Here is a 54,771-nt window from a genome sequence, read left to right on the forward strand (position 1 = left end):
GGCGTCGATCTGTTCCTGTGCGACTCGACGAACTCCGAGATTCCCGGCGTGGGCCCGTCGGAAAGCGAGATCGGTCCGAACATGCACCGGCTGATCCGCGGTGCAGAAGGGCGGGTCATCGTCGCCTGCTTCGCGTCCAATGTGGGTCGGGTGCAGCAGATCATCGATGCATCGGTGGCGCTCGGCCGCAAGGTGTCGTTCGTCGGCCGCTCGATGGTGCGCAACATGGGGATCGCGAAGGAGCTGGGCTACCTCACCGTCGACGACGACGACGTCATCGACATCGGCGCAGCGGAGATGATGGCGCCCGGGCGCGTCGTGCTCGTCACCACCGGAACGCAGGGCGAGCCGATGGCCGCGCTGTCGCGGATGTCGCGAGGTGAACATCGCAGCATCACGCTGACGTCGGGCGATCTCATCGTCATGTCGTCGTCTCAGATCCCGGGCAACGAGGAAGCGATCTTCGGCGTGTTGGACGCCCTGGCCAAGATCGGCGTCCGCGTCGTCACCAATGCCCAGGTGCGCATTCATGTCTCGGGTCACGCATACGCGGGCGAGCTGCTGTTTCTGTACAACGGAGTGCGGCCGCGCAACGTGATGCCGGTGCACGGAACCTGGCGGATGCTGCGGGCCAATGCGGCGCTGGCCGCCCGCACGGGAGTACCGGAGGAGAACGTGGTGCTGGCGGAGAACGGCGTCAGTGTCGACCTGGTCGCGGGCAAGGCATCGATTTCCGGTGCGGTATCCACCGGCAAGATGTTCGTCGACGGGTTGATCACCGGTGACGTCGGCGATGCCGTCGTCGGCGAACGGCTCACGCTGTCATCGGGATTCATCGGGATAACGATCGTGCTGCGCCGCGGAACCGGGCGGGTGGCCGCGCCTGCGCGGCTGCACTCGCGCGGCTTCTCCGAGGACCCGAAGGCGCTGGAGCCGGTGACGTCCATGGTGGAGGAGGAGCTGGAATCACTTGCCGCCGACAACATCACCGACGTTGCCAGGATCGCTCAGGCGGTGCGCCGCACCGTCGGTAAATGGGTGGGGGAGACCTACCGTCGACAGCCGATGATCGTGCCGACGATCATCGAGATCTAGCCGACGGGCTCAAGGTTCTGGATGGTGCTTCCTGGCGGCACGTAGACCGGATCAGGCGTCAGCGTCTGGGTGGATAGGTCCGATGGCGGGGTCCACTCCTCGGCCTGTTCCTTCGGCGGGGCGACGCATTTTGAACCCGCCCAGACTCCACCTGTCTTGATACAGCAATATTTCAAGTGGTCATACCATCGGCCAATGTTGTCTTGCCGATCATATGGATAGGAAGCCTTGCACTGGTCGTAGGCGCCGATATCCCATTCCTTGGGCTCCGCGGTCGCGACTGCGGGAGAGGCGAGTGCAACGGCTGCAACGGCGATGGCGAGCTTAGCAGCGCGGATCGGACCGGTCATCTCTTCGTTCCCTTCGGTCGACGGTGATGTCGTGCGAACGAGTGTGTGGGGGCCGATGAGACGGCAGAAAGGGGCAAATGCCCCATATCGACGACGGGATCGCGTCAGCGCTTCGCGCAGTAGGCCGACCACTCCAGATCGGAGGCGGCGAGATTGCGTCCGGTCGGTCGGATGTAGTGCCGCAGGTAATAGTCGGGACCCGCCTGCTCGACCAGTCGCCAGCCGTATGTGCCGACGAACTCGGCGATCTCGTCGGGGTCGATGCCGAACTTCCACACCTGTCGCCGTTGCCTGAAGCGCTTGTACAACACCGCTGCGTCGTACATGTTGCGCCCTTCGATGAAGTCCGCGCGGACATAGGTGAACACCAGCCGACTCCCCGTCGGGGCGGCCTGCAATGCCGCGAGCGTCGTACGCACGGCATCCTCGGTCAGGTACTGCGTCACGCCTTCCCAGACGAAGAACGTCCTGGCGTCGGTCTGGTAGCCGTGCTCGGTCAGGGTGCCGACCAGGTCGTCGCGTTCGAAGTCCAACGGCACCAGGCGAACCGAGGCAGGAATGGGCCCGATCGCGCGTCGCAGGGCGGCATTCTTGCGCGCGACGTTGACCGGAAGGTCGACCTCGAATACCGGGATATCGGAGCGGCGTGCGAGGCGTAAACCCCTGGTGTCCATGCCCGCACCGAGCACGACGACGGCGTCGACGTCCTGCAGTGCCTCATCGAGCCTGTCGTCGATGAAGCGTTTGCGGCAGGAGATGAGCGCCCATGAGCCGGGCACCGCCTTCTCGCCGGCCGATATCGTCAGGCGGCGCAGCAGGGGCCACCGCATCGCACGAACAACCGCGCGCTGGCCTGCGGGCAGGATCGAGGCGGCGAGGTCGTCGTCGACCAGACGGCGTTCGGGCGGCTCGTACTGCTCGATCGCCGCCTCGACCATCGGGCCGAAGGCGGTCTGGGCGGCGGGATTTCGCGCCATCAGCGCTTGTTGACGTAGCCCGCGTCCACGGGCAACGTCACTCCCGTGATATACCAGGCCTCGTCCGAGACCAGCCATGCCACCGCGGCGGCGATGTCCTCGGAGTCGACGGCCTGCACCGGCAGCGCCATGCCGAAATCGACCGGCGCGTCGTTCTCCTCGGTGATCCGTGCCAACCACTGCCTGGTGAACTCGTTGTTGATCATCGGCGTGTTCACCGCTGCCGGATGAATCGAGTTGACCCGGATGCGATGCGGCGCAAGGTGGTTGGCGTACGCCCGCATCAGCCCGACGACACCGTGCTTGGCTGCCGTGTAACCGAGCGACCCGGCGTCGTCGCCGCCGATCCCGACCAGACCCGCGGCGGAACTCGTCAGCACGATCGCGCCACCGTCGCCCTGCTCGACCATCGTCGGGATCGCGACCTCGACGGTGTGGTGCACGCCGGTGAGGTTCACGTCGACCACGTCGCGCCAGCCCGCTTCGCCCGACTGCATCGGGGCGATGCCGGCGTTGGCGATGACGATGTCCAACCTGCCGAACTCGTCCAGACCGGCCTGCAGTGCGGTGTTGAGCGCGTCGCGATCGCGAACGTCGGCCTCCCGCGCCACGATCCGTGCACCGGCGTCCTCGACGAGCTTGACGGTCGCAGCGAGATCGTCGGCCGTGGCCATCGGGTAGGGCACCGACGCGATCTGGTCGCAGATGTCGACCGCGATGACGTCGGCGCCGTCGGACGCCAACCGCACGGCCTCGGCCCGCCCCTGGCCGCGAGCGGCACCGGTGATGAACGCGACCTTGCCGTCGAGCGACGCCATCAGGAACGCAACTGGCCCTTGGCCGGGTCACCCGCCACGACGGGCTGCAGCATCTTGATGTCCGGCGCGCCGTCGAGGTGCTCGCCGATGGTGCCGAACAGGTTCCCGACGGCCGGTGCGGTGCTGTGCACCTTGAGGGCGTCAGCGTCGGCCCACTGCTCGACGAACACGAACGTCCCATCGGCCTCATGCAGGGCATACAGCTCGCAGCCGGGCTCCTCGTGCACCGCTTCGATGGCCTTTTTGCATGCGTCGCGTACGGCGTCGACGGACTCGGGTTTGGCCTTCATGGTGGCGACGACGACAACGGGCATGGCTGCTTAACTCCTCGATGAGTGGGAATCGGACAATTGCTCACCCTACTCAGCGAACCTAACTAAATTTCGACACCTAACTGTGACCCGTGTGGCTGATGGTGAATATGGGGCAGCTGCGACTAGGCTTGAGCCCATGCCTAGTAAGACCGCTGCGCGCTCTGGTGCCCGTTCGAGCAGGTCAAAAGCCGGCTCACGGTCGGGGTCCCGCGCGGCTCGACCCGCGCCGCGCCGCAAGCCGGCCAAGAAACGCGCGCCTTCGCCCATCCCCGCGGCCGGGCTGGCCATCGGGCGGGGCGCCCGCGCCGGCTGGTTCATGCTGGCACGGGGGGCCGGCTCGACCGCCCGATCGGTGGGCCGCGCCCGCGACATCGATCCCGGCCATGCCCGTGACGGAATCGCGCTGACGCTGCTTGGCGCCGCGGTCATCGTCATCGCGAGTTCGTGGTTCGACGCCGCCCGCCCGGTCGGCGGATGGATCGACAACGTCCTGCGGGTGCTGATCGGCTCGGCCGTTTTGCTGTTGCCTGTGGCGCTCATCGCGATCGCGGTCGTGCTGATGCGCACCGAGCCAGATCCCGACGCCCGGCCGCGGCTGATCCTGGGCGCGTCGATGATCACCCTGCCGTTTCTTGGCCTGTGGCACCTGTGGGCCGGCTCGCCGGACGATCCGGCGGGGCGTCGGACCGCCGCGGGATTCATCGGCTTCGCCATCGGCGGTCCGTTGTCGGAGGGGTTGACCCAGTGGATCGCGGCGCCGCTGCTGTTCATCGGTGCGCTGTTCGGGCTGCTGCTGATCACCGGCACGACGATCCGTGAGGTGCCCGACACTGTGCGGGCGATGTTCGGCACCCGGTGGCAGCGCGACGACGAAGAGTTCTACGACGACGATGAGCTGCCGGACTACGGCGACGCGCAGCCCGAGGACTTCTCCGACGGCTACTACGACGATCCGGCGGCCTACAGCGACGAAGAGGCCAAAGCGTGGCCCACCGGTACGCCGATGGAGAACTACCCGCTCGACGATGCGCCGACAGTTCCCGAGCCCACCCCTGCGGCGAAGCGCAAGAAGGCGGCCAAGCCGGAAAAGCTCGTCGCCGACCGAGTCGTGGACGGTCCGTACACGCTGCCTTCGCTGGATCTGCTCAAGAAGGGTGATCCGCCGAAGAGGCGCAGCGCTTCCAATGACCGCATGGCAGAGGCGATCTCCGAAGTGCTGCAGCAGTTCAAGGTCAATGCCGCTGTCACCGGCTGCACACGTGGGCCGACCGTCACGCGATACGAGGTCGAGCTGGGACCTGGCGTCAAGGTCGAGAAGATCACCCAGCTGCAGAAGAACATCGCGTACGCGGTCGCCACCGAAAGCGTGCGCATGCTGGCACCGATTCCCGGCAAGTCCGCCGTCGGCATCGAGGTGCCGAACACCGACCGCGAGATGGTGCGCCTCGCCGACGTGCTGACCGATCCGTCGACCCGAAGCGACCACCACCCACTGGTGATCGCACTGGGCAAAGACATTGAGGGCGAGTACATCTCGTGGAACCTGGCGAAGATGCCGCATCTGTTGGTTGCGGGTTCGACAGGCTCGGGTAAGTCGAGCTTCGTCAACTCGATGCTGGTTTCGCTGCTGGCGCGCGCCACGCCGGAGGAGGTCAGGATGATCCTGATCGACCCGAAGATGGTGGAACTGACGCCCTATGAAGGCATTCCGCATCTGATCACGCCGATCGTTACGCAGCCGAAGAAAGCCGCCGCGGCGCTGGCGTGGTTGGTCGAGGAGATGGAGCAGCGTTACCAGGACATGCAGGCATCGCGGGTGCGCCATATCGACGACTTCAACGCGAAGGTGCGGTCGGGGGAGATCACCACACCGCTGGGCAGCGAACGCGTGTACCGCCCGTATCCGTATGTGGTCGCGATCGTCGACGAGCTGGCCGACCTGATGATGACGGCGCCGCGCGACGTCGAGGACGCGGTGGTGCGGATCACCCAGAAGGCGCGCGCCGCGGGCATCCACCTGGTGCTGGCGACCCAGCGGCCGTCGGTCGACGTGGTCACCGGCCTTATCAAGACCAACGTGCCGTCCCGGCTTGCGTTCGCGACGTCGTCTCTGACCGACAGCAGGGTGATCCTCGACCAGCAGGGCGCCGAGAAGCTGATCGGCATGGGCGACGGGCTGTTCATTCCGCAGGGGGCCAACAAGCCGATCAGGCTGCAGGGCGCCTACATCACCGACGACGAAATCAGTGCGGTCGTCAGCGCCTGCAAGGACCAGGCGGAGCCCGAGTACACCGAGGGCGTCACCGCGGCCAAGACGAGCAGCGATCGCACCGACGTCGATCCCGACATCGGCGACGACATGGACGTCTTCCTGCAGGCCGTTGAGCTGGTGGTGTCGAGCCAGTTCGGCTCCACGTCGATGCTGCAACGCAAGCTGCGGGTGGGCTTCGCCAAGGCAGGCCGGCTGATGGACCTGATGGAGACCCGCGGAATCGTCGGCCCCAGCGAGGGTTCCAAGGCGCGCGAGGTGATGGTCAAGCCCGACGAGCTGGCGGCGACGATCGCCTCCATTCGCGGCACCGGCTCCGTCGACGAGGATGGCTAGCTAGCGCCGAGGTCGACGTATTGGCGCGCTGCACTCGCACTTTTGCGCCCAAATGTCGATTTGGGCGTCAGAGCATCAACAGCATTCGTGAATTGCCGAGGATGTTCGGTTTGACGTAGGACAGGTCGAGGAACTCGGCGACACCGGTGTCGTACGAGCGGCACATCTCCTCATAGACCTCCGCGGTGACGGGTGTGCCCTCAATCTCGGCGAACCCGTGCCTGCTGAAGAACTCGGTCTCGAAGGTGAGCACGAAGATCCGGCCGAGATGTAATTCGCGGGCCACTTCGAGCAGTCGGTCGACGATGAGGTGCCCCACCCCCTGGCCCTTGACCCGTGGATGCACGGCCACGGTGCGCACCTCGCCGAGGTCCGCCCACAGCACGTGCAGGGCTCCGCACCCAATGAGCTCGCCTTCGTGCTCGGCGACCCAGAACTCCTGGACCCCTTCGTACAGGGTGACCAGGTTCTTCTCCAGCAGGATCCGGCCCGAGTAGATGTCGATGAGGGCCTTGATCGCCGGCACATCCGACGTGTTGGCGCGACGGACCACAAGCCCGTCTGCCCGCGAACCATGCCCATCGCCCACAGGTGCGAGGGTATCGGCTCGAGCAACGGATATTCTTTAGCGGTGTCGGGCCAACCTCACACCGATCCGGTGATACCTCAGGCGAAGGTCGCAAACGTCGCCAATGTGCTCACCGGGCTGCGGTTGGTCTTGGTCCCGGTGTTCCTTATCGCGCTGTTCGCCGGTGATGGTCACGAAACACACTGGCGCATAACCGCTTTCGTAATCTTCGCCGTCGCCGTGATTACAGACCGGTTCGACGGGGCGCTGGCAAGAAGCTACGGAATCGAGACCGACTTCGGCAGGTTGGCCGATCCGATCGCCGACAAGACCCTGATCGGCGCCGCCTTGATCGGCCTTTCCATGCTCGGCGAGCTGCCGTGGTGGGTGACGGTGGTGATCCTGGTCCGCGAAATCGGCGTCACGGCGCTGCGGTTCGCGGTCTTGCGGCACGGGGTCATCCCCGCCAGCCGCGGGGGCAAGCTGAAGACGCTCGTCCAAGCCGTGGCCATCGGGCTGTTCGTACTGCCACTCTCGGGCCCGTGGCTGACCGGCGCCTGGGTGGTGATGGCGGCAGCCATCGCGCTGACCGTGCTCACCGGTGTCGATTACGTGGTGTCGGCGATCCGCGACTCTCGGGGACGAGTCGCAGGTCAGTGACACTCCTGGCGACGAATTCGCGCCAGAGTCGGCCAACCGGGAACCATCCTGGCGGTACCTGGCGTTGCTCTAGTACTGCCCAAGTGAAGGAGAGCACGATGGGGACATTGCTGCGCGAGGTCATCGGCGACGTGCTGCGTCGTGCCCGCATTGACCAGGGCCGCACTCTGCGGGAGGTATCCGACGCCGCGCGGGTGAGCCTGGGCTACCTGTCCGAGGTCGAACGTGGCCGCAAAGAGGCGTCGAGCGAACTGCTCAGCGCGATCTGCGGCGCCCTGGAGGTCCCGCTGTCGCGGGTGCTGTCCGACGCGGGCGACGAGATGGCGCAAGAGGAGATCAAGGCGTTCGCCCGGGAGTCGGCGATCGCGACCAACATCGACGCCACCACCAAAGTCGTCATCCCCCACGCCGTGTCCATGGCGGTCGCCTAACTGTTCTGATCTGCGCGAAACCGATAAGTTGGCACTAGCACTCGGAAGCAGTTTCTGACACGAAGGCGGAATGAACCCATGGCCAATCCGTTCTCCAAGGCGTGGCGCTACCTGATGGCGCTGTTCAGCTCGAAGGTCGACGAATACGCCGATCCGAAGGTGCAGATCCAGCAGGCCATCGAGGAGGCCCAGCGGCAGCACCAGGCGCTGACGCAGCAGGCGGCCCAGGTCATCGGCAACCAGCGCCAGCTGGAAATGCGGCTCAACCGCCAGCTGGCCGACATCGAGAAGCTGCAGGTCAATGTCCGCCAGGCGTTGACGCTGGCCGACCAGGCCACCTCCGCGGGGGACGCCGCGAAGGCCACCGAATACAACAACGCCGCCGAGGCGTTCGCCGCGCAGCTGGTGACCTCCGAGCAGAGCGTCGAGGACCTCAAGGCTCTGCACGATCAGGCGTTGCAGGCCGCCGGCCAGGCCAAGAAGGCCGTCGAGCAGAACGCGATGATGCTGCAACAGAAGATCGCCGAGCGCACCAAGCTGCTGAGCCAGCTCGAGCAGGCCAAGATGCAGGAACAGGTGAGCGCGTCGTTGCAGTCGATGAGTGAGATGGCCGCGCCCGGCAACACCCCAAGCCTCGACGAAGTCCGTCAGAAGATCGAACGCCGCTACGCCAACGCCATGGGGGCCGCGGAGCTTGCGCAGAACTCGGTTCAGGGCCGCATGATGGAGGTCCAGCAGGCCACTGTTCAGATGGCCGGGCACTCGCGGCTGGAGCAGATTCGCGCCTCGATGCGCGGCGATGCCCTACCGTCGGGCGGCGGTGCCACGGCGACGCCGGCCACCCCGGCGTCGACGCCAGAGGCAACCCCCGAAAAGCCGATCGGCCAGTAGTCGGATCCTGGGGTGGCAGTGAAACAGCGCTCAACATCCAGCCGGCCGGAGGCGTGGCGATCGATGGCGCAGCGGGGAATCGACACCGCCGCCGAGCTGTCCGACGTGCTGGCGCAGAAACTCAGCTCGGCGGCTGATCCGCGGGCCAAGCAACTGCGCAAGCGCAAGTGGGCGCTGCGGCTCGGGTTGTTCTTCGCGGTATCGAGCCTGATCTGGGTCGGAGTGACGGTTCTGCTCGCGTCATGGAGCACACCGGCGTGGGCGTTGTTCATCCCTGCGCCGATTGCGGTCGGTGCGGCGTTTCTCGCAACGCTGTCGTTCCTGCGCTATCGCTGGCTTCGCGGCGAGCCGCTGCCCCCGCAACGGTCGCGTGCGACCCGTCGTCTGCCACCGTGGGGTTCGGCGGCCCGGCAGCCGATGGCCGCGCTGGCAGCCTCCGAGCGCGGACTGTTCTCGCTGATCAGCGTGCTGGAGCGGGGCAAGATGCTGCCCGCAGGTGAGCTGCGTGAGTTGGTCGCCGTCGCGAATCAGTCAGCCGCGACGATGGCGGCGACCGCGGGCGAAGTGGTGTCGATGGAGCGGGCGATCGCCAACGCCCCTGGCTCGCGCGCTCACCTTTCACCGACCATCGCCGCGTTCACCGCGCAGCTCGACAACGGCGCCCGCCAGTACAACGACATGGTCACCGCGGCAGCGCAATTGGTGTCGGCCGCCAGCCATGGGGCGGTGCCGATGTCGGGCTCGCCGATGTCGCAGCAGCGCTACCGCGACGAGTTGGTCAACGCCACCGACCGGCTGACCGGCTGGGCACAGGCCTTCGACGAACTCGGCCAGCTCAAGCGCGCCTAGCTACATCGTCGGGCGCAGCGCCGGGACGACCATCCCGATGAGTCCGCGCACCGTCCCCTTCACGACGTCGAGCGTGTCGAAGTAATCCCGCCACAACGTGATTCGGCCGGCATGCACCTCGAATACCCCGCACACCCAGAACTGCATCCGCAGCGGGCCGATGATCAGCGCGTCGGTGCGCTCGGTGAGGACGGCGTTGCCCTCTGCGGCGACCCGATGGAACTTGACCTCGAAGCCGACCCGACCCTTGCCGCGGCGGAACAAGCCGCTGATGCGCTTGCGGCCGCGAACGCTGGGGTACCCGACGTTCTGCCACTCGATGTTGTCGGCCATGAGTGAGTCGGCCGCGTCGAAGTCCTCGTCCTGAAGCGCGTAAAGGAACGTTTCCACAGTGCGTGCGTTGGCCGTGGTGTCCACTGCTGATGATGCCGTCATGGTGTCAGCCTAGCGACGGGCCTGTGGCAGGGTAACCGCATGCGTGTCTCCGTCGTCGCAGGTCCTGATCCCGGACACGCCTTTCCCGCGCTGGCGCTGTGCCTGCGGTTCCTCGCCGCGGGCGACACTCCGACGCTGCTGACCGGCACACAGTGGCTGGACACCGCCAGGTCGGTCGGGGTGGATGCCGTCGAACTCGTCGGGCTTGATCCCACTGATCTCGACGACGACACCGACGCCGGGGCGAAGATCCATCAGCGCGCCGCGCGCATGGCGGTGCGCAACGTGCCGGTGCTGCGTGATCTCGCGCCCGACGTGGTGGTCTCCGACGTGATCACCGCCTGCGGCGGCCTGGCGGCGGAGCTGATGGGAATCCCGTGGATCGAACTCAATCCCGCGCCGTTGTACCGGCCGTCGAAGGGGCTGCCGCCGATCGGCAGCGGGCTGGCTCCCGGCGTCGGGATCCGCGGCCGACTGCGCGACGAGCTGTTGCGGGCGCTGACCGCACGGGCCTGGCGGGCGGGAATCCGACAGCGCTCGGCGGTGAGAGTCGAAATAGGTTTACCCGCAACCGATCCAGGTCCGCTGCGCAGGCTCGTCGCCACGCTGCCCGCGCTCGAGGTGCCGCGTCCGGACTGGCCGGCCGAGGCGGTGGTGGTGGGTCCACTGCATTTCGAACCGACAGACACCGTACTGGACATTCCGCCGGGCGACGGCCCGGTCGTCGTCGTGGCACCGTCGACGGCGACCACCGGCGCGCGCGGCCTGACCGACGTGGCGCTGCAGGCGCTGCGGCCTGGGGAGGCGCTTCCGAAGGGATCGCGGGTGGTCGTGTCGAGGCTGGGGGGCGACGATGTCGACGTGCCGCCGTGGGCCGTGGTGGGGCTGGGACGCCAGGACGAACTGCTGTCGCGCGCCGACCTGGTGATCTGCGGCGGCGGCCACGGCATGGTGTCCAAGACACTGATGGCCGGGGTGCCGATGGTCGTGGTGCCCGGCGGCGGTGACCAGTGGGAGATCGCGAATCGCCTTGTGCGGCAGGGCAGTGCGCTACTGATCAGGCCGCTGGAGGCAAAGGGGTTGGCGGCGGCGGCCACCGAGGTGCTGGCCTCGCCGAGATACGCAGAGGCCGCCAGGAGGGCCGGTGCCACCGCCGCAGACGTGGTGGATCCGGTACGGGTGTGCCACGAGGCGCTGACGCCGTCGGCGTAAGTTGGTTCGGTGCGGTTGACCGAATTCAACGAACTCGTCGATGGCCAATTCGGCCCCGTGCGCGGCCAGTCACTGCTCATCGACCATGTGCTGACCGTGTTCGGCGGCCGCACGGCCGCGCAGGCCATCGAGGACGGCGTTGACCCGCGGGAGGTCTGGCGGGCGCTCTGCGCCGACTTCGACGTCCCTCGGGAACAGTGGTGACCGGCCGGCTGCTAGTCCCCGGCCCGGTGCTTACCGCCGTCGGCCGCTCCTTTTGTGCGGCCCTCGTAGGGCGGTACGGCGGGCTTCACGTCACGCGGCGGCTCGGTGGTGAACCGGGTGTCGACTTCTGGATTCTCCGGGTCGCTGAGCGCGGGCACCGATTCATCGCCCTTGTACTGGCCCGATGGACGATCTTCGCCGCCTGAGGGCTCATCGAATCCGGTATCCCGCGTTCCGGGGGCCGGTTCTCCTGCGAAACGGTCTTGGGGGCTGCTCATGACTACTCCTCACCACCGCCGCACAGTCCGTTGGGCGACGACTCCGTCATGGACTACCCCGGATCCACTATGCAAAACGGGCCGCGTCGTTGACCAGGTCAAGGGTCCGTTTCGTGGCATCGGCAAGCGCGTCGCGCTCGGCGTCCGTGATGGACCCGCACACCCAGTCCCAATGCGCTGAGACGATGGTGCCCGGCACCGGTGCGGGCGCCAGCGACGTGCCGTCCTTGCGCCACCGAATCCGCTCCGTCGCGGCAGATCCGAGCCGAAGGGTTCCCCCGTCGTATGTCAGTGGCGACGACGTGACCACGACATGATCGTCGTCGACGGACTCGACGACGCCCCATCGGATCCTGCAGTCCTGCAGCACCCGTAGCGGAGTCGTCGGATCGCGGCCGAGGAAGCGCACCCACGGGTAGACGGCGAAGACGTGAAAGCTGTGATTGGCCAGTGCATTCCCGGCCGAGATGTCATCGAGCACGCCGGTGACCTGGCCGGTGAATGCGCTCCGCAGGCGGGTCACCAGCTCGTCGGGGTCGACCTTGTCGAGTAGCTCGCCGCCGAGCCAGTAGTTGCGCACGACATCGGTGTCGAGGGGGTCGGCGATGCCGGTCGCGTCGGCGATGGCCTGCAGATACGGCCACGCGCCGTCGAATTCCTCTGCGTGTGTAGCGAGTTGGTCACCCCCGGTGTCCGTGGGACCGCAATACCCGAGTTCGTTGGGCGGGAACGCGTAACAGGCGAACAGCTCGCGACCGGTCATTCAGCAGATCCGTGGCAGTTGTTCGCCGATCGGTAGGTCGACGACACGGGTGCCGCCGAGCGCGGTCTTCGCTGACACCATGCCAGGGTGATCGGTGACGCATTCGCCGATGACCGTCGCGCGGGCGCCCTGCGGATGTTCGCGCATCGCGGCCAGCACCCGGTCGCAGTCGTGCGCGGGAACGAACGCGAGCAGCTTGCCCTCGTTGGCCACGTAGAGCGGGTCGAGACCCAGCAGGCCGCACGCGTCGCGCACCTCCGCGGGGATCGGGAATGCCCGTTCATCGAGCGATACGCCGACCTTCGCGATTCTGGCGATCTCGTTCAGCGTCGCTGCCACCCCGCCGCGGGTCGGGTCGCGAAGCACGTGAATGTCGGCGCCGGTATCGAGCATCGCCGCAACCAACCCGTGCAGCGGCGCCGTGTCGCTGGCGATACTGGTCGCGAACTCCAGCCCTTCCCGGCAGCTCATCACGGCCACTCCGTGCACACCGATGTCTCCGCTGATGATGACCACGTCACCGGGGGCGGCCCGCTGCGGACGGATGTCGGCGCGCTCGTCGACCAGCCCTATGCCCGCCGTGTTGATGTACACACCGTCACCGTGGCCGGAGTCGACCACCTTGGTGTCGCCGGTGACCAGCTTGACACCGGCGGCCATCGCCGCTGTGCCGACTGCCTGTGCGACCCTGGCGATCTCGTCGAGGGGGGTGCCCTCCTCGAGGATGAACGCAGTAGACATCACCATCGGCCGCGCCCCCGCCATCGCCAGGTCGTTGACGGTGCCGTTGACTGCCAGGTCGCCGATCGTGCCGCCGGGAAACACCATCGGCTTGACGACGAACGAGTCGGTGGAGAACGCCAGCCGCGCACCGCCGATGTCCACCACCGCCGAATCGCCCATGCCCGCGTCGGCCGCGGGTCCGAAGGCAGGCAGGAATAGATGCTCGATGAGCTCGCCCGACATCGCCCCGCCACCGCCGTGCCCCATCACGATGTTGGGGGAATCCCGCAGCGGGGCCGGACACACCCACGCCTCCATGTCGATGGTTGCGGGCTCCTCAGGCATTCGTCACCTCGAGCCTGCGGTAGAGGTAGTACGCGGCGCATGCGCCCTCTGACGAAACCATCGTCGCGCCAAGGGGATTACGCGGCGTGCACAGTGTCCCGAACGCCTCGCACTCATGCGGCTTGATCAGACCCTGCAGTACCTCGCCGGACCGGCACACCGCTGATTCCGCTGTGTGGATATCGGTGACCGAGAACCGGTGCTCGGCGTCGAAGTCGCGGTATGCGTGCGAGAGCCGCCAGCCGCTGCTGGGGATCATGCCGATGCCGCGCCACGCCCGGTCCGTCACCTCGAAAACGTCCAGCAGCATCGCTTTCGCCGCCGGATTGCCCTCGGGCTGCACGGCCCGCGGGTACGCGTTCTCCAGCTCGTGTCGACCGGACTCCAGCTGCAACACGGTGCGGCGAATGCCCTCGAGGATGTCGAGCGGCTCGAATCCGGTCACCACGATCGGGATGTTGTACTTGTCGCAGAGCGGTGGATACTCCTCGGTGCCCATTACCGAGCACACGTGCCCCGCGGCCAGGAACGCCTGAACGCGACAGGTCGGCGACTCCATGATCGCCGAGATGGCCGGTGGCACAAGCACATGCGAAACCAGCAGCGAAAAGTTCTCGATGCCCAGCCGTTTGGCCTGGTACACGGTCATCGCGTTGGCCGGCGCGGTGGTCTCGAAACCGATGCCGAAGAACACCACCTGTTTGTCGGGGTTCTCCTTCGCGATGGTCAGCGCGTCAAGCGGTGAATACACCACCCGCACGTCGCCGCCCTGGCTCTTGACGTGGAAGAGGTCCTTCTCGCTCCCCGGCACGCGCAGCATGTCGCCGAACGAACAGAAGATCACGTCGGGCCGCCCCGCGATCTCCAACGCCTTGTCGATGATCTCCAGCGGCGTGACGCATACCGGGCACCCGGGTCCGTGGATCATCTCGATCGTGTCGGGAAGCAGTTGGTCGATGCCGTGCCGGATGATCGAATGGGTTTGGCCACCGCACACTTCCATGATCGACCAGCGCTGGCTGGTCGCGCTCCTGATCTGGTCGACGAGCTTGTGGGCAAGCGCGGGATCGCTGAATTCGTCCAGATACTTCATGACAACTCCTCGGAACTTCCGTTGGTCTTTTTGGCCGCGTTGGGGTTCGCCTTGCCTGCCTGTCTGGCGGCCAGCTCGAACCCGTCGCCGAATTCCTCTTCGAGCACGCCGAGGTGCTCGAACTCGGCCAGCGTCCGCATTGCCGACTCTTCGTCAAGCCGCTGGATCGCGAAGCCCACATGGACGACCACGTACTGGCCGACCTCGGCGTCGGGTATGTACTGCAGACAGACGTCCTTTTTGATGCCACCGAAGTCGACGGTGGACATCAGCGCCCCGTCGCGGTCCTCGATGCTGATGATTCTCCCCGGTACCGCCAGGCACATGGCGCCTCCCTTCCTAGACGGAATTCCCGACTAACAGTTGACCCAACGCGATGCCGCCGTCGTTGGGTGGTACCAACCGATGCGTGATCACCTCGAGGTCCTTCTCGCGCAGGGCCTGCAAGACCAGCCGCAGCAGCAGCACGTTTTGGAACACCCCGCCGGACAGCGCGACGGTGGGCCGTCCCGGCGTGGCGGCCACCGCAAGCTCTACCACCAACGCCGCGACCGCGTGGTGGAACCGCGCGCCGATCACGCCCCGCGGTACGCCGGAGCGGACGTCGTCCACTACCGCTGCGAGGACCGGTGCCGGGTCGATGACCGCCGGGGTCTGACCGCGGTCGACGGCGAAGGCGTAGGTGTCTGTCCCGCGGTCACGATCACGGGACATCCCTTCCAGTTCGATGGCGGCCTGGGCCTCGTATGCGACCACCTGCCGGACGCCCGCCAGTGCCGACACCGCGTCGAACAACCGGCCCATGCTTGATGTCGACGCGCAGCCGAGCCCGGTTTCGAGTTGGTGCAGCAGTATTCGGCGCTCGTCGTCGGGGCACGCGCGCACGGGTGCCAGATCGTCGTCCCAGCCAAGGCCTGCAGCCCACAGATGCGACAGCGCCATCCGGTACGGCCGAAGCACGCTGATGTCGCCGCCGGCAAGTGGAACATATTTCAGCTGGGCAAGGCGCTGAAAGCCCTTGTAATCGGCGAGCAGAACCTCGCCACCCCAGATGGCTCCGTCGGGACCGTAGCCGGTTCCGTCGAAGGCGAAGCCGAGCACTCGCTGTGACCCGTCCAGCCCGTGTTCGGCCATCACGGCGGCAATGTGCGCGTGATGATGCTGGACCGGCCGGACCGGACGGCCGCAGGCGTTGCGGTGCGCCCATGCGGTGGAGCGGTAGCCCGGATGGGCGTCCGCGACAACGATTTCGGGGACGACTCCGGTCAGCGACTCGAGCTGCCGTTCGGCGAAGTCGAACGCCGACAACGTGGCAAGGTCGTCCATATCGCCGATGTGCTGGCTGAGCCAGGCATATTTCTGGTCGGCGACCGCAAGGGTGTTCTTCAGGTCACCGCCGACGGCCAGCGTCGGTGGCACCGGCACCGGAAGCGCCACCGGCAGCGGGGCATAGCCGCGGGAGCGTCGGATGGGCAGCTGCATGCCGTCAACGACCCGTACGACCGAGTCGTCGCACGGCACCAGGATGCCGCGGTCGTGCATCAGCCAGCCGTCTGCAAGGTGTGAAAGCCGTTGGAGCGCATCGTCGTCGGTGAAGCAGATCGGTTCCCCGCCGAGATTGCCCGACGTCATCACCAGGACGGGCGGGCCCGGTTCGTCGGCTGAAAGGCCGAACAGCAGTGCGTGCAGCGGTGTGTAGGCCAGCATCACGCCCAGATCCGGATTGTGCGGTGCTACGGAGGCGGCGACGGGCGCGTCGGCCAGCCGCGGCATCAGCACGATGGGGCGCTGTGCGCCTGCAAGCAGCCGCTTCGACGTCGGGTCGACGGTCGCGATGCGGTTCGCGGTGGTCAGGTCGGGCACCATGACCGCGAACGGCTTGTCGCCGCGGCGCTTTCGGGAACGCAGCTCGGCGACCGCGCCCTCATCGCCCGCGTTGCAGGCAAGGTGGTAGCCGCCGATACCCTTGACCGCGAGGATGCCGCCGTCGCATAGCAGCTGTCGGGCGCTTCGCAGCGCCGATTCGCCGTGCTTCCAGACGTCGCCGCGGATCCGGTAGGTCAGTGTGGGTCCGCAGTTCGGGCAGCAGACCGGCTGCGCATGGAACCGCCGGTCGCCGGGATCGTGGTATTCGCCCGCACAGTCCGTGCACATGGGGAAGCCGGCCATCGTGGTGGTGGCGCGGTCGTACGGCAGCGCGGCGATGATGGTGAAGCGGGGTCCACAGTTGGTGCAGTTGACGAAGGCGTGCCGGTAGCGCCGGTTGGCCGGGTCGCGCTGTTCGGCCGCGCAGTCTTCGCACATCGCGACGTCGGGGGAGGCGAGCGTGCGGCCGCCGTCGGACCGCGACGTATCGGCGATCACGAAGCCGGTCCCGCCGGCGACAGGGATTTCCTGTGTCTCGACGGATTCGATCACCGCGAGCGGCGGGGCCCGATGGGTGAGCCCGTCCAGGAAGTCGTCGAGATCCGTTGCGTCGCCTTCGACCTCGATGACCGCGCCGGAGCTGTCGTTGCGCACCCAGCCGCTCAGTGCGTGCGCGGCGGCGCAGGTGTAGACGAACGGCCGGAAGCCGACGCCCTGCACGACGCCGCGCACGCAGACACGCAACCGGCGGCGCCCGGTCACGGGGACACCTCGGAATCCTCGCCGCTGCCCATCATCTTGAGTCCGGCCATGGCGGCGTCGGCGCCGGCCTCGTCGGTCTTCTCGACGACGAAGCCCATATGGATGATCACCCAGTCGCCCGGTGCGAATGTCTCCTCCGGCAGCATGCCGATGTTAACCTTGCGGTTCTCTCCCGCCACGTCGACGAGGGCGAGTTGGTCGCCGTAGCCGTCCAACATTCGAACGACCCGTCCCGGGATTCCGAGGCACATGGTTCAGCCGACCTTCGCCTTGTCGACGAGGCGGCCGACAACCTCTTCGATCGCCTTCACCGCGTCGGGCACGGCGGCGGCGACGGCGGCGGACAGACCCATTTCCTCCTCGACGCTGTCGACCTCACAACCGATCACGACGGTGTATGGAGCCGTTCCACCCAGGGCGGCGAGGCTGGCGAACACCGCGGCGGGATCCATCGCGTGGGCATCCAAACCTATTCCCGCCGAAAGCGTTTCATGATCGGCCTCGAAGACGTGCAGGGTGCCCGGCGCTCCCCGATCGGGAAGGGCGTCCACGAGCACCAGAGCGTCACACCCGTCGAGCAGGTCGTAGGCAAGATGCATACCGCGGATTCCATAATCCACCACCCGCACCCGCGGGCCTGCGACGTGTTCGGGCACATGCCGCATCACCTCGGGGCCGAAGCCGTCGTCGCCGAGGAAGATGTTGCCGATTCCGGCTACCAGAATCTGGGACGTGATCGCACCTCCCTACATGCGCCGCATTTTGAGGTACCGCTGCAGGTCTGGCAGCGAGCGGACGCCCAACACGACCGCACCGAGTACAACGACCCCCGCTATCACGGTGGCTGTGACACCTACTGCTTGCATGTCGTATCCCTTTCACTCAACGGTTCGATCTCATCTGGTGCGAAGTACAGGTAGCGGCCGTACCACTCGTGCAGGTCGGCGGCGGGGTCGTCCTCGATCACCACGCCGACATGTTGGTCGCCGTCGACGGTTTCGTGCACGGACGTGACCCGCGCGATCTTGTCGGCGAAGAACAGGTCCTGGGCGTCGGCCCGGCGCGACGGGTGCAACCGCACCCTGCTGCCGCGGCTCACCCGCACGCCGTTCACCAGCACGGCGTCGACATCGGGCGCCACGGCGGTGTCGGCCAACGGGTCCCACCAGTCCACACCCTCGGGGATCTCCGGGATCAGGCCTGCGGTGTCGTCGACGGCATGCGGATTACGCAGTACGCCATGCAGGTTGAGCATTGCCTCGGGGGACATGGAGTCGCAACGGTCGATGATCTGCGCGGCGAGCGGATCGGTGGCCCTGGCCGCCGCCTTCTCCTCGTCGGTCATCGTCATGATGCGCAGAGTCAGGATCTCGTCGATCTCCGTCGAGTCGTACAGCGCACCCTCGCTCTGCTCGGCTATCTCGGGGTGGTCGTACAGGATGATCGGCGACACCAGCATCAGCGCATGGTCGCCCGACGGTCCGGCCAGTACCGGGAAGCAGCGGTGGTGCCTGCACCGGGCGACCGCGTTGTCGGCCGATGCAGGTGGCTCGAGAAGCGATACGAAGTCGCCGTCGGCGATCTCGGCGACGAGGTGGGTACCGATGAGCGACAAGGCAATCGCCTCGTCTTTGTCCTCGGCAGGCATGGCGCGGTTGCGTACTGTCGTCGTCAGGCGCACGTACCCGTCGTCGCGATCCGCCGTGATCTCCAGCTCCGCGTGCAACGCTCGACGGGTGCGGACCAGCCTGCCGCCGTCGACCGTCTCGATGTCGGTGCCCGCGTCGATCTCGATGGGAAGTGTCTGCGGCAGGTCGGATTCGATGTCGATCGGCCCGAACGAGATCTCGCGTTCGACGGCTTCGTCCCAGCGCACCCAGGATTGCGATCCCGACGTCAGCTCTTCTGCCGGTTCGAATCGGCCGCCGCCCGCGTCCTTCTCGACGCCTCGGTGCTGCAGCTGCAGGAAGCGCACCACGACAGACAGCGTTGGGTTTCCGCGCGGGGCGACGATGACCTGTGCGGACAGCGAATGGTCTTCGCCGATCCCGGCGTCAGCGGCGCCATCGGGCCCGAGCACCCCGAACTGCCAGCGCGACTGGTTCTTACTCGAGTTGGCGCGATACGGATACAGCAGATAGCCCTCATAGAGCACCGCGTCGGCAATCGCACGGGCGCGACCCCAGTCGGCGGTCATCGGAGCTCCTCGGCCGAACTGGCCGCCAGCAGCGAGCTGACCGCGTCGTCGAGGGAGAGGAGCCCGCGTGCCGAACGGTAGGCGACAAGCGCGTCGACGGTGTCCTGATTCAGCCGCAGCCATCCCGTGTTCGGAAAATGCGACTGCATCAGGTCACGCCACACCGACACCGGCATCTCGAAGCGGTCCTCGCGGTCCCACGGGACCTGCTGGACCGCAAAGCCGCGCGACCCCTTCGAGAAAACCGTTCCGCTGAAGAGGAATTGCAGCGGCACAGCGCCGTCACGCAGGGCGTGCAGATATTTCGAAGCCGCCACCTCGAAGTCGTATGTGCACTCCAGAGGCAGGTTGACCTGAGTGGCGCCGGTGAATCCCTGCACCATCACACTGGTCTGCAGCCACTGGAAGTTGTGCATCGTGGTGGCCCAGCGCTCGCGCGGCCCGAACAAGTCGACGAGACCCGCGCCTTCGTCGTCGGAGTAGCCGCGCCGCATCGGCTCGATGCGGACCTGGCAACGCAACGCGATCGCGTGGATCGGATCGTCGCCGACCGCGGCAATGCCCAGTCGCGCGTTCAGAATCGGGGTGACCGCATAGGGCTCCGGTTCGACCTCGATGACGGCGAATGTGACATCTGTCATCGCTCGACGACCTTGCTTCGATCGTCGAGATGCGCGAAGAACTCGTCGATGAACTCGCGCACCTGCTGTCCGCCGTCGAACCCGTGCCACAGCATCCGCAGCCGGCCGACGAACTCGTAGCAGGCATCGATGGGCAGCAGGTAGCTCTGCGGGGTCGCGATTTCGTCTGGGCTGTCAGGGGGCACCCGCACCAGGACGGCCTCGGTGTCGTCGGAGAGCAGGTCGACGCGCGGGTCGGCTTCGCGAATATCGTTCCAGGCCGCCAGATCGAGCTCCGATTCTGTCGCCCCGGCGGGCCCGGGGTAGAACGCCACCGTCCGCTCGAGCGTCGAGTTCTTGAAGAAGAACGCCAACCCGACCGGTATCTGGAGGGTCTCCCAGTGCCTGCGGTCCAGCGCGAAGTCCGGGAATGCGAGATAGCGGTCGGGGACGGCGCGGAAGCGCAACTTGGCCTGTTCGTCGGTGAACAGCAGGTAGCACCCCCGGCAGACGCACATGAGCTGTCTGCCTTCGACATTCACCACGTGTTGATGCTCGTCGGCGATCGCCTCCGAACACATTTCGCAGCGTTCGCCTGCGGGCTGCGGCGCAGTCTTGGCGGCACGGATGCGGGCCAAAACGTCGTACGCGCTTGTCATGACGCAACCACCTCGGCGACCGCAATCGAAAGGACTCCGTCGCGTTCCAGCAGCGGTACCGGTTCGAGGTGAGTTCCTGCGCTTCCGTTTCCGTCGACGCACGCTCCCGCGTGCACGACGTCGAAATGCGCATGGCAGCGCGGACACCGCAGCACGGCGTCGTTCGCGGCCGAACCCAGCCGCCGGTGCAACGCCGCGCCGGCCAGCGACTCACCGCACGCGCCGCACCGGTCCCGGTAGGCGAAAAGCTGGTCACCGAGCCGACACGCGAGGACGGTGGAGCCCGCAACCGCAAACCCACCGACTTCGCCCGGCGCCAGGTCGGCGACGTCGGGCACCGGATGCCACCCGTGCCCCTGCGGCTGCGCGCGCACGCGGCTCAGCAGGCTGTCGGCCGGAATCATCGCGGGCTTTGCCTCCTCCTCGGCCGCCACCACCTCGATCGACGAAATCTCCGGCGCCGCAGCGCGCACCGCATCCTCGACGGCAAGCTCGAGGGTGACCGACGAGGACGGACAGCTCTTGCAGCTGCCCGCGAACTGCAGCCGGACAGTCTCGCCCTCGACCTCGAGTAGATGAACGTCGCCGCCGTGCGAGCCGAGGTAGGGCCGCACACTGTCCAGCGCATCCTCGACCCGCCGCTCGACATCGTGCGGATGCAAACCGTGCACCAGCAGCAGGCTGGCGATCAGATCATCGGCGGCGAATGCATCGGCAAGTTCGGGCTGTCCCTTGAGCGCCATCCCCATCATCCGTTCGAGGCCGGCGCCGTAGAGGTCGGCTACCTCACGGACCAACTGCTCCGCGCGTTCGTGCGCGACGGCGCCACCTGATGCACTGGCGTCGAGGAGGTTCTGTATCCGCTCGCCCGCCGTGCGCCAATGTGCGTCTTGTTCGAGGTTGTCCGGGCGATGCGGCATATGTCATTCCCCGGTGACGGATTGGGTGGGGGAGTGCAACCTCTCCAGCGTCTTGCCCTTGCCCAGATACATGTGCACACCGCAGGGCAGGCACGGGTCGAAGCTGCGCACCGTTCGCATGATGTCGATGCCCTTGAAATTCTCCCGATTGTTTTCCTCGAAGATCGGCTGGCCCTGAACCGCGTCCTCGTACGGGCCGGGTGTGCCGTAGCTGTCGCGCGGATTCGCATTCCACGGCGTCGGCGGATACGGATGGTAGTTCGCGATCTTGCCGTCGCGAATGACCATGTGGTGGCTGAGCACCCCGCGTACCGCCTCGGTGAACCCGCAGCCGATACCGTCCTTGGGTACGTCGAACTTCTCCCAGGTCTTGGTGCGACCGGCGCGGATCTCCACGAGCGCCTTCTCGGCGAAATGAAGTGCGCATGCGGCGGCATAGGCCTGGAAGTACGTCCTGGCGCGATTGCGTTCGATCGTGTTGCTGCCGTACTGCGGCACCTTCCACTCGAGCGAAACCGGGCCTTTGAGAGCGGTTTTCGGCAGGTTGATCTGCACGCTGGTGCCGGTCGCCTTGACGTAACCGATGTCGACCAGGCCGGCGAGCGCGGTGGACCACAGCCGCGCCAGCGGACCGCCGCCGGTGTCCAGCGCCAGATGGTCTGTGCCGTCGAACCAGCGGGGCGACATGACCCAGCTGTAGTTCGAATCGAAGTCGCGCTTCTGCGGACGCGGGTTGGTGTGCTGGTTCCACGGATGACGACGGTCGATCGGGTTGCCGAGCGGATCGGTCTTGACGAACATCTCCTGGTCGGTCCAGTCGTCGTAATAGCTGTGCCCCAACAGGATTCGGATGCCGAGATTGATATCGACAAGCGAGTGGGTGTGCAACTTGCCGTCGACCACCACGCCTGGCGTGACGAACATGGCGTTGCCCCACGCCTCCATGTCCTTGTATTCGAAGTTGCAGACCTCCGGGTCCTGGAACGAGCCCCAGCAGCCGAGCAGGGTGCGACGCAGCCCCACCTGGTCGTAGCCGGGCAGCGCTTCATAGAAGAAGTCGAACAGATCGTCGTGCATCGGCACGACCTTCTTCATGAACTCCACGTAGCGCATCAGCCGGGACATGTAGTCGGTCATCAACTGGATGGTGGCGGTGGTGCCGATGCCGCCCGGGTACAGCGTCGACGGGTGGACGTGGCGGCCTTCCATCAGGCAGAACATCTCTCGTGTCCACCGGCTGACCACAAGCGCCTCCCGATAGAACTCGCCCGTGAACGGGTTGAGCGCGCGCATGATGTCGGCGATCGTCCTGTACCCGTGCGCGTCCGCATTCGGGGACTGGGTGTTCTCCGCCTTGGCCAGCACGCCGGGGTTGGTTTCGGACACCATCTTCTCGCAGTAGTCCACGCCGACCAGGTTCTCTTGGAAGATGTTGTGGTCGAACATGTATTCCGCGGCCTCGCCGAGGTTGACCAGCCACTCACCGAGGTGCGGCGGCTTCACGCCATAGGCCATGTTCTGCGCGTAGCAGGAGCAGGTGGCGTGATTGTCGCCGCAGATGCCGCAGATGCGGCTGGTGATGAAGTGGGCGTCGCGCGGATCCTTGCCCTTCATGAATATCGAGTAGCCGCGGAAGATCGACGACGTGCTGTGACACTCGACGACTTCCCTGTTCTCGAAGTCGATCTTGGTGTAGATGCCGAGGCTGCCGACTATTCGCGTGATCGGATCCCACGCCATCTCGACGAGCTGGCCGGGGTCGCGCTTAACGTGGGAAGGCTCGGGAATGATCGTTGTCATCGAAATTCTCTCTTTTTAAGTGCAGTCCATTGCGTCATAGAGCTTTTCGCCATACCGGGCCATCGCCCGCGAGCGCGCCGGAGCGCCGCACCTACCAGGTGCGGGTCGCGCCGGTTTCGAGTTTCTTGCCGGGGTGGCGCCACTTCGGCTCTTTGTCGAGAGTGCGCCCGGTGATCGCACGCAGCGGACGGATCAACGACCCGTACAGTCCCGACGCGGTCGACGAGAGCGTCCCGCCTGGCGGCTCGTCCATGAACGGCATGAACTTGTCCGGGAAACCGGGCATCGTGCAGCCGATGCAGATTCCGCCCACGTTCGGGCAGCCGCCGATGCCGTTGATCCATCCCCGCTTGGGCACGTTGCACTTAACGACGGGGCCCCAACAGCCCAGTTTCACAATGCATTTCGGCGATCCGTACTCGGTGGCGAAGTCGCCCTGCTCGTAGTAGCCCGCCCGGTCGCAGCCTTCGTGCACGGTCGCGCCGAACAGCCACTTCGGCCGTAGCGCATCGTCGAGCGGAATCATCGGCGCCTGCTCGGTGGCCATGTAGAGCAGATAGGTCAGCGTCTCGGCCATGTTGTCGGGATGGGCCGGGCAGCCCGGCACGCAGACGATCGGGATGCCGGCCTTGCTCTTCCAGTCCCACCCGAGATAGTCGGGAACCCCCATCGCTCCGGTCGGATTGCCTGCCATTGCGTGTATGCCGCCATAGGTTGCGCATGTTCCGACGGCGACGATCGCGGTGGCCTTCGGCGCGAGCCGGTCCAGCCATTCGCTCGTCGTCATCGGCTGCCCGGTTGCGGGGTCGTTGCCGAATCCGCACCAGTAACCTTCGTCGTGGAGCTGCTCGTTGGGAATGGACCCCTCGACCACCAAAACGAACGGATCCAACTCTCCGCGCTCGGCCTTGAAGAACCATGCGAGGAAGTCGTCGGCACCCCCGTTTGGTCCGCATTCGAAATCGATAAGGGGCCAGTGCACGGCGATCTTCGGCAGGCCGGGGAGGGCGCCGAGCGCGATCTCCTCGATACTGGGTTGCGTGGCGGCAGTCAGCGCCACAGAATCGCCGTCACAACTCAAGCCCGCATTGATCCAGAGAACGTGAATCAGTGCTTCTTCCGCTTTGACTGCTGCCTCAGTTGGCATGTGTCACAGCTTTCCGGGACCCGGGCTGGGGGCCCCAAATCGTCCGACGGACGTGTCGTGCCCGCGCCTACGAGCACTACGTTCTGGGTTTACTCCGGCGGATTTGTCTTGTCAACGGAATCTGGTGACATACATATGTTTGCCGTTGCGCGTCCCTGCGAACCGATCCACTCGTACCATGCCTGCACACCCTCACCGGTGGTCGCGGACAACGACAAGATATTTACGGCGGGGTTAACCGACCGGGCGTAGCCTGCACACTTCTCGAGATCGAAGTCGACGTACGGCAACAGGTCGATCTTGTTGATGATGACGAGCCCGGCCGCGGCGAACATGTGCGGATACTTGAGCGGCTTGTCGGCGCCCTCCGTCACGGAGATGACCACCACTTTGCTGCGCTCGCCCAAATCGAAGAGCGCCGGGCAGACCAGATTGCCGACGTTCTCGATGAACAGCACCGACCCGGATTCCGGTTCGAGCGCGTGCAGGGCGCGGTGCACCATGTCGGCGTCGAGGTGGCAGCCTGCGCCGGTGTTGACCTGGACGGCCCGCGCGCCCGCCGCGCGGATTCGTTCGGCGTCGAGCAATGTCTCCTGGTCGCCTTCGATGACCGTGACCGGCCGGTCGACCGCCAACTCGCGGATGGTGCGCTCGAGCAGGGTCGTCTTGCCCGCGCCCGGTGAACTGGTGACGTTGAGCGCGAGGACGCCGCGCTCGGCGAGCCAGCGCCGGTTCTGCTCGGCGAGCAGATCGTTCTTCTCGAGGACCTTCTGCTCGAGCGTGATCGTCTCGGTGTTGGTGTGCGGGTGGGTGTGGCCGCCGTCGTGGTGGTCGTGATCGTGATTGTGTTGGTGGCCTGCAACGGTGATGACGGCGCCGTCGGCGCCACAGCCGCATGTCGCACACATGGTCAGCTCACTTCCATCGAGAGGATCCGCAGGTCGCGGCCGGCCAGCACTTCGACATCGGCACTCCCGCATGGGCACAGCAGGATCAGGTCGTGTAACTCGAACTGTCGCTGGCAGGTGCGGCAGTGTGCCGCACCCGGTTGCATGTCGACATCGAGGTGGGCCCCGTCGGCCACCGTGCCCTGGGTGACCAGCTCGAAGCAGAACTGCATGGAATCGGGGACCACCGCGCACAACTCGCCGACCTCGAGCTTCACGCTGTGCACGCGTCGCCCCGCGGCATGCTCACACACCGCGTCGACAACACTCTGCGTGATCGCCATCTCGTGCATGTCTGTCCGCTCTGTCGAGCCCGTGACCCCACGATAGGCCGATTTTCCGTCGACCCGTCAGTGATCGGCGTGTCAGCTTGAATCGAACAGGTGTTCGTCTACTGTGGGCGACAGCGGAAACGACGACTTGTCGGTACCTACCTCTAACGTCACGGCCAACCCGATCGAAAAACGATCACCACGAGGATGGAGACCCACCCATGGCGCAGGCCCCTGATCGCGAGAAAGCCCTCGAACTGGCCCTCGCTCAGATTGAGAAAAACCACGGTAAAGGCTCGGTGATGCGGCTCGGTGACGAGGTGCGCCAGCCGATCTCCGTCATCCCGACCGGTTCGATCGCGCTGGACGTGGCGCTCGGCATCGGCGGTCTGCCACGGGGCCGGGTGGTCGAGATCTACGGTCCGGAATCCTCGGGTAAGACCACCGTCGCGCTTCACGCGGTGGCCAATGCCCAGGCGGCCGGCGGCATCGCGGCGTTCATCGACGCCGAGCACGCGCTGGATCCGGAGTACGCCAAGAAGCTCGGCGTCGACACCGACTCGCTGCTCGTTTCCCAGCCCGACACCGGTGAACAGGCGCTGGAGATCGCCGACATGCTGATCCGGTCCGGCGCGCTGGACATCCTGGTCATCGACTCGGTGGCCGCATTGGTGCCGCGTGCCGAGATCGAGGGCGAGATGGGCGACAGCCACGTCGGCCTGCAGGCCCGGTTGATGAGCCAGGCACTACGCAAGATCACTGGCGCGTTGAGCAATTCGGGTACTACCGCGATCTTCATCAACCAGCTTCGGGAGAAGATCGGCGTGATGTTCGGGTGTTTCAACTACAGCACCCGGGTTCAACTGGCGGACGGCACCACCGAGAAGATCGGCAAGATCGTCAACCAGAAGATGGACGTCGAAGTGCTGTCCTACGACCCGGACACCGACCGTGTCGTGCCACGTAAGGTGGTGAACTGGTTCAACAACGGTCCTGCCGAGCAATTCCTGCAATTCACAGTTGAGAAGTCAGGTGGCAACGGCAAGTCGCAGTTCGCCGCGACGCCGAATCACCTCATCCGCACACCCGGCGGCTGGACGGAAGCGGGCGAACTCATCATTGGCGATCGGGTGATGGCCGCCGAACCGCATCGACTCAGCGATCAGCAGTTCCAGGTTGTGCTCGGTTCCTTGATGGGTGACGGAAACCTGTCGCCCAACCGGCGGGATCGCAACGGCGTCCGATTCCGGATGGGCCATGGCGCCAAGCAGGTCGACTATCTGGAATGGAAGACCGCGTTGATGAGCAACATCAAGCATTGCGCGTATGAAAACGCCAAGGGCGCAAAACTTGTCGACTTCACCCCGCTGCCGGAACTAGCCGAGTTGCAACGAGCGGTCTACCTCGGTGACGGCAAGAAGTTCCTATCTAATGAGTACTTGAAGGCACTTACTCCACTGGCATTGGCGATCTGGTACATGGACGATGGATCGTTCAGCGTCCGATCTAAAGGCCTGCAACAGCGCACCTTGGGTGGCAGTGGACGCATCGAGATCTGCGTGGAGGCCATGAGCGAGGGATCGCGAGAGCGAGTGCGCGACTACTTGCGCGACACCCAGGGTCTGGATGTGCGGTTGCGCCAGTCAGGTACGGCTGGAAAATCAGTACTGGTGTTCTCGACCAGTTCCTCAGCGAAATTCCAGGAGATGGTTGCGCAGTACATGGCGCCGTCAATGGATTACAAGCTGCTGCCGCGGTTCCGGGGCCAGGGGTCGGTTACACCCCAGTTCGTTGAGCCCACCCAGCGTTTGGTGCCGGCACGGGTGCTCGACGTTCACGTCAAGCCTCACACCCGGTCGATGAATCGATTCGATATCGAAGTCGAGGGTAACCACAACTATTTCGTCGATGGCGTGATGGTGCATAACAGCCCCGAAACAACAACGGGCGGAAAGGCTTTGAAGTTCTACGCGTCGGTTCGCCTTGATGTCAGGCGAATCGAGACCCTGAAGGACGGCACCGACGCGGTCGGCAACCGCACCCGCTGCAAGGTCGTCAAGAACAAAGTGTCGCCGCCGTTCAAGCAGGCCGAGTTCGACATCCTCTACGGCAAGGGCATCAGCAAGGAGGGTTCGCTCATCGACATGGGTGTCGAGCAGGGCTTCATCCGCAAGTCCGGTTCCTGGTTCACCTACGAAGGCGAGCAGCTGGGCCAGGGCAAGGAAAACGCCCGCACCTTCCTGATCGAGAACGTCGACATCGCCAACGAGATCGAAAAGAAGATCAAGGAAAAGCTTGGCATTGGCGCCGTGGTGACCGATGACGAAGTCCTGCCAGCCCCCGTTGACTTCTAAGTCAGCTGAACTCTCCCGCGAGGAGCAGGCGCGGGCGCTTTGCCTGCGCCTGCTCACCGCGAGGGCACGCACCCGTGCCGAGTTGGCCGGCCAGCTCACCAAGCGCGGCTATCCCGAGGATGTCAGCACCCACGTGCTCGACCGGTTGGCAAATGTTGGCCTGATCGACGACGCCGACTTCGCCGAGCAGTGGGTGCGGTCGCGTCGGATGAACGCCGGAAAAGGGAAGCGCGCCTTGGCCGCCGAGCTCCGCACCAAGGGTGTCGACAACGAGGTGATCACCGCCGCGCTTGCCGACATCGACGCAGGCGCAGAGCGCGAACGCGCCGAGCAACTGGTGCGCGACAAACTGCGTCGTGAACGGCTCGACGGTGACGATGACCAGAAGGTGATGCGCAGGCTGGTTGGCATGCTGGCCCGCCGCGGCTACCACCAGTCGATGGCGCTGGATGTGGTCACGGTGGAACTCGCCAACGAGCGGGAGCGCAGGGCCGTATAGCCCCGCTCTATAGGGAAACACCCGATATTTTTCCGCACAGCAGCCGGATACGGTCTTCCCAGCTCTTTAACTGCAACGAGGGGAAGCCCATGCATCTGCTACGTGACCGAAGGCTGCCGATGATCGCCACAGCTGCCGCTGCCCTGGCCGCCGGACTCCTCCAGTCGTCACCGGTGGCCAACGCGCTACCGCCGTTCCCACTGGCGCCGCTCAACTGCAGCGACTACATCTATCCGAGCTCGGCGTTCGAGTTCACGCAGGACAACAACATCCTCACCGCGTTCAACAACAACGGCAATCGGTTCGACGGCAGCGGCGCCAGCTACATCCAAACCAATGGCGCGGGCGGTGACACCAGGGGAACCTCGACCGGGGTGCGTAATGGACGCGACATCACCATCGACGTCCAGTGGGCCAACGGCTTCAGCAGCCACGTCGTAGGAAGAATCGACGATGACCTCATCGCCCGCGGCACCATCACGAACAACCAAGGCGTAACCAACTCGTGGACCGGACTAGACAAATTCAAGTGCGTCCCGCCTCCGGCGGAACAGCCGAAGCCGGTGGACAATCCGAAGCCGGTCGAGAACAAGCCTGCTGAACTGACGGCAACGGTGACCCAGCAGTCCACGGTCTACGACGCCGCCGAAGGCACGGAATATAAGGATGGGGACGGCATCGACGTGTTTCTCGACCCGGGACCAGTGAAGCTCGTCGAACCCTGCAGCGACCAATGGTGCCACGTCTTCACCAACAAGGTTCCCGGGGGACAGGGCTGGATCTATCGGATCGGCTTCGTAACAGTGCCGTAGTCGGTCGACAGGCTGATCGATCGCCACTGCTCCTGGTCGCTGGCTGTGCGTTCGAGTTTGGCGGCCACATCGCTGACGGCATTGGCTCCCAGCTGAATTCGCTCGGGAAGCTCGTCGTAGCCTGCGAGGTCGACGATGACCTTGGCCGCCTTCACCGGGTCACCGTCCTGGCCATAGTTCGTGTCGGTCGCCCAACTGCGCGCCGCGCCTGCGGTGGCCGCGTAGTCGTCGACCTGTGTCTGCACCACCGAAAGGCTGCTGCCGTCAAGGAAATTCGTACGGAACGGTCCCGGCTCGATCGCCACCGACTTGATGCCAAGCGGCGCCAACTCGTGGGTCATGGCCTCTGATAGCGCCTCCACCGCGAACTTGGTGGCGGCATACACGCCCCAACCTGGCCATGCGACGAACCCGCCCACCGAGGAGAGGTTCACCACCAGGCCCGACCGCGCGGCGCGCATATGCGGCAGGACCGCTCTGGTGACCGCCAGCAGACCGAACACATTGACGTCGAAGATCGCGCGAGCCTCCGCGTCGGAGGTCTCCTCGACCGCGCCAACCAGGCCGCGGCCCGCGTTGTTGACCAACACATCGATACGGCCGAACCTCTCGATCGCAGCGTCCACGGCGGCACTGATCTGCGCGGGCACGCTGACGTCGAGTCCGACGGCGAGCAATCGGTCGCCGCCGTCGGGGAATGCGTCCAGTACGGGTTGCGGGCTGCGGGCGGTCGCGACCACGCTGTCACCGCGCGAAAGCGCCTCCCTGGTGATCTCGAGTCCGAAGCCGCGGGATGCGCCGGTGATGAACCACACTGTCATGTCGAATCCTTTCGAAGCTCTGATGTCTTACACAACGCTGTTCGTGGGGTCTTCGACTCCAGAAATCCGGTCCAGCTGGACCTAGGTCTGTGAGAACCAGGTTGGGGCCCTCGGCCGGGATGCGGGGGCGATAATGGCCTGCGTGACGACCCGCGAGGACGAGCTGTCTGAATTCTTGAAGTCGCGACGGGCGCGGCTGACGCCCGCCGACGTCGGCTTGGCGGTCGCACGCAACGGACGTCGCGTCGCAGGCCTGCGACGCGAGGAACTGGCCCAGTTGGCAGGCGTCAGCCCCGACTATTACGCCCGGCTCGAACAGGGCCGGGCCACCAATGTCTCCGAACAGGTGCTCGACGCGGTCGCAAGGGCGCTGCGCCTTGACGAGCTCGAGCGGCGCCACCTGTCGGACCTGGTCAAACCTGCGACGACGGCGACGGCAGATGGCCCCATCCGGGTGCGGCCCGCATTGCGCGCGATCATCGACGCGTTGGATCCGACTCCGGCAGTCCTGCACGGTCCGCGGATGGAGGTGCTCGCCATCAACCGGGCGGCCGCCCTGCTCATCTGCGACTTCGACGCGATGCCCGAACCCGAACGCAACATGGTGCGGTGGATGTTCTCCGACCCGAGGGCGCGGCAGGTCTATCCGGACTGGCCGGACATCGCCGCGCAATTGGTCGCAATTCTGCGGGTAGCCGGTGGGAAGAACACCGCCGACGGACCTCTGGCCGAGCTCGTCGGCGAACTGTCAAGCGCGTCGCCGGACTTCGCCCGCTTCTGGTCAGACCGTGACCTGTTCCAGCACACCCACGGGCCCAAAAGGTTTCGCCACGAGGTGACCGGCACCTTCACGCTCAACTACGAAACTTTGCACCTGCCCGCTGATCCCGGATTGTCGCTGATCCTCTACAGCGCCGACCCCGGGTCTCCGTCGGAGGCCAAGCTGCGCGCACTCGTCGGCAGCTAGCATTCAGTAGGTGTGGGACTGGTCGCCCAGCGCGGCGAGTTTCACTTTCGCGCCCGGCGCGCCTTCCTGTTCGATCGATTCGGGATCCAACGGTGTCGGCGCCCGCCGGGATCGCCTCATTCGCCGTTCCAGCCACACGGCGAACCACGACAGGGCGAAGTTCACCGCGATCATCAGGGCCGCGACCACGATCAGGGCGGGAATGTAGTTGCTGTACGCAGCACCGATGTTGGTGCCCTGCCTGACCGTCTCCAGGAACGTGATCTGGTAGCCGATCGCGGTGTCCTTCAGCACCACCACCATCTGCGAGATGAGCACCGGCAGCATCGACGTGATGGCCTGCGGCAGCAGAATGGTCCGCATGGTCTGACCCCAGGTCAGGCCAAGCGCGAAGGAAGCCTCCGACTGGCCGCGGGGGAGCGCGTTGACACCTGCCCGCACGATCTCGGCGATGACGGCACCGTTGTAGAACGTGAGGCCGGCGATCACGCCTGCGAGCGCGAGTTGCTTCCCGGGGAAAAAGTCGTAGAGCGCGAAAAGGCCGAACGCGAACAGCATCATCACCAGCACCGGTACGGCGCGGAAGAACTCGACGAATACAGCGCACGGCCAGCGGATCAGGCCGTGCGAGGACATCCGGCCAATGCCCAACACGAAGCCGAGCAGCAGGGCCAGCACGATCGACACCGCGGCCGCCGCGAGGGTGCCCTGGACGCCGGGCAGGATGTAGGTCTTCCACAGGTTGGCGGTCAGGAACGGTTCCCACTTCGCCGCGGTGAGCTGACCCTTCGAGTTCAGCTTCGTGTACACCACCCAGGCGATCAGCAGCAGGACCGCCAGGGTGATGCCGGAGATCACCCGGTTGCGGACCCTGGCCCTCGGACCTGGGGCATCGAAGAGAACCGACGACCCGGTCATGATGTTCCGTTCTTCGTGCAAACGCTCATCACCGCGCCACCGCCAATCGCTTACCGAGCCAACCGAAGAAAAGGCCGAGCGGCAGGGTGAGTACGACGAACCCGAGTGCGAAGATGGCGCCGACGGTGATCAGGGCGGCGGTGTTCTCGATCATCTCCTTCATCAGCAGCGCAGCTTCGGCGACGCCGATCGCCGATGCGATCGTGGTGTTCTTCGTCAGCGCGATCAACACCGATCCGAGCGGAATGAGGACCGCGCGGAATGCCTGTGGCAGCAGGATTATTCGGAGGTTTTGGCTGAACGTCAGCCCCAACGACCTGGCGGCCTCGGCCTGCCCCAACGGAACGGTGTTGACCCCGGATCGCACCGTTTCACAGACGAACGACGCGGTGTAGACCGTCAATCCGAGTACCGCCAACCGAAAGTTGCTGTCCTCGATGGACGTTGGCGAATTGGAGTCGACGAACGTGATACCCAGCGTCTGCGCCAGGCCAAACGAGCAGAAGAGGATGATCAGCGTCAGCGGGGTATTGCGCACCACGTTGACGTAGGTCGTGCCGATCCAGTTGAGCATCGGCACCGGTGCCAGCCGCATCGCGGCCAGCACCGTACCGAGGATCAGCGCGCCGACCGCCGAGAAGATCGTCAGCTGGACCGTCGTCCAGAACGCCTCGAGGATCTGGCCGACGGTGTATCCGGGTAGGACCTCCACGTTTGGCTTGTCAGCTGTTCTGCGATCAGCAGGCGGCGGGCGTCGGTGGCGCGGGTGCCGCGATACCGGCGGGACCCAGGTTCTTGTCCCACGCCGCCTTCCATGCGCCGTCGGACTCCATCTTCTTGAGCGCGTCGGTGACTTTGGTGCACAACTCGGTGTCGTCCTTCTTCAGGCCGATGCCGTAGTTCTCCTCCGAGAACGGCTTGCCGACGATCTTGAACGCGCCGGGGGTCTGCGCGGCGTAGCCGGCGAGGATCACCTCGTCGGTGGTCACCGCATCGACGGCGCCGTTCTTCAATGCCTCGACGCACGCCGAGTAGGTGTCGTACTGCTGCAGCTGAACACCGGGGTACTTGTCCTTGATGCGCTGGGCAGGCGTCGAACCCGACACCGAGCACAGCTTCTTGTTGTTCTGCAGGGACTCCGCGCCGGTGATGTCCGTGTTGTCCGCCTTCACCAGCAGGCTCTGCCCGGTGACCAGATACGGGCCCGCGAAGCTGACCTTCTCCTTCCGGGCGTCGGTGATCGAATACGTGGCGGCGATGAACTTCACCTGGTCGTTCTGGATCAGCGTTTCCCGCTGACCCGAAGGCGATTCTTTCCACTCGATCTGCTCGGGGGTGTAGCCGAGCTCCTTGGCGACATAGGTCGCCACGTCGACGTCGAAGCCGCTCATCTTGCCGTCGGGATTCTTCAGGCCGAGACCGGGCTGGTCGAACTTGGTGCCGATGACGATGCTGTTCTCGTCACCACCACCACCGCCACCGCATGCAGTGACCGCGAAAGGCAGTGCGATCGCCAGCGCGACCGCACCCGCTACGCGCAATGAGAAGGACGACATTTTCAATTCCTTTCGCCGGGGCGTTGGTGCTTTCAGTGCTTGAGAATCTTTCCGAGGAAGTCTTTGGCGCGCTCGGACTTGGGGTTTTCGAAGAACTCCTTCGGTTCTGCAGCCTCGACGACGGCGCCGTCGGACATGAACACCACCCGGTTGGCGGCGCCGCGCGCGAAACCCATCTCATGGGTCACCACGATCATCGTCATCCCCTCCTTGGCCAGCGAGGTCATCACGTTGAGCACCTCGCTGATCATTTCCGGGTCGAGTGCGCTGGTGGGCTCGTCGAACAGCATCACCTTGGGGCTCATCGCCAGTGATCGCGCGATCGCCACGCGCTGCTGCTGGCCGCCGGATAGCTGTGCGGGATATTTGTCGGCCTGGTTGGCGATGCCGACCCGCTCCAGCAGCTCCATCGCCCTCTTACGCGCGTCCTCCTTGGATACTTTGCGGACCTTCCTGGGCGCCAGCATGACGTTCTCCAAGATTGTCTTGTGCGCGAACAGATTGAAGGACTGGAAAACCATGCCGACGTCGGAACGCAGCTGTGCCAGCTTGCGGCCCTCGTCAGGCAGTACTTCACCGTCTATCGCGATCGTGCCCGATTCGATGGTCTCGAGTCGATTGATGGTGCGGCACAACGTCGATTTGCCCGAACCGGACGGCCCCAGCACGACGATCACCTCGCCGCGGTCGACATCGAGGTTGATGTCTTTCAGCACGTGAAGGCTGCCGAAGTGTTTGTTGACGCCCTTGATCGAGACCATCGGCGTACCCATGGGTGCTGACCTTACCCAGGGAACACGCAGCTTGTCTTCAACTCGTGAATCCGCCTGATTAACGCCATATTGCGGCCCGTAACATTGGCCAGGTGACATCGACGGCAAGTGACGAGGTACGCACCTATCAGGTGCGTACCTACGGCTGCCAGATGAACGTCCACGATTCCGAACGGCTGGCAGGCATGCTGGAGGCGGCGGGCTACCGGCGCGCGGCCAAGGGCGCCGATGCCGACGTGGTGGTGTTCAACACCTGCGCCGTGCGTGAGAACGCCGACAACAAGCTCTACGGCAACCTCAGCCACCTGGTGCCGCGCAAACAGGCCGACCCGAACATGCAGATCGCCGTCGGCGGGTGCCTGGCCCAGAAGGACCGCGACGCGGTGCTGCGACAAGCCCCGTGGGTGGACGTGGTCTTCGGCACCCACAACATTGGATCGCTGCCCGCGTTGCTGGACCGGGCAAGGCACAACAACACGGCGCAGATCGAAATTGTCGAAGCCCTCAAGGAGTTCCCGTCCAATCTGCCGGTCGCGCGGGAATCCGCGTACGCCGGTTGGGTTTCCATATCAGTGGGCTGCAATAACACCTGCACGTTCTGCATCGTGCCCGCGCTGCGCGGCAAGGAGGTCGACCGCAGGCCCGGTGACGTGCTGGCCGAGGTCGCGGCACTCGTGGACCAGGGCGTTCTCGAGGTGACGCTTCTCGGTCAGAACGTCAACGCCTACGGTGTTTCGTTCGCCGACCCCGCGCAGCCACGCGACCGTGGGGCGTTCGCGCAGCTGCTGCGCGCGTGCGGGCGGATCGACGGGCTGGAGCGGGTGCGGTTCACCTCGCCTCACCCGGCCGAATTCACCGACGACGTCATCGAGGCGATGGCAGAGACGCCGAATGTCTGCCCGGCCCTTCACATGCCGATGCAGTCGGGTTCGGATCGGGTGCTGCGGGCCATGCGCCGCTCGTACCGCTCCGACCGCTTCCTGTCGATTCTGCACAAGGTGCGGACCGCCATCCCGCACGCCGCCATCACCACCGACCTGATTGTCGGATTCCCAGGGGAGACCGAGCAGGATTTCCAGGAAACGCTTGATGTCGTCGCCGCCGCCCGGTTCAGTGCGGCCTTCACCTTCCAGTATTCGAAGCGACCGGGAACACCCGCGGCCGAACTCGATGGTCAGCTACCGAAAGCCGTTGTGCAGGAACGCTATCAGCGCCTCATCGACCTCCAGGAACGGATCTCGCTGGAAGAGAATGCCGCGCAGATCGGCCGCTCGGTTGAGCTACTTGTCGCATTGGGTGAAGGCCGCAAGGACACCCGCACCGCCAGGATGTCCGGCCGGGCACGCGACGGCAGGCTAGTGCACTTCACGCCGATGGGGGCCGATATTCGGCCGGGCGACATCGTGACCACCGTCGTCACTGACGCCGCACCGCACCACCTGATCGCCGACGGCGCAGTGCTGGCGCATCGACGCACCCGCGCCGGAGACGTGCATGAGGATTCCCGGCGACCAGCCGGAGCCCCTCGGCCGGCGTCATCGGGCATCAGTGTCGGCCTGGGTATGCCCGGCGTCGGCGCCCCGGCCAGCGAGCCGGCCGCGACCGGATGTGCCCGGTGACCGCGGGCAAGGGCCGGGACGGAGACTTCGAAGACTTCAAGGGCGACATCGAGGCCGCCGAACGCCGCGTCGCGCGGGAAATCGATCCCGGCGCAAGGGCGTTGGCCATCGCCATCGCCGTCTTTGTACTGCTGGTGACCTTCATCCTTCCGCACACCGGCGGCGCCAGAGGCTGGGATGTGCTGGCAGGCAACGACGCCGCGATCGGCGAGGGGGTGTCGCTGCCGTCGCGGGTGTTCATCTGGCTGGCCCTGGTGTTCAGCGTCGGCTTCTCGATGCTGGCCCTGCTGACCCGCCGGTGGGCGTTGGCGTGGATCGCGTTGGCCGGATCCACCGTGGCGTCATTCTCGGGACTGCTCGCGGTGTGGTCACGTCAGACCGCCCCCGCACCGCATCCGGGACCCGGCATCGGGCTGATCCTCGCCTGGATCACCGTGGTCGTGCTCGCCTACAACTGGGCAAGGGCGGTGTGGGCACGCACTGCGCTGCAGCTTGCCGCCGAAGAGCAGCGCCGAAGGGCCGTCGCCAAGCGTCAGACCAAGGGATTGCTGGACAGCCTCGACGACGACACCGACAGCGACGGCCAGGCCAAGCCCTAGCCCCTTCTGCCGAGCGCGTCGGCCGCCGCCTCGGCCCACTGCCGCCATTGCTCGGCGCTTGCCCGCGCCTCGGCGGCATCCTTTGTCCGGCCCGCCGCCGCTGCCTTCTCCGCTTGTCGCTCGAATTGTTCTGCGCGCTCGCGGAATTGGTCGGCGCGTGCCTGAGCCTCGGGATCGACAGCGTGTGAAGGCGCGTCCCGCACCTTCTTCTCGACCGCACGCAGCCGCCGCTCCAGATCGGCGCTGCGCTCACGGGGTACCTTGCCGATCTTGTCCCACTTGTCGCCGATGGTGCGCATGGCGGCGCGTGCGGCGTCGAGGTCTGAGGTGTCGAGCTTCTCCGCCTCCGCCAGCAGCGCCTCCTTGGCGTCCGCGTTGGCGCGGAACTCGGCGTCACGTTCGGCCGAAATCGCGTTTCGGGCAGAAAAGAAGGTGTCCTGCGCGGCCTTGAACCGCGCCCACAGCGCATCGTCGGTTTCCTTGCTGGCGCGGCCCGCCGCCTTCCACTCCGCAAGTAGATCGCGGAACGCGGCGGCGGTCGGGCCCCAGTCGGTCGAGTCGGCCAACTCCTCGGCCCGTTCGCACAGCGATTCCTTCGCCTGGCGTGCACCGGCCCGCTCGCGGTCGAGGTCGGCGAAATGAGACCCGCGGCGACGGTTGAAGGCCTCCCGCGCGGCGGAGTACCGCTTCCAGAGCGCATCATCGGTTTTGCGGTCAAGCCCGCTGATCGTGCGCCACTCCTCGAGGATTTCGCGCAGCCGGTCGCCGGCGGACTTCCACTGGGTGGAGTTGAGCGCCACCTCCTCGGCCTCGGCGGCGAGCGCCTCCTTGCGCGCGGTCTGAGCGGCGCGGTGTTCCTCCCGCTTGGCCTTGTCGGCGGCGGCGGCGCTGTCGGCATGCTCGACGATCGTCGTCAGCCTCGCCGCCAGCGCGTCGACATCGCCGAGCACCGATGCGGTTGGCAGGCCTTCAGCAAGAGCCGCTGCGGCCGCCTTGATCTTGCGGGCATCTCCCGTGCCGGACGTCAGCCGGCTCTCCATCAACGTGACCTCGGTGTCCAGGTCGTCGAATCGCCGCCCGAAATGGGCGTAGGCGGCCTCGGTGTCGCCCGCCTGCCAGGATCCGATGACCCGTTCGCCTGCGCTGCTGATCAGCCACACCGTCCCGTCGGGATCGACGCGGCCATACCGATGGGGATCGCTCGACGGCGCAACGGGTGCGACGTGGTGGACTGCGGACGGCGCAGGGCCGGGCCGGGGGCCTGGGCGCGGCGGTCCGGGACGGGGAGCAGGTTTAGGGGTGGTCGGGCTACCCGGCTCGCTGGTCGTCATCTTCGGTTCCTCGTACCCTCCGCGCGGACATCTCCGCGCACCTGCCGCGCGACGCGGCGCCACTACTTCGCCCGCTATTCAAACAGGTCGACCGGCGCGCGTACGCCGATGCCGCCATTTGCCTAGGCTCATCACCGACGAGGACGGGAGGTCGGGAGATGGCGAAGGCGGATATCGCCGCGCTGCTCGCTCTTGGCGCCGCCTTCTTCATCGCGATCGGCGACGTCATGCATCAGCGCTCAGCCCACGAGGTGACCGACGAAAAGGTCAGCCATCTCGCGCTGTTCACCAGGCTGCTCCGCGATGGGCGGTGGTGGCTCGGCAGCCTGGTCGCGGCCGTTGGGTTCGCGCTGCAGGCGGCGGCGCTCGGCCTCGGTTCGGTGCTGCTGGTGCAGGCAATCCTGGTGACGTCTCTGCTGTTCGCGCTGCCGATCAATGCGCGGCTGGGCCACCGGCGGGTGACCAAGTGGGAATGGTTGTGGGCGGCGCTGCTTGCCGCTGCGGTGGTGGTGATCGTGACCGTCGGCAATCCGACGGCGGGACACTCGCACGCCTCGTGGAAGACGTGGACGGCGGTGGTGGTCGTCCTCGGCCCTGTACTGGTGCTCTGCGTGCTGGCCGCCGGCTTCGTCAAAGGGCCCGCGAGCGCAGTCCTTCTGGGGTTCGTGTCCGGCGCGCTGTGGGGCGTCTTCGCGGTGCTGACCAAGGGCGTGGTGGACCGGCTCGACGACGGGCTGTGGGCGTTGCTACGAAACCCCGAGCTCTACGTGTGGGCGCTGGTCGCGATCGCGGGCACGGCGTACCAGCAGGCGTCCTTCCGGGCCGGCTCGTTGACGGCGTCCCTGCCGACGATGACGGTCGCCGAGCCGTTCGTGGGGTCGGTGCTCGGCGTCGTCGTGCTCGGCGAGGCGATGCGCCCAGGCGACGCGGGATGGTTCACCCTCATCGTCGCGGTGGTCGCGATGGTGGTCGCGACGGCTGCGCTGGCGCGGGGCGAGGCCGCAACGGCGTCCGCGGCGCAGCCCGCCTGATGGCGGCCCGTTAGTTTGGTTGCGTGCTGAGCGTCATCGCGATCGTCCCGTCGGCACCGGTCATGGTCCCCGAGCTCGCGGCGTCGGCCGCCACCGAGCTGGCCGAACTCCGCGAGGCCGTCTTCGCGGCCGCCTCGGCACTGCCGCAGCGCTGGATCGCGGTCGGCGTCGGTCCCGCCGACAGGGTCGTCGACCCGGGGCAGTCGGGCACGTTCGCGGGCTACGGCGTCGACCTGCGCGTCGCGCTGTCGCCCGGTGCGGCGGATGCCCCCGGCGAACTGCCGCTCTGCGCGCTTGTGACGGGATGGGTGCGCGGCCGGGTCAACCCGCAGGCGCGCGCCGAGGTGCGGGTGTACTCCACCGACCACGACCCCGATGCGGCGACCGACGGGGGCAGGCGGCTGCGCACCGAGATCGACGACGCCGACGGTCCCGTCGGCGTGCTCATCGTCGCCGACGGCGTCCACACCCTGACACCGCCTGCGCCGGGCGGTTATGACCCCGACTCCGTGCCGGTGCAGGCCGCACTCGACGACGCATTGGCAGACGGTGACACCGCAGCCCTTGTCCGGCTGCCGCGCGCAGTGCTCGGGCGGGTGGCCTACCAGGTGCTGGCCGGGCTGGTGGGGCAGGCGCCCCGGTCGGCGAAGGAGCTCTATCGCGGGGCGCCGTACGGCGTCGGGTATTTCGCGGGCGTCTGGTTTCCGTGAGGCCGCTGGCGATCATCGGCCCCACCGGGACCGGAAAGTCGGCCCTTGCCATGGCGGTGGCGCAACGGATTGGCGCAGAGATCGTTAATGCCGACGCCATGCAGCTCTACCGCGGGATGGACATCGGGACCGCGAAGCTTCCTGTCGCAGAACGCTGCGGCGTTCCGCATCATCAGCTCGACGTGCTCGACATCGCCGAGACGGCGACCGTCGCCCGGTACCAGCGCGAAGCCGCCGCAGATGTGGAGCAGATCTCGGCGGCAGGGGCGGTCCCGATCATCGTCGGGGGCTCGATGATGTACATCCAGTCGCTGCTCGACGAATGGGAGTTTCCCGCCACCGACACGGTGGTGCGAGCCAGGTGGGAGCAGCGGCTGGCCGAGATCGGCGCCGCCGCGCTGCACGAGGAACTTGTCCGTGTCGACTCGGCGGCGGCCTCGTCGATCCTGGCCACCGACGGCAGGCGGATCGTGCGGGCGTTGGAAGTGGTCGAGCTCACCGGACGGCCGTTCGCGGCCTCTGCGCCGACCATCGGTGCGCCACGTTGGGACACCGCTATCGTCGGATTGGATTGGCAGACAGCCACTCTCGATGAGCGTCTGCAGAGGCGCACCGACAAGATGTTCGCCGACGGTCTCGTCGACGAGGTGCGCTCGCTGCTGGGCAGAGGTCTGCGCGACGGGGTAACTGCGTCCCGCGCGTTGGGGTACGCCCAGGTGATCGAGGACCTCGACGCCGGCGGCGACGGTTCGGCGGCCCGCGAACCGACATTCATCGGAACCCGCCGCTACGTGCGTCGGCAGCGGTCGTGGTTCCGCCGCGACCATCGGATCACCTGGCTGGACGGCGCAGCCGCCGACAACGTCGACGACACGCTGCGGGTTTGGCGGCACGTATCCTGAACAGGTGATGTTCGCAAAGGGCCACGGCACGCAGAACGATTTCGTGCTGCTGCCCGACCTGGACGGCAGGCTTTCCCTCGAGCCTGCCGCGGTGGCCGCGCTGTGCGACCGCAGGCGGGGGATCGGTGCAGACGGTGTGCTGCGGGTGACCACCGCGGGTGCGGCCGCAGCCGCGGGCGTCTTCGACCGACTGCCAGAAGGTGTGGCAGCACAAGACTGGTACATGGATTACCGCAACGCCGACGGCTCGATCGCGCAGATGTGTGGCAACGGCGTTCGGGTGTTCGCCCACTACCTGAGGGCCGCCGGGCTGGAGGGTCGCGACGAGTTCGTCGTCGGCACGTTGGCCGGCCCGCGGCCGGTGGTTCTGCACGGCTGGGACGCCATCAACGCCGACGTCACCGTCGAGATGGGCAAGACCAACCAGCTCGGCACCGGCCAGGCAATCGTCGGGGGTGCGACATTCGCCGGCCTCGCCGTCGATGTCGGCAACCCGCATCTCGCGTGCGTCGACCCCGATCTGTCCACCGCGGCGCTGGCCGCGCTGGACGTGGCCGCTCCGGTGCAGTTCGACACCACACAGTTCCCGCAGGGCGTCAACGTCGAAGTGCTCACCGCTCCGTCGAGTGGTTCGGTGTCGATGCGGGTACACGAGCGGGGTGTCGGCGAAACTCGGTCGTGCGGAACGGGAACCGTCGCTGCCGCCGTCGCCGCGCTCGCCTACCAGGGTGCGACGACCGGAACGCTCACGGTCTGCATCCCCGGCGGTGAGGTCGACGTCACCGTCACCGATGCCAGCAGCTACCTGCGCGGCCCGTCGGTGCTTGTGGCCGACGGCGAGATCGCCGAGGCGTGGTGGCATGCACAGCAGCGTTAATTCAGGTGCGCGAAGCCTGACGAGCGTGCACCATCTCTGATTACACATGACATATCCTGACTTTCCGCAAGGCGACACCCCGAGCCTGGGTGAGCTCGCCCTCGAAGACCGCACAGCGCTGCGTCGCGTCGCCGGTCTGTCGACCGAGCTCACCGACGTCTCCGAAGTCGAATACCGCCAACTGCGGCTCGAGCGCGTCGTGTTGGTCGGTGTGTGGACCGACGGAAGCGCCGCCGAAGCCGATGCCAGCCTCGCCGAGCTGGCCGCGCTCGCCGAGACGGCCGGCTCCGAGGTGCTCGAAGGCATGATCCAGCGACGTGACAAGCCCGACCCGTCCACCTATATCGGCTCGGGCAAGGCCCAGGAACTTCGGGACGTAGTCGTGGCGACCGGAGCCGACACGGTCATCTGCGACGGTGAGCTCAGCCCCGCTCAGCTCAACGCGCTGGAGAAGGCCGTGAAGGTCAAGGTCGTCGACCGCACCGCGCTGATCCTCGACATCTTCGCCCAGCACGCCACCAGCCGGGAGGGCAAGGCGCAGGTGGCGTACGCCCAGATGGAGTACATGCTGCCGCGGTTGCGTGGCTGGGGTGAGTCGATGTCGCGGCAGGGCGGCGGCGCAGGCGGTAGTAGCGGCGGTGTCGGCACGCGCGGCCCCGGTGAGACCAAGATCGAGACAGACCGCCGCCGAATCCGCGAACGGATGGCCAAACTTCGCCGCGAGATCAAGGACATGAAGAAGATCCGCGACACCCAGCGCAGCCGCAGGCTGGCCAGCGACGTGGCGTCGATCGCGATCGTCGGCTACACCAACGCGGGCAAGTCCAGCCTCCTCAACGCGCTCACCGGGGCGGGTGTGCTGGTAGAGAACGCCTTGTTCGCAACGCTCGAACCGACTACCCGCCGAGGCGAATTCACCGACGGCAGGCCGTTCGTCTTGACCGACACCGTTGGCTTCGTCCGCCATCTGCCCACCCAACTGGTTGAGGCCTTCCGGTCCACGCTGGAGGAGGTCGTCGACGCCGACCTGCTGGTGCACGTGGTGGACGGTTCGGACGTCAACCCGCTGGCGCAGATCGAGGCGGTCCGCCAAGTGATCAACGAGGTCATTGCCGATCACGATAGCCATCCCGCCCCAGAACTGTTGGTGGTCAACAAGACTGACGCGGCCGACGGTCTGACGCTGGCCAAGTTGCGACGCGCGCTGCCCGGTGCGGTGTTCGTCTCCGCGCGCACAGGCGACGGCCTGGACCAGCTTCAGCAGCGGATGGCGCAGCTGGTCACGCCGACCGACACCGTGGTCGATGTGACGATTCCGTATGACCGCGGAGATCTGGTGGCACGGGTACACGCCGACGGCCGGGTCGATGCGACCGAGCACAACTCCGAAGGCACGCGAATCAAGGCACGCGTGCCGATCCCGTTGGCGGCCAGCCTGAGTGAGTTCGCGACGTTCTAGTCGCTGGTCGCACGAAAAATGGGGCACCCCTCGGCGCCCCATTTTCCTCGGTGCCCTTAGCCCTGCTGCTCGGCCTTCTGACGCTCCTCGGCAACCTTGGCGGCCGCACGGGCGCCTTCAGCCTCGGCTTCCTTCTCGGCGGCATTGCGCTGGGCGTCAGCCTTGTCCTGCTGGGCCTTGCCCTCGCGGTACAGGTCGTCGCGACCGGTGACGGCGCCTGCGACTTCCTTGGCCTTGCCCTTCACGCCCTCGACGACGCCCTTGACGGCTTCTTCGGGACCGCTGTTGTTGTCAGCCATTGCGAGAATCCTCCTAGCGAATCGAATCGTGACATTTTCAATACCCGCACTGACGGCGGCTAAACCCAAGACCAATTCAAGGTGGTGCAGTTCACATGGCCGTTGCGGCGTGCTATTCGTCGGCGATGTCGAAGAGATCCGCGGCGGGCGTGGCAATGACCCGTTGTGCCAATTCGGCTTTCAAGTCGTCGAGCCGCGCTTCCTGCTCGGCGGTCCGGTTTTCGGTGCGGGCCATGTCGATGAATTCGTCGGTGACGAAGCCGTCGCGCAGCACCAATGTGGCCGCGCGGTTCCCGACCGTGACCTCGAAGACGAAGTCCTCGAGCAAACGGCCGCGGTCGGCACGCAGCAGTGACCGGTCGACCGTGTACCGGCCTTCGGTGACACCGCGCGTGACCGCTTCGAACCCGTCGCGTGCCCCCGGCCCGCGAAACGCCGTCCGAACGGCCACCGACCTCCGCGGCGGCGGCATGCCGGGGGAGAGATGACCGAACGCGCGCTGCATGACCTTGAACGCCATCGCCACGCCGGCGGGAGAGTGCGGGCCGTGGTAGCGCATCATGTCGTCGAAAGTGAACGCGATCGTGCGCCCACCGTCTACGACCTGCAACGACTCCGGTGCGCCCACCCGGAGAAGTCTATGTCCGCCGGTGCCGCACCCGACAACCAACCATCCGGTTGGGTGGTATATCGTCGTGCTCAAACCCCCGCTGATCTCTGGAGGTCCTCCATGGGCAACGTCGTCAAGTACGAGCGCACCCTCTTCGAGCCCGAACACGACCTGTTCCGCGAGTCCTACCGCGGGTTCCTCGACCGGCATGTCGCGCCGTTCCACGACCAGTGGGAGAAGGACAAGATCGTCGACCGAGGTGTCTGGCTGGAAGCCGGTAAGCAGGGCTTTCTCGGTATGGCGGTGCCCGAGGAGTACGGCGGCGGCGGTAACCCCGACTTCCGCTACAACGTGGTGCTGACCGAGGAGACCACCGCCGGACGGTACAGCGGCCTTGGCTTCGGCCTGCACAACGACATCATCGCGCCGTATCTGCTCAACCTCGCCGACGAGGAGCAGAAGCAGCGCTGGCTGCCCAAATTCTGCACAGGGGAGTTCATCACCGCGATCGCCATGACCGAGCCCGGAACGGGCAGCGACCTGCAGGGCATCAAGACCAGGGCGGTCAAAGAGGGTGACCACTACGTGCTCAACGGGTCCAAGACGTTCATCACCAACGGCATCAACGCTGACCTGGTGATCGTCGTCGCGTGCACCGACCCCGACAAGGGCGCGCAAGGCTTCTCGCTGTTGGTCGTCGAGCGCGGCATGGAGGGTTTCGAGCGTGGCCGCCACCTCGAGAAGATCGGGCTGGACGCCCAGGACACCGCCGAACTGTCCTTCACCGACGTCAAGGTGCCCGCCGAGAACCTGCTCGGCGAGGAGGGCATGGGCTTCATCTACCTGATGCAGAACCTGCCTCAAGAGCGGCTCAACATCGCGGTGATGGCGGCCGCGGCCATGGAAGCCGTGCTGTCGGAGACGCTGCAATACGCCAAGGAGCGCAAGGCCTTTGGCAGGCCGATCGGCAGTCAGCAGAACAGCCGTTTCCTGTTGGCCGGATTGTCCACGGAGGCAACGGCGGTGCGCATCATGGTGGACGAGTTCATCCGGCTACACCTCGACGAGAAGCTCTCAGCGGAGCAGGCCGCGATGGCGAAGTGGTACTCCACCGAGAAGCAGGTGCACCTCGTCGACCGCTGCCTGCAGTTGCACGGCGGCTACGGGTACATGAGGGAATATCCCGTTGCGCGGGCATATCTGGATGCTCGGGTGCAGACCATTTACGGCGGCACGACCGAGATCATGAAGGAGATCATCGGACGCTCGCTCGGCGTTTGATCGCACGCAAGGATCCCGCTCCCCGGGACCGGCATATCCCTACCTTTATCGTGTCTATCTGACGCGCGGTTGACGAACGCGCTAGTTTTGGGGGACTTTGCCGTATCACGGGGAGGATGGATGAGTGGGGAGCGTGCCCTGCTGAACTCCGTATTCGGCCGCGCGGCCGCGGGTGTGCTGGCCGCAGCCGTGGCCCTCGTGCTGGCACCCTCGGCGGTGGCGACCCCGGAATCGGATGCCGCGGACGCGATCAACAAGGCCTACGACGGCGGCGGCGGCGCCACCGGACCGCTTGGGCCCGGCGACGGGGGCCTCTATCCGGTCGGCGGTGGTTTCGGCCAGAACTACGCAGGCGGCAAGATCTTCTTCACCCCCGACACCGGCGCGCACATCATGGCGGGCGCGATCCTGCAGAAGTACGAGTCACTCGGTGGACCCGGCGATGGTGACCTCGGCTTTCCCACGATCGACGAGGGCCCGGGCCGGGCGGAGGGCAGCCGTAACACCACGTTCAGCGCGGTCGACAAGCCCGTCATCTTCTGGACCCCAGACACCGGGGCCCACGTCGTGCGCGGTGCGATCAATGCCGCGTGGGACAAGCTCGGCGGCTCGGCGGGGCCGGTGGGAGTGCCGACCGAGGACGAGATCTTCAAGGGTGACCTCGTCTCGCAGAAATTCACCGGCGGTGAGCTCACCTGGAACAGGTCATCGAAGGAATTCACCACCGTCCCGCCGGACCTGGCGGGGCAGCTCGCCGGGCTGACAATCCCCGAAGACGCCACATCGGCCATCAACGCGGCCAGGCGCGCAGCCGGTGGGCCGCTGGGTCCGCTCGGGGCCAAACAGGGTCCGCAGTATGCCATCGGGCAGGATGGCGCCGGCCAGGACTTCGCCGGCGGCAAGATCTACTACAGCCCGGCCACCGGCGCGAACGTGGTCAGCGGGCAGGTCCTCAAGAAGTACGAGTCCGTGGGCGGCGCGCAGAGCGATCTGGGGCTGCCGACCAGCAACGAGACCGACGGCGGGCTCAAGACGGGCAGCCGGGTCAGCACCTTCGCCGCAGAGGACAAGCCGGTCATCTTCTGGACGCCCGACTACGGCGCTTTCATCGTCCGCGGGGCCATGAACGCGGCATGGGACAAACTCGGCGGCGCCGCCGGTCCACTCGGGCCTCCGGTGGCCGACCAGACCGAGGACGGAAACGTCGTCTCGCAGCGATTCACGGGCGGCGAGATCTCCTGGGACAAGCAGACCAGCAAGTTCAGCACCGAGCCGGCAAATCTGGCCTCCGGTCTGGCGGGCCTGACGGTACCCGGCTACGAGCCGCCGGACGCGTCCGAAGCCGCTGCGTCGGGCGCAAAGGAGCGCAACTGGTTCACCCCGTCGTGGTGGTGGCTGCTCGCCGGGATCCCGCTGCTGGTTCTGATCGGGCTGATTCTGGTTGCGACGCTGCGGAACCGGGGCGGCGGCGACGTGGATCGGCTTGACGACGAGTTCGATGTCGATGCAGCCCATGACGGCGCCGCCGAGGCGGATGCGCGGCCGCTGGACGAATCGCAGGACCTTGGCAGGGTGCAGCTCGCCGAGAGTTATGGTCGGCAGTCGGGTTACGCACTATACGGATTGGGCGGGTCGGATCGGGATCCGTTCGAGGACACGGGCGATGACGGGGACGAGTTCTCCGAACTCGAACCCGAACCCGACGAGTCAGACACCGCGCCGACGCCGATCGCGTCCGAATCGGAACCGGATTCCGGCCGCCACTCGGCGATTCAGTTCGATGAGCCGCAGACCGATCTACCCGAGCCCGAGGTGCCGTCCGCCGCTGAACCCGGCCCAACCGATGCGGCGGGTGCGCCGACCGCGATTCACCTACCGCTTGACGACCCATATCTGGCCCCCACCGGTTACCCGATCAAGGCGGACACCAGATCAGGGCTTTACTGGGGCCCGGAAAGCGATCTCTACGACCATATTCCGGCCGAGGTCTACTTCGTCAACGAGCAATTCGCGCGCGCCAACGGATTCGTCAAGGCGGACTAGCGGATCAGATCTTCCGGATCACGGTGACGACCTTGCCGAGCACCGCGGCATCATTGCCGGGTATGGGGTCGAAGGCCGGATTGTGTGGCATCAGCCAAACCTGCCCGCGGGTGCGCTTGAACGTCTTCACGGTGGCTTCGCCGTCGATCATCGCCGCGACGATATCGCCGTTGTCGGCGACATTCTGCTGACGGATGACCACCCAGTCGCCGTCGCAGATCGCCGCGTCCACCATCGAATCGCCGACCACCTTCAGCAGGAACAGCGACCCTTCGCCGACAAGCTCGCGGGGTAGCGGGAAGACATCCTCGACCGCCTCTTCGGCCAGGATCGGGCCGCCCGCCGCGATGCGGCCGAGCACTGGCACGAATGTCGGCTCGGGCAGTGCGTCTGAGCCCGCGACATCAGTGGCCACGATCGGCGTCACCATCTCGTCGGGGCTACGCACGTCGACCGCCCTCGGCCGGTTCGGATCGCGGCGCAGATAGCCCTTGCGCTCCAGGGTCCGCAGCTGATGCGCGACCGACGAGGTCGACGTCAGGCCGACCGCGTCACCGATTTCCCTGATGCTCGGGGGATACCCACGGCTGGTCACCGACGCTCGAATGACCTGCAGGATCGTGCGCTGCCGTTCGGTCAAACCTTCGAGTGCTGCGCTGTTCTGAGTGCCGGTGCGGTCCTCGCTCATGCCGCCGAATGTAGTCGCCGCAGCCTCGATAATCAAACATGTGTTCGAGGCGTGTCGCGATTCGCCGATGTCGGGGCAGACGCCAACGGAATTTGTCGGTGCCCTGTTCTATCGTTTCGCAACAGTTCGATCACATGTTCTATCAATCGAACGCATGATCGACTATCGTTCGAACACAGTAGCGAACCGGCGAAGCGGAAGGCGAGGCAGATGACAGTTCTGGACACCCGAGAAGTCCCGGCACCACCGGCTCCGCGGCGACATTACCGCCCGTCTGCGGCGCGACGGCCGATTGGCGCGCCCCAGCACAGGCGGCGGCCAGGCGGGGCGCCGATGCACTACCGCGGTCCCGGCGTGGTGATGTCGCGCACCTCGCACCGCAGGCGGCCCATCACGCCCGCCACCACCGTCGGACTCGCCCTGCTCGCAGCGCTGATCACGGTGTGGCTCGGTGTGGTGGCCCAGTTCGGCGGGGTCGTCGGCAGCACCGGCTCATCGACGCCCGTGCCCAATACGCTTGCCGTGGTCCAGGTGCAGTCGGGCGAGACGCTTGCACAGGTCGCCCATCGGGTCGCACCCGATGCTCCAGTCGCGCACGTCGTTGATCGCATCCGCGAACTCAACCAACTCGAGTCCGCGTCGCTCGACGCAGGGCAGACACTCATCGCGCCCGTCGGCTGACACCGATCGTGCGCGGTGAAACGCGCTGCCGCACAACGGCCATGGCCGGGGTGCGGACGCGACAGGCACCAATCACCCGGACGTTCGGTTCCGAGCGGGATGCAAAGGTACGCTCGGAGGGGTTCGAGGTAGATGTTTGTCCGCGCGGTGAAGGAGCAGTCATGCACTGTCCGTTCTGCCGCCATCCCGATTCGCGGGTCGTCGACTCCAGGGAAACCGACGAGGGTCAGGCGATCCGGCGCCGTAGGTCCTGCCCAGAGTGTGGACGCCGGTTCACCACCGTGGAGACCGCCGTGCTGGCGGTGGTCAAGCGCAGCGGTGTCACCGAACCGTTCAGCCGCGAGAAGGTCATCAAGGGGGTTCGTCGGGCCTGCCAGGGCCGACAGGTGGACGACGACGCCCTCAATCTGCTGGCGCAGCAGGTCGAAGACACCGTGCGCGCCACAGGTTCACCGGAAGTGCCCAGCCACGAAGTCGGACTGGCGATCCTGGGTCCGCTTCGGGATCTCGACGAGGTCGCCTACCTGCGGTTCGCGTCTGTCTACCGGTCGTTCTCCTCCGCGGACGACTTCGAGCGCGAGATCGAGGCACTGCGGGCCCACCGCGAGGTTCCCACCTCGGGCTGACCTCTGCGCGTCAGTCGATCTGCTTGATTCCGTCGTTCACCACGCGACCCGCGACCTGTACCCATCCGTCGGCGCTCCACTTGGTCTGGATGATCGAACCCTTGCCCTGCACGATGGTGAGGTCTCGGCTGAGGTAGTCGGTGATGCGAACCGCTGCCGCACCGGTCGCCTCGTCCTCGGGCACGCCAAGGCCGACGGCGAACATCCGGGAGCGCAGCACGCCGTTGTCCCGGTCGGTCCACGTCCACAGGTAGTTCTCGACGTCGTCGGAGTAGTCGTCGGGTTCGGCGGCGAAAAGCTCGTCGGTGGACTCGAGGTCGTAGATCGCGAAATCCGGTGCCCAGTCGGCACGCGCCCTGACGGCCACCGTGTCGTCGCCGTAGACGACCTGAACGACTCCGGCAGGCACCTGCAATGTATGGACCGGCCGGCCGATGTCGCGCAGCCACCACGCCGCGCCGACAGTCGGATGACCCGCGAAGGGCAGTTCGGTGGCTGGGGTGAAGATCCGGGCGTGCGCCGTGTTCGAACCAGGCTCCGGCACATCGATGAATATTGTTTCGCTGTAACCCAATTCGGTGGCGATCCGCTGCCGGTCGGCGGCGCCTGCCGCGCTCGCGTCGACGACGCCGAGCGGGTTGCCGAACTTCCCGTCCGCATCGGTGAAAACACGCAGCACTGTCACGTCGATGGCCATGGCCCGATGCTACGACGTGGCGGAAGAAGCCAGATCAGGTGGCGCTGCGTTCATCGGTGCCCATCGCGTCGAGCACCGCCACCCTGGTGTCGATCGACCCGGTGATCGTGCCCTCGCTGATTCCGTCGCGAAGCAGACCGCGGAGCAGATCCTGGTCATAGGTGGCCGGCTCGCTGGAATCGATGAACCGTTCGACGATTTCGACGAAGCGGTCGGGATCGTCGTGGAAAGGGAAGTGCCCAGACCCTTTGAAGATCTCCAGCTGTGAGCCTGGCATCGCGGCGTGGGCAAGTTGTGCGTGACTCACCGGGATCACCGAATCGTGCGATCCCCAAATCAGTTGAACAGGAACCGATTCCGTCAAATAACATCGATCCAGCATGGTGACCACCTGCCCGCGCCAGTCGACGACGGCACGCAGCGTGCGGGCGAATGCCGATGAGGCGGTCGGCTCAGGCAGATCCTGGAGGATCCGCAGCATCTCGGGCAGGTCGCGGCCAAGCGCGGTTTTGCCGATCGCCAGTCCGGCGATGCGTCCAGCCGCCTGCAGCGCGGGCAGCACCAGCGGCAGCCGCAACACCGCGAGCGCCTCGGTTCCCATCGGAAGGGAGGCGATCCGAAGAGCGAAGTTGACGTCCTTTGTCACCCCGCCCGCGCCGACCAGGATCAGCCGGTCCACCAATTGCGGGAACTGGTAGGCGAACTGCATCGCGACGCCACCGCCGAGCGAGTGCCCGACCACGGTGACCCGCTCGATATCGAGCACGCTGAGCAGATCGCGCATCCCGTTGGCGTACGCCGCAACGGAGTAGTCGGCGCGCGGCTTGTCGGACTTCCCGTGGCCGAGAAGGTCAGGGGCGATGACGGTGAAGCGTTGGGCGAGCGTGGATTGCACGCTGCTCCACGTGGTGGAGTTGTCGCCGATCCCGTGGATCAGCAGTATCGCGGGACCCGATCCGGCGATCCGATACGCGCGCCGGTAGCCGTGGATGGTGCGATATTGCAACGTGGGCGTCAACTCACGCACGGGACGCAGATTGGGCTTTCCTGGCTTTCGCGCTGTCATGTCGCCAACCTCGTCGTCGGACCGGGTGACGGCCTAAACGCCGTCGTCCCCATCTGGTAAGCCTTCTGTTCTCTTCTTGTCCCGCTGGGCGAGAAAGCGCTCGAACTCGGCGCCGAGCTCGTCACCACTTGGCAGATCCTCATCGCGTGCCAGCAGCGATTTGTTCTCCTGGGCTGCGATGAAGGCATCGTACTGGCGCTCAAGAGCCTCCACCACTTGAGCAACCTCGCTGCTCCCAGTGACCTGTTCCTCGACTTTGGTGGCCACATCGGCGGCCGCCTCCGCCAGCGCGGCCAGCGGCAGCTGCAACGAGCCGGACTTGGCGACCTGCACGAGCAGTGCCTCTGCGGCGGCCGGGTAGTCGGTCTGGGCGAGATAGTGCGGCACGTGCACGGTGAACCCGACCACATCGTGTCCATGCTGGGCCATCCGGAACTCCAGCAGGTTGGACACGCTGCCGGGAACCTGCACCTCGCCGAGCCAAGGCGTGTGGTCTGCGATCAGCTCCTTGTTGTTGGCATGCGCGGTCAGCGTCATCGGCCGGGTGTGCGGGACCGCCATCGGAATGGTGCCGAGCCCGATCGTCTGCCGGACGTCGAGCCGTTCGGCCAGTAGCCGTACCGCCGTGATGAAGCGCTCCCAACGCAGGTCCGGCTCCATGCCCGCAAGCAGCAAAAACGGCGTCCCCACGCTGTCATGCAGGGCGTACAGGCTCAGCTCGGGTTCCTCGTAGTGGGTGAAGTGGTCGGTCTTGAACGTCATCAACGGCCGCCGCGACCGGTAGTCCAGCAGTTCGTCGATGGCGAACGACGCCACCAACTCGGTGTCGAGGGTGTTCTTCAGATGTTGGGCGGACAGCCGGATCGCGTGCCCAGCGTCCGAGAATCCCTCAAGGGCGTGGATCATCACCGGCCCGCGTCCGTCTGACGACGACAATTGCGGCGCAGGGAACTCCAGCTCGTACATCCCGCTGTGGTCGGGCTGATAGCGCTGGTCCTGTTTGTCGTGCTCGTCGCTGATTGGGCTCACCTCCTAGAACACCGCCCCTTCCAGTGTCTCATTGGCTCCGTGTGCCCGCTCTGGAGTCCACGTGAACCGGCCAAGGCCCGGTGTGATCGGGCAAGATCAGGTGCCATGCGGGTGTCGGCGGTGCTGGTGGTGGGGCTGCTGGCGGTGACGGCCGGCTGCGGCAGAACAGCGCCGCCGGAAACGCACGCACCGAGCCACCCACCGACGGCGACGAAGTTGACCGCCGCCCCTGTGTCGCCTGACGCGAGGGTAGGCGCCCTGTTTCTCGGTGCGGGCGATCTGCACACGTGCACCGCGGGCGTACTCGACTCGACGGACGGCAACCTGATCCTCACCGCCGCGCACTGCGTCGCGGGGGGCGTCGACACCACATTCGTTGCCGGTTTCAAAGACACCGCCGACCCGGCAGACATCTGGCGTGTCGACGCGGTCTACCTCGACCCTCGATGGGTGGCGAGCCAGGATCCGTTGGCGGACTTCGCAATTCTGCGAGTCGAGCACGACGGTGCAGGCACGCTCGAAGACGGGGCAGGCGGTGGGCTGACGATCGGCACCGCGCCGAAACCGGGCACCGTGGTCAATGTCACCGGATACGGGCTTGGTGTGGGAGGCGGCCCCGTCGGCTGCAGGTCCCAAACAGAGTTGGCGCCGGGCGGCTTCCCGTCGCTGCCGTGCGGCGGGCTTGTCGACGGAACCAGTGGCGCACCATGGACGACAGGGCCGACCATCACCGGGTTGACCGGTGGGCTCGACGGCGGCGGATGTGATGAAAACGTCTCGTACTCCCCGCCGTTCGACGACGGGGTGGTCGCACTGTTGGCGCGCGCCGAGGCGGGTGGCCCCGGTGACGAAGCGCCAACGGTGTTCGACGACGACTGCTGAGGTTCAGGTGCGGAACTGGCTGAGCGCGCGCAGCTTGTTCATCACGTCCAGCGCCGCGACCTTGTAGGCCTCCGAGAATGTCGGGTAGTTGAAGACGGCGTCGACGAGGTATTCGACGGTGCCGCCGCAGCCCATCACCGCCTGGCCGATGTGCACCAGCTCGGTGGCGCTCGTCCCGAAGATGTGGACGCCGAGCAGCTTGAGGTCCTCGGTCGAGACCAGCAGCTTGAGCATGCCGTACGAATCGCCTGCGATCTGGCCGCGGGCCAGTTCGCGATACCGCGACACCCCGACCTCGTAGGGGATGGAGTCGCGGGTCAGATCCACCTCCGTTGCGCCGACATAGGACACCTCGGGGATCGAGTAGATACCGATCGGCTGCAGCTCGGTCATGCCCTTCACCGGCTCGCCGAACGCGTGATAGGCCGCCAGCCTGCCCTGGTCCATCGACGTGGCGGCCAGTGCCGGGAAGCCGATCACATCGCCGACGGCGTAGATGTGGTCGACCTTGGTCTGGAACTGGTCGTCGACGAAGATCCGTCCGCGGCCGTCGATCTCGAGTCCGGCGTTCTGCGCGTCGAGGTGTTCGGTCTGGCCTTGGCGTCCCGCCGAGTACATCACCGTCTCCGCGGGAATCTGCTTACCGCTGGCCAGCGTCGTCACCGTGCCTGCGGCGCCGACGTCGACCGCCGTCACCTCCTCGCCGAAGCGGAACGTCACCGCCAGGTCGCGCAGGTGGAACTTCAGCGCCTCGACGACTTCGGGATCGCAGAAGTCCAGCATGTTGTCGCGCTTCTCGACGACGGTGACCTTTGTGCCGAGCGCCGCGAACATCGACGCGTATTCGATGCCGATCACGCCCGCGCCGACGACCACCATCGATGTCGGGAGCGACTTCAGGTCGAGGATGCCGTCGGAGTCGAGCACCCGGTCCTCGTCGAATTCGACACCGGCAGGGCGCGCTGGCTTGGTACCGGTGGCGATGACGATGTATTCGCCTCGGACAGTTGTTCTTTCGCCACGGGCCTGGTCATCGACGCACAGCGTGTGGGCGTCAAGGAACCGGCCATGACCGGTGAGGAGGTCGACCCGGTTGCGCATCAGCTGGCTGCGCACCACGTCCACCTCCTTGGTGATGACGTGGGTGGTGCGGGCCAGCAGGTCGGCGGGGGTGATCTTCTCCTTGACCCGGTAGCTGGCACCGTAGAGCTCTCGCTGGCTCATGCCGGTCAGGTAAACCACCGCTTCGCGAAGCGTCTTGGACGGGATGGTCCCGGTGTTCACGCAGACACCGCCGAGCATTCGGCCGCGCTCGATGACGGCGACCGTCTTGCCGAGCTTTGCCGCAGCGATAGCGGCCTTCTGTCCGCCGGGACCCGAACCGATCACGACGAGGTCGTACTCCAGCACCGAAGCCATATGTGAAGGTGTACGCCGATTGCGGCGATCTCGCATGCCGACGGGGTCAAATACCGGGTGAACAAAGCCTGGATACGGGTGAGCGGTGAAAGGCTCAGCGCGCCTGAAAGCGGCAGGGACCAGCCGGTGAGACGATGACGGCAATGGTGGGCACGGTTCTGCGCGGGTCGATGCTGCCCATCGTCTGCTGCGCTGCGCTGACGGCGGCGGTTGTGGTCGGTGGATGCGCGAGGGTGGTCTCCGGCACTGCGCGCGCCGGTGACCCGCCGGTCGTCGCACCCGCGCAGCCGATCCCGGTGGCGGACTTGCTGATCGAACCGACACGGTTCCCCACGCAGTATCCGGCCGCCGTGCTACCTCTGAAGGACGTCGACCGGGTGCTCGCCGAAATCGACGGCGTCCCGGCCGGATCCGAGGTGTC

61 protein-coding genes (2 of these 61 only partly in view) are annotated in these 54,771 nt (G+C 66.1%); 25 read left to right on the plus strand and 36 right to left on the minus strand.

Going from position 1 to position 54,771, the window contains the following annotated elements; genetic code table 11:
* A protein-coding gene (locus tag D6M19_RS15695; protein ID WP_123026157.1) for a ribonuclease J crosses the window boundary here: on the plus strand, window positions 1–1,095 show its 3' portion. It extends 582 nt beyond the left edge of the window; only the last 1,095 of its 1,677 coding nucleotides appear in the window; the start codon falls outside the window, past its left edge; it ends in the stop codon at window positions 1,093–1,095.
* On the opposite strand, the gene D6M19_RS15700 is transcribed toward D6M19_RS15695, so the two are convergent.
* The 4 genes from D6M19_RS15700 to D6M19_RS15715 all read right to left on the minus strand — a co-directional run bounded on the left by D6M19_RS15700 (window position 1,092) and on the right by D6M19_RS15715 (window position 3,554).
* Window positions 1,092–1,445, minus strand: coding sequence for a hypothetical protein (locus D6M19_RS15700; protein WP_123026158.1), 354 nt, complete (start codon window positions 1,443–1,445; stop codon window positions 1,092–1,094). The genes D6M19_RS15695 and D6M19_RS15700 overlap by 4 nt on opposite strands.
* A 104-nt stretch (window positions 1,446–1,549) precedes the next feature.
* Window positions 1,550–2,422: an SAM-dependent methyltransferase gene (locus D6M19_RS15705; protein WP_123026159.1), complete on the minus strand. Its 873-nt coding sequence runs from the start codon at window positions 2,420–2,422 to the stop codon at window positions 1,550–1,552.
* Entirely contained in the window at window positions 2,422–3,240 is an 819-nt protein-coding gene (locus D6M19_RS15710) for a mycofactocin-coupled SDR family oxidoreductase (RefSeq protein ID WP_123026160.1), read from the minus strand. Before D6M19_RS15710 ends, D6M19_RS15705 begins: the two co-directional genes overlap by 1 nt.
* Window positions 3,240–3,554, minus strand: a complete 315-nt coding sequence (locus D6M19_RS15715) for a putative quinol monooxygenase (RefSeq protein WP_123026161.1) — start codon at window positions 3,552–3,554, stop codon at window positions 3,240–3,242. The genes D6M19_RS15710 and D6M19_RS15715 overlap by 1 nt, the downstream gene beginning before the upstream one ends.
* A 136-nt stretch (window positions 3,555–3,690) precedes the next feature.
* Here D6M19_RS15715 and D6M19_RS15720 point away from each other — a divergent pair, with 136 nt between their 5' ends.
* The gene (locus D6M19_RS15720; RefSeq protein WP_123026162.1) at window positions 3,691–6,159 is read left to right on the plus strand and encodes an FtsK/SpoIIIE family DNA translocase; all 2,469 of its coding nucleotides are present in this window, start codon (window positions 3,691–3,693) and stop codon (window positions 6,157–6,159) included.
* A 67-nt stretch (window positions 6,160–6,226) separates the two neighbouring features.
* Here D6M19_RS15720 and D6M19_RS15725 read toward each other — a convergent pair whose 3' ends face one another.
* Window positions 6,227–6,748, minus strand: a complete 522-nt coding sequence (locus D6M19_RS15725) for an amino-acid N-acetyltransferase (protein ID WP_123026163.1) — start codon at window positions 6,746–6,748, stop codon at window positions 6,227–6,229.
* A 42-nt stretch (window positions 6,749–6,790) separates the two neighbouring features.
* Between D6M19_RS15725 and pgsA the strand changes: the two genes are divergently transcribed.
* The 4 genes from pgsA to pspM all read left to right on the plus strand — a co-directional run bounded on the left by pgsA (window position 6,791) and on the right by pspM (window position 9,558).
* Window positions 6,791–7,387, plus strand: a complete 597-nt coding sequence (gene pgsA / locus D6M19_RS15730; RefSeq protein WP_123026164.1) for a CDP-diacylglycerol--glycerol-3-phosphate 3-phosphatidyltransferase — start codon at window positions 6,791–6,793, stop codon at window positions 7,385–7,387.
* A 98-nt stretch (window positions 7,388–7,485) separates the two neighbouring features.
* Window positions 7,486–7,818 carry a transcriptional regulator ClgR gene (gene clgR, locus D6M19_RS15735; protein WP_123026288.1) on the plus strand — a complete coding sequence of 111 codons (333 nt, stop codon included), beginning with the start codon at window positions 7,486–7,488 and terminating at the stop codon, window positions 7,816–7,818.
* A gap of 78 nt (window positions 7,819–7,896) precedes the next feature.
* Window positions 7,897–8,709, plus strand: coding sequence for a phage shock protein PspA (pspA, locus tag D6M19_RS15740; RefSeq protein ID WP_123026165.1), 813 nt, complete (start codon window positions 7,897–7,899; stop codon window positions 8,707–8,709).
* 63 nt (window positions 8,710–8,772) lie between these two features.
* Entirely contained in the window at window positions 8,773–9,558 is a 786-nt protein-coding gene (pspM, locus tag D6M19_RS15745; RefSeq protein ID WP_123026289.1) for a phage shock envelope stress response protein PspM, read from the plus strand.
* Here pspM and D6M19_RS15750 read toward each other — a convergent pair whose 3' ends face one another.
* Window positions 9,559–9,993 (minus strand): limonene-1,2-epoxide hydrolase family protein, encoded by a 435-nt coding sequence (locus tag D6M19_RS15750; protein ID WP_123026166.1) that lies wholly within the window; start codon window positions 9,991–9,993, stop codon window positions 9,559–9,561.
* A 39-nt stretch (window positions 9,994–10,032) separates the two neighbouring features.
* Here D6M19_RS15750 and D6M19_RS15755 point away from each other — a divergent pair, with 39 nt between their 5' ends.
* Entirely contained in the window at window positions 10,033–11,205 is a 1,173-nt protein-coding gene (locus D6M19_RS15755; protein ID WP_123026167.1) for a glycosyltransferase, read from the plus strand.
* Window positions 11,206–11,214: 9 nt separating this feature from the next.
* Complete coding sequence (locus D6M19_RS15760) at window positions 11,215–11,409, plus strand: DUF3046 domain-containing protein (protein WP_123026168.1); 195 nt, start codon at window positions 11,215–11,217, stop codon at window positions 11,407–11,409.
* A gap of 11 nt (window positions 11,410–11,420) precedes the next feature.
* Here D6M19_RS15760 and D6M19_RS15765 read toward each other — a convergent pair whose 3' ends face one another.
* The 17 genes from D6M19_RS15765 to hypA form a co-directional block, all read right to left on the minus strand.
* Window positions 11,421–11,687 (minus strand): hypothetical protein, encoded by a 267-nt coding sequence (locus tag D6M19_RS15765; protein ID WP_123026169.1) that lies wholly within the window; start codon window positions 11,685–11,687, stop codon window positions 11,421–11,423.
* Window positions 11,688–11,754: 67 nt separating this feature from the next.
* Window positions 11,755–12,450, minus strand: coding sequence for a DUF6390 family protein (locus tag D6M19_RS15770; protein ID WP_123026170.1), 696 nt, complete (start codon window positions 12,448–12,450; stop codon window positions 11,755–11,757).
* On the minus strand, window positions 12,451–13,518 hold the full coding sequence (gene hypE, locus D6M19_RS15775) for a hydrogenase expression/formation protein HypE (RefSeq protein ID WP_123026171.1): 1,068 nt from the start codon (window positions 13,516–13,518) through the stop codon (window positions 12,451–12,453). It abuts the gene before it with no gap.
* Window positions 13,511–14,611 carry a hydrogenase formation protein HypD gene (gene hypD, locus D6M19_RS15780; RefSeq protein WP_123026172.1) on the minus strand — a complete coding sequence of 367 codons (1,101 nt, stop codon included), beginning with the start codon at window positions 14,609–14,611 and terminating at the stop codon, window positions 13,511–13,513. Before hypD ends, hypE begins: the two co-directional genes overlap by 8 nt.
* Entirely contained in the window at window positions 14,608–14,937 is a 330-nt protein-coding gene (locus tag D6M19_RS15785) for a HypC/HybG/HupF family hydrogenase formation chaperone (RefSeq protein WP_123026173.1), read from the minus strand. Before D6M19_RS15785 ends, hypD begins: the two co-directional genes overlap by 4 nt.
* Window positions 14,938–14,950: 13 nt before the next feature.
* A complete protein-coding gene (gene hypF, locus D6M19_RS15790) occupies window positions 14,951–17,239 on the minus strand; it encodes a carbamoyltransferase HypF (RefSeq protein WP_123026174.1) in 2,289 nt (762 codons plus the stop codon).
* The gene (locus D6M19_RS15795) at window positions 17,236–17,490 is read right to left on the minus strand and encodes a HypC/HybG/HupF family hydrogenase formation chaperone (protein ID WP_123026175.1); all 255 of its coding nucleotides are present in this window, start codon (window positions 17,488–17,490) and stop codon (window positions 17,236–17,238) included. The genes hypF and D6M19_RS15795 overlap by 4 nt, the downstream gene beginning before the upstream one ends.
* Window positions 17,491–17,493: 3 nt before the next feature.
* The gene (locus D6M19_RS15800) at window positions 17,494–17,976 is read right to left on the minus strand and encodes a hydrogenase maturation protease (protein ID WP_123026176.1); all 483 of its coding nucleotides are present in this window, start codon (window positions 17,974–17,976) and stop codon (window positions 17,494–17,496) included.
* A gap of 9 nt (window positions 17,977–17,985) precedes the next feature.
* Window positions 17,986–18,105, minus strand: coding sequence for a DUF6893 family small protein (locus D6M19_RS35275; RefSeq protein ID WP_407665350.1), 120 nt, complete (start codon window positions 18,103–18,105; stop codon window positions 17,986–17,988).
* Entirely contained in the window at window positions 18,093–19,436 is a 1,344-nt protein-coding gene (locus D6M19_RS15805) for a hypothetical protein (RefSeq protein WP_123026177.1), read from the minus strand. The genes D6M19_RS35275 and D6M19_RS15805 overlap by 13 nt, the downstream gene beginning before the upstream one ends.
* On the minus strand, window positions 19,433–20,077 hold the full coding sequence (locus D6M19_RS15810; RefSeq protein WP_123026178.1) for a DUF6084 family protein: 645 nt from the start codon (window positions 20,075–20,077) through the stop codon (window positions 19,433–19,435). The genes D6M19_RS15805 and D6M19_RS15810 overlap by 4 nt, the downstream gene beginning before the upstream one ends.
* On the minus strand, window positions 20,074–20,715 hold the full coding sequence (locus D6M19_RS15815; protein ID WP_123026179.1) for a DUF5947 family protein: 642 nt from the start codon (window positions 20,713–20,715) through the stop codon (window positions 20,074–20,076). Before D6M19_RS15815 ends, D6M19_RS15810 begins: the two co-directional genes overlap by 4 nt.
* A complete protein-coding gene (locus D6M19_RS15820) occupies window positions 20,712–21,635 on the minus strand; it encodes a NifU family protein (RefSeq protein ID WP_123026180.1) in 924 nt (307 codons plus the stop codon). The genes D6M19_RS15815 and D6M19_RS15820 overlap by 4 nt, the downstream gene beginning before the upstream one ends.
* A gap of 3 nt (window positions 21,636–21,638) precedes the next feature.
* On the minus strand, window positions 21,639–23,435 hold the full coding sequence (locus tag D6M19_RS15825; protein ID WP_123026181.1) for a nickel-dependent hydrogenase large subunit: 1,797 nt from the start codon (window positions 23,433–23,435) through the stop codon (window positions 21,639–21,641).
* A 91-nt stretch (window positions 23,436–23,526) separates the two neighbouring features.
* Window positions 23,527–24,582, minus strand: a complete 1,056-nt coding sequence (locus tag D6M19_RS15830; protein WP_123026182.1) for an NADH-quinone oxidoreductase subunit B family protein — start codon at window positions 24,580–24,582, stop codon at window positions 23,527–23,529.
* Window positions 24,583–24,671: 89 nt separating this feature from the next.
* Window positions 24,672–25,490: a hydrogenase nickel incorporation protein HypB gene (hypB, locus tag D6M19_RS15835; RefSeq protein WP_123026183.1), complete on the minus strand. Its 819-nt coding sequence runs from the start codon at window positions 25,488–25,490 to the stop codon at window positions 24,672–24,674.
* Between the two features lie 2 nt (window positions 25,491–25,492).
* Window positions 25,493–25,822, minus strand: coding sequence for a hydrogenase maturation nickel metallochaperone HypA (gene hypA / locus D6M19_RS15840; protein ID WP_123026184.1), 330 nt, complete (start codon window positions 25,820–25,822; stop codon window positions 25,493–25,495).
* Between the two features lie 200 nt (window positions 25,823–26,022).
* Between hypA and recA the strand changes: the two genes are divergently transcribed.
* From recA to D6M19_RS15855, 3 genes are all read left to right on the plus strand, one after another.
* Window positions 26,023–28,155, plus strand: coding sequence for an intein-containing recombinase RecA (recA, locus tag D6M19_RS15845; RefSeq protein ID WP_123026185.1), 2,133 nt, complete (start codon window positions 26,023–26,025; stop codon window positions 28,153–28,155).
* Entirely contained in the window at window positions 28,121–28,654 is a 534-nt protein-coding gene (gene recX / locus D6M19_RS15850; protein WP_123026186.1) for a recombination regulator RecX, read from the plus strand. The genes recA and recX overlap by 35 nt, the downstream gene beginning before the upstream one ends.
* A gap of 89 nt (window positions 28,655–28,743) precedes the next feature.
* The gene (locus D6M19_RS15855; protein WP_123026187.1) at window positions 28,744–29,466 is read left to right on the plus strand and encodes a hypothetical protein; all 723 of its coding nucleotides are present in this window, start codon (window positions 28,744–28,746) and stop codon (window positions 29,464–29,466) included.
* On the opposite strand, the gene D6M19_RS15860 is transcribed toward D6M19_RS15855, so the two are convergent.
* Complete coding sequence (locus D6M19_RS15860; RefSeq protein ID WP_123026188.1) at window positions 29,436–30,287, minus strand: oxidoreductase; 852 nt, start codon at window positions 30,285–30,287, stop codon at window positions 29,436–29,438. The genes D6M19_RS15855 and D6M19_RS15860 overlap by 31 nt on opposite strands.
* Before the next feature lie 142 nt (window positions 30,288–30,429).
* Here D6M19_RS15860 and D6M19_RS15865 point away from each other — a divergent pair, with 142 nt between their 5' ends.
* A complete protein-coding gene (locus D6M19_RS15865) occupies window positions 30,430–31,254 on the plus strand; it encodes a helix-turn-helix transcriptional regulator (RefSeq protein ID WP_234834882.1) in 825 nt (274 codons plus the stop codon).
* Between the two features lie 3 nt (window positions 31,255–31,257).
* Here D6M19_RS15865 and D6M19_RS15870 read toward each other — a convergent pair whose 3' ends face one another.
* The 4 genes from D6M19_RS15870 to D6M19_RS15885 are packed head-to-tail and all read right to left on the minus strand — an operon-like array spanning window position 31,258 to window position 34,501.
* Window positions 31,258–32,172, minus strand: coding sequence for an amino acid ABC transporter permease (locus D6M19_RS15870; protein ID WP_123026290.1), 915 nt, complete (start codon window positions 32,170–32,172; stop codon window positions 31,258–31,260).
* A 28-nt stretch (window positions 32,173–32,200) separates the two neighbouring features.
* Window positions 32,201–32,884: an amino acid ABC transporter permease gene (locus tag D6M19_RS15875; RefSeq protein ID WP_123026190.1), complete on the minus strand. Its 684-nt coding sequence runs from the start codon at window positions 32,882–32,884 to the stop codon at window positions 32,201–32,203.
* Between the two features lie 25 nt (window positions 32,885–32,909).
* On the minus strand, window positions 32,910–33,728 hold the full coding sequence (locus D6M19_RS15880) for a glutamate ABC transporter substrate-binding protein (protein WP_123026191.1): 819 nt from the start codon (window positions 33,726–33,728) through the stop codon (window positions 32,910–32,912).
* A gap of 32 nt (window positions 33,729–33,760) precedes the next feature.
* Complete coding sequence (locus D6M19_RS15885) at window positions 33,761–34,501, minus strand: amino acid ABC transporter ATP-binding protein (protein WP_123026192.1); 741 nt, start codon at window positions 34,499–34,501, stop codon at window positions 33,761–33,763.
* A 92-nt stretch (window positions 34,502–34,593) separates the two neighbouring features.
* Between D6M19_RS15885 and miaB the strand changes: the two genes are divergently transcribed.
* Window positions 34,594–36,120, plus strand: coding sequence for a tRNA (N6-isopentenyl adenosine(37)-C2)-methylthiotransferase MiaB (gene miaB, locus D6M19_RS15890; protein WP_268812316.1), 1,527 nt, complete (start codon window positions 34,594–34,596; stop codon window positions 36,118–36,120).
* Window positions 36,108–36,719, plus strand: coding sequence for an Rv2732c family membrane protein (locus tag D6M19_RS15895; protein ID WP_123026194.1), 612 nt, complete (start codon window positions 36,108–36,110; stop codon window positions 36,717–36,719). Before miaB ends, D6M19_RS15895 begins: the two co-directional genes overlap by 13 nt.
* Here D6M19_RS15895 and D6M19_RS15900 read toward each other — a convergent pair.
* On the minus strand, window positions 36,716–38,050 hold the full coding sequence (locus D6M19_RS15900; protein WP_123026195.1) for a DUF349 domain-containing protein: 1,335 nt from the start codon (window positions 38,048–38,050) through the stop codon (window positions 36,716–36,718). The genes D6M19_RS15895 and D6M19_RS15900 overlap by 4 nt on opposite strands.
* A 158-nt stretch (window positions 38,051–38,208) precedes the next feature.
* Here D6M19_RS15900 and D6M19_RS15905 point away from each other — a divergent pair, with 158 nt between their 5' ends.
* Genes D6M19_RS15905 through hflX form a run of 5 tightly spaced genes read left to right on the plus strand, consistent with a single transcriptional unit; the run spans window position 38,209 to window position 43,029 of the window.
* Entirely contained in the window at window positions 38,209–39,081 is an 873-nt protein-coding gene (locus D6M19_RS15905) for a DMT family transporter (protein ID WP_123026196.1), read from the plus strand.
* A 23-nt stretch (window positions 39,082–39,104) separates the two neighbouring features.
* Window positions 39,105–39,791 carry a class III extradiol ring-cleavage dioxygenase family protein gene (locus tag D6M19_RS15910; RefSeq protein WP_123026197.1) on the plus strand — a complete coding sequence of 229 codons (687 nt, stop codon included), beginning with the start codon at window positions 39,105–39,107 and terminating at the stop codon, window positions 39,789–39,791.
* The gene (gene miaA, locus D6M19_RS15915; RefSeq protein WP_123026198.1) at window positions 39,788–40,693 is read left to right on the plus strand and encodes a tRNA (adenosine(37)-N6)-dimethylallyltransferase MiaA; all 906 of its coding nucleotides are present in this window, start codon (window positions 39,788–39,790) and stop codon (window positions 40,691–40,693) included. Before D6M19_RS15910 ends, miaA begins: the two co-directional genes overlap by 4 nt.
* A 4-nt stretch (window positions 40,694–40,697) precedes the next feature.
* On the plus strand, window positions 40,698–41,570 hold the full coding sequence (gene dapF, locus D6M19_RS15920; protein ID WP_123026199.1) for a diaminopimelate epimerase: 873 nt from the start codon (window positions 40,698–40,700) through the stop codon (window positions 41,568–41,570).
* Between the two features lie 46 nt (window positions 41,571–41,616).
* Window positions 41,617–43,029 carry a GTPase HflX gene (hflX, locus tag D6M19_RS15925; RefSeq protein WP_123026200.1) on the plus strand — a complete coding sequence of 471 codons (1,413 nt, stop codon included), beginning with the start codon at window positions 41,617–41,619 and terminating at the stop codon, window positions 43,027–43,029.
* A gap of 56 nt (window positions 43,030–43,085) precedes the next feature.
* On the opposite strand, the gene mbp1 is transcribed toward hflX, so the two are convergent.
* Window positions 43,086–43,328: a microaggregate-binding protein 1 gene (gene mbp1, locus D6M19_RS15930; protein WP_123026201.1), complete on the minus strand. Its 243-nt coding sequence runs from the start codon at window positions 43,326–43,328 to the stop codon at window positions 43,086–43,088.
* Between the two features lie 112 nt (window positions 43,329–43,440).
* Entirely contained in the window at window positions 43,441–43,956 is a 516-nt protein-coding gene (locus tag D6M19_RS15935) for a hypothetical protein (protein ID WP_407665352.1), read from the minus strand.
* 102 nt (window positions 43,957–44,058) lie between these two features.
* Between D6M19_RS15935 and D6M19_RS15940 the strand changes: the two genes are divergently transcribed.
* Complete coding sequence (locus D6M19_RS15940; protein WP_123026202.1) at window positions 44,059–45,219, plus strand: acyl-CoA dehydrogenase family protein; 1,161 nt, start codon at window positions 44,059–44,061, stop codon at window positions 45,217–45,219.
* Window positions 45,220–45,339: 120 nt separating this feature from the next.
* Window positions 45,340–47,262 carry a sunset domain-containing protein gene (locus D6M19_RS15945; RefSeq protein WP_123026203.1) on the plus strand — a complete coding sequence of 641 codons (1,923 nt, stop codon included), beginning with the start codon at window positions 45,340–45,342 and terminating at the stop codon, window positions 47,260–47,262.
* A 4-nt stretch (window positions 47,263–47,266) separates the two neighbouring features.
* Here D6M19_RS15945 and lexA read toward each other — a convergent pair whose 3' ends face one another.
* Complete coding sequence (lexA, locus tag D6M19_RS15950) at window positions 47,267–47,950, minus strand: transcriptional repressor LexA (RefSeq protein ID WP_123026204.1); 684 nt, start codon at window positions 47,948–47,950, stop codon at window positions 47,267–47,269.
* 210 nt (window positions 47,951–48,160) lie between these two features.
* On the opposite strand from lexA, the gene D6M19_RS15955 reads away from it, so the two are divergent.
* Both D6M19_RS15955 and nrdR read left to right on the plus strand, forming a co-directional pair.
* Window positions 48,161–48,631 carry a LysM peptidoglycan-binding domain-containing protein gene (locus tag D6M19_RS15955; protein WP_123026205.1) on the plus strand — a complete coding sequence of 157 codons (471 nt, stop codon included), beginning with the start codon at window positions 48,161–48,163 and terminating at the stop codon, window positions 48,629–48,631.
* 161 nt (window positions 48,632–48,792) lie between these two features.
* Entirely contained in the window at window positions 48,793–49,257 is a 465-nt protein-coding gene (gene nrdR / locus D6M19_RS15960; RefSeq protein WP_123026206.1) for a transcriptional regulator NrdR, read from the plus strand.
* 10 nt (window positions 49,258–49,267) lie between these two features.
* Here nrdR and D6M19_RS15965 read toward each other — a convergent pair whose 3' ends face one another.
* Genes D6M19_RS15965 through D6M19_RS15975 form a run of 3 tightly spaced genes read right to left on the minus strand, consistent with a single transcriptional unit; the run spans window position 49,268 to window position 52,040 of the window.
* On the minus strand, window positions 49,268–49,954 hold the full coding sequence (locus tag D6M19_RS15965) for a PhzF family protein (protein ID WP_123026207.1): 687 nt from the start codon (window positions 49,952–49,954) through the stop codon (window positions 49,268–49,270).
* A 34-nt stretch (window positions 49,955–49,988) separates the two neighbouring features.
* Window positions 49,989–51,020, minus strand: a complete 1,032-nt coding sequence (locus D6M19_RS15970; RefSeq protein WP_123026208.1) for an alpha/beta fold hydrolase — start codon at window positions 51,018–51,020, stop codon at window positions 49,989–49,991.
* A 33-nt stretch (window positions 51,021–51,053) separates the two neighbouring features.
* Window positions 51,054–52,040, minus strand: coding sequence for a proteasome assembly chaperone family protein (locus D6M19_RS15975; protein ID WP_123026292.1), 987 nt, complete (start codon window positions 52,038–52,040; stop codon window positions 51,054–51,056).
* 114 nt (window positions 52,041–52,154) lie between these two features.
* On the opposite strand from D6M19_RS15975, the gene D6M19_RS15980 reads away from it, so the two are divergent.
* Window positions 52,155–52,931 (plus strand): trypsin-like serine peptidase, encoded by a 777-nt coding sequence (locus tag D6M19_RS15980; protein ID WP_123026209.1) that lies wholly within the window; start codon window positions 52,155–52,157, stop codon window positions 52,929–52,931.
* Between the two features lie 3 nt (window positions 52,932–52,934).
* On the opposite strand, the gene sthA is transcribed toward D6M19_RS15980, so the two are convergent.
* Window positions 52,935–54,341: a Si-specific NAD(P)(+) transhydrogenase gene (gene sthA / locus D6M19_RS15985; RefSeq protein ID WP_164478524.1), complete on the minus strand. Its 1,407-nt coding sequence runs from the start codon at window positions 54,339–54,341 to the stop codon at window positions 52,935–52,937.
* A 143-nt stretch (window positions 54,342–54,484) separates the two neighbouring features.
* On the opposite strand from sthA, the gene D6M19_RS15990 reads away from it, so the two are divergent.
* On the plus strand, window positions 54,485–54,771 hold the 5' portion of the coding sequence (locus tag D6M19_RS15990) for a DUF5642 family protein (RefSeq protein WP_234834883.1). 448 nt of this gene lie beyond the right edge of the window; the window shows 287 of its 735 coding nt (coding positions 1–287); it begins with the start codon at window positions 54,485–54,487; its stop codon lies off the right edge, out of view.

The sequence above is a fragment of the Mycolicibacterium stellerae genome (genome assembly GCF_003719305.1).
In the GTDB taxonomy this organism is placed as follows: Bacteria; Actinomycetota; Actinomycetes; order Mycobacteriales; family Mycobacteriaceae; genus Mycobacterium; species Mycobacterium stellerae.

What these genes read in the sequence shown, in the direction of transcription:
- D6M19_RS15700 (WP_123026158.1), bottom strand. Translation starts at nt 1,445, where the DNA reads ATGACCGGTCCGATCCGCGCTGCTAAGCTCGCCATCGCCGTTGCAGCC.
- D6M19_RS15705 (WP_123026159.1), bottom strand. Translation starts at nt 2,422, where the DNA reads ATGGCGCGAAATCCCGCCGCCCAGACCGCCTTCGGCCCGATGGTCGAG.
- D6M19_RS15710 (WP_123026160.1), bottom strand. Translation starts at nt 3,240, where the DNA reads ATGGCGTCGCTCGACGGCAAGGTCGCGTTCATCACCGGTGCCGCTCGC.
- D6M19_RS15715 (WP_123026161.1), bottom strand. Translation starts at nt 3,554, where the DNA reads ATGCCCGTTGTCGTCGTCGCCACCATGAAGGCCAAACCCGAGTCCGTC.
- D6M19_RS15720 (WP_123026162.1), top strand. Translation starts at nt 3,691, where the DNA reads ATGCCTAGTAAGACCGCTGCGCGCTCTGGTGCCCGTTCGAGCAGGTCA.
- clgR (WP_123026288.1), top strand. Translation starts at nt 7,486, where the DNA reads ATGGGGACATTGCTGCGCGAGGTCATCGGCGACGTGCTGCGTCGTGCC.
- pspA (WP_123026165.1), top strand. Translation starts at nt 7,897, where the DNA reads ATGGCCAATCCGTTCTCCAAGGCGTGGCGCTACCTGATGGCGCTGTTC.
- pspM (WP_123026289.1), top strand. Translation starts at nt 8,773, where the DNA reads ATGGCGCAGCGGGGAATCGACACCGCCGCCGAGCTGTCCGACGTGCTG.
- D6M19_RS15750 (WP_123026166.1), bottom strand. Translation starts at nt 9,993, where the DNA reads ATGACGGCATCATCAGCAGTGGACACCACGGCCAACGCACGCACTGTG.
- D6M19_RS15755 (WP_123026167.1), top strand. Translation starts at nt 10,033, where the DNA reads ATGCGTGTCTCCGTCGTCGCAGGTCCTGATCCCGGACACGCCTTTCCC.
- D6M19_RS15765 (WP_123026169.1), bottom strand. Translation starts at nt 11,687, where the DNA reads ATGAGCAGCCCCCAAGACCGTTTCGCAGGAGAACCGGCCCCCGGAACG.
- D6M19_RS15770 (WP_123026170.1), bottom strand. Translation starts at nt 12,450, where the DNA reads ATGACCGGTCGCGAGCTGTTCGCCTGTTACGCGTTCCCGCCCAACGAA.
- hypE (WP_123026171.1), bottom strand. Translation starts at nt 13,518, where the DNA reads ATGCCTGAGGAGCCCGCAACCATCGACATGGAGGCGTGGGTGTGTCCG.
- hypD (WP_123026172.1), bottom strand. Translation starts at nt 14,611, where the DNA reads ATGAAGTATCTGGACGAATTCAGCGATCCCGCGCTTGCCCACAAGCTC.
- D6M19_RS15785 (WP_123026173.1), bottom strand. Translation starts at nt 14,937, where the DNA reads ATGTGCCTGGCGGTACCGGGGAGAATCATCAGCATCGAGGACCGCGAC.
- D6M19_RS15795 (WP_123026175.1), bottom strand. Translation starts at nt 17,490, where the DNA reads ATGTGCCTCGGAATCCCGGGACGGGTCGTTCGAATGTTGGACGGCTAC.
- D6M19_RS35275 (WP_407665350.1), bottom strand. Translation starts at nt 18,105, where the DNA reads ATGCAAGCAGTAGGTGTCACAGCCACCGTGATAGCGGGGGTCGTTGTA.
- D6M19_RS15805 (WP_123026177.1), bottom strand. Translation starts at nt 19,436, where the DNA reads ATGACCGCCGACTGGGGTCGCGCCCGTGCGATTGCCGACGCGGTGCTC.
- D6M19_RS15810 (WP_123026178.1), bottom strand. Translation starts at nt 20,077, where the DNA reads ATGACAGATGTCACATTCGCCGTCATCGAGGTCGAACCGGAGCCCTAT.
- D6M19_RS15815 (WP_123026179.1), bottom strand. Translation starts at nt 20,715, where the DNA reads ATGACAAGCGCGTACGACGTTTTGGCCCGCATCCGTGCCGCCAAGACT.
- D6M19_RS15820 (WP_123026180.1), bottom strand. Translation starts at nt 21,635, where the DNA reads ATGCCGCATCGCCCGGACAACCTCGAACAAGACGCACATTGGCGCACG.
- D6M19_RS15825 (WP_123026181.1), bottom strand. Translation starts at nt 23,435, where the DNA reads ATGACAACGATCATTCCCGAGCCTTCCCACGTTAAGCGCGACCCCGGC.
- D6M19_RS15830 (WP_123026182.1), bottom strand. Translation starts at nt 24,582, where the DNA reads ATGCCAACTGAGGCAGCAGTCAAAGCGGAAGAAGCACTGATTCACGTT.
- hypB (WP_123026183.1), bottom strand. Translation starts at nt 25,490, where the DNA reads ATGTGTGCGACATGCGGCTGTGGCGCCGACGGCGCCGTCATCACCGTT.
- hypA (WP_123026184.1), bottom strand. Translation starts at nt 25,822, where the DNA reads ATGCACGAGATGGCGATCACGCAGAGTGTTGTCGACGCGGTGTGTGAG.
- recA (WP_123026185.1), top strand. Translation starts at nt 26,023, where the DNA reads ATGGCGCAGGCCCCTGATCGCGAGAAAGCCCTCGAACTGGCCCTCGCT.
- recX (WP_123026186.1), top strand. Translation starts at nt 28,121, where the DNA reads ATGACGAAGTCCTGCCAGCCCCCGTTGACTTCTAAGTCAGCTGAACTC.
- D6M19_RS15855 (WP_123026187.1), top strand. Translation starts at nt 28,744, where the DNA reads ATGCATCTGCTACGTGACCGAAGGCTGCCGATGATCGCCACAGCTGCC.
- D6M19_RS15860 (WP_123026188.1), bottom strand. Translation starts at nt 30,287, where the DNA reads ATGACAGTGTGGTTCATCACCGGCGCATCCCGCGGCTTCGGACTCGAG.
- D6M19_RS15870 (WP_123026290.1), bottom strand. Translation starts at nt 32,172, where the DNA reads ATGACCGGGTCGTCGGTTCTCTTCGATGCCCCAGGTCCGAGGGCCAGG.
- D6M19_RS15880 (WP_123026191.1), bottom strand. Translation starts at nt 33,728, where the DNA reads ATGTCGTCCTTCTCATTGCGCGTAGCGGGTGCGGTCGCGCTGGCGATC.
- D6M19_RS15885 (WP_123026192.1), bottom strand. Translation starts at nt 34,501, where the DNA reads ATGGGTACGCCGATGGTCTCGATCAAGGGCGTCAACAAACACTTCGGC.
- D6M19_RS15895 (WP_123026194.1), top strand. Translation starts at nt 36,108, where the DNA reads ATGTGCCCGGTGACCGCGGGCAAGGGCCGGGACGGAGACTTCGAAGAC.
- D6M19_RS15900 (WP_123026195.1), bottom strand. Translation starts at nt 38,050, where the DNA reads ATGACGACCAGCGAGCCGGGTAGCCCGACCACCCCTAAACCTGCTCCC.
- D6M19_RS15905 (WP_123026196.1), top strand. Translation starts at nt 38,209, where the DNA reads ATGGCGAAGGCGGATATCGCCGCGCTGCTCGCTCTTGGCGCCGCCTTC.
- hflX (WP_123026200.1), top strand. Translation starts at nt 41,617, where the DNA reads ATGACATATCCTGACTTTCCGCAAGGCGACACCCCGAGCCTGGGTGAG.
- mbp1 (WP_123026201.1), bottom strand. Translation starts at nt 43,328, where the DNA reads ATGGCTGACAACAACAGCGGTCCCGAAGAAGCCGTCAAGGGCGTCGTC.
- D6M19_RS15940 (WP_123026202.1), top strand. Translation starts at nt 44,059, where the DNA reads ATGGGCAACGTCGTCAAGTACGAGCGCACCCTCTTCGAGCCCGAACAC.
- D6M19_RS15945 (WP_123026203.1), top strand. Translation starts at nt 45,340, where the DNA reads ATGAGTGGGGAGCGTGCCCTGCTGAACTCCGTATTCGGCCGCGCGGCC.
- lexA (WP_123026204.1), bottom strand. Translation starts at nt 47,950, where the DNA reads ATGAGCGAGGACCGCACCGGCACTCAGAACAGCGCAGCACTCGAAGGT.
- D6M19_RS15955 (WP_123026205.1), top strand. Translation starts at nt 48,161, where the DNA reads ATGACAGTTCTGGACACCCGAGAAGTCCCGGCACCACCGGCTCCGCGG.
- nrdR (WP_123026206.1), top strand. Translation starts at nt 48,793, where the DNA reads ATGCACTGTCCGTTCTGCCGCCATCCCGATTCGCGGGTCGTCGACTCC.
- D6M19_RS15965 (WP_123026207.1), bottom strand. Translation starts at nt 49,954, where the DNA reads ATGGCCATCGACGTGACAGTGCTGCGTGTTTTCACCGATGCGGACGGG.
- D6M19_RS15970 (WP_123026208.1), bottom strand. Translation starts at nt 51,020, where the DNA reads ATGACAGCGCGAAAGCCAGGAAAGCCCAATCTGCGTCCCGTGCGTGAG.
- D6M19_RS15980 (WP_123026209.1), top strand. Translation starts at nt 52,155, where the DNA reads ATGCGGGTGTCGGCGGTGCTGGTGGTGGGGCTGCTGGCGGTGACGGCC.